General features: G+C 70.4%; 48 protein-coding genes, 5 pseudogenes and 1 riboswitch (1 of these 54 running past the window's edge). Of the genes and pseudogenes, 31 read left to right on the top strand and 22 right to left on the bottom strand.

Annotated elements, in window-relative coordinates:
- The 3 genes from GAK38_RS11735 to GAK38_RS11725 form a co-directional block, all read right to left on the bottom strand.
- Positions 1-539, bottom strand: partial view of an ABC transporter permease gene (locus GAK38_RS11735; RefSeq protein ID WP_443089202.1) — the 5' portion only. It extends 244 nt beyond the left edge of the window; 539 of the gene's 783 nt are visible here — the first part of the coding sequence; the start codon lies at positions 537-539; the stop codon falls past the left edge of the window.
- An 81-nt stretch (positions 540-620) separates the two neighbouring features.
- The gene (locus GAK38_RS11730) at positions 621-1,718 is read right to left on the bottom strand and encodes an ABC transporter substrate-binding protein (RefSeq protein ID WP_325344303.1); all 1,098 of its coding nucleotides are present in this window, start codon (positions 1,716-1,718) and stop codon (positions 621-623) included.
- 45 nt (positions 1,719-1,763) lie between these two features.
- Complete coding sequence (locus GAK38_RS11725) at positions 1,764-3,281, bottom strand: amidohydrolase family protein (protein WP_325344301.1); 1,518 nt, start codon at positions 3,279-3,281, stop codon at positions 1,764-1,766.
- 313 nt (positions 3,282-3,594) lie between these two features.
- On the opposite strand from GAK38_RS11725, the gene GAK38_RS11720 reads away from it, so the two are divergent.
- The 5 genes and pseudogenes from GAK38_RS11720 (at position 3,595) to GAK38_RS11700 (ending at position 10,450) form a co-directional block, all read left to right on the top strand.
- Positions 3,595-4,248 carry a TonB-dependent receptor plug domain-containing protein gene (locus tag GAK38_RS11720; RefSeq protein ID WP_325344299.1) on the top strand — a complete coding sequence of 218 codons (654 nt, stop codon included), beginning with the start codon at positions 3,595-3,597 and terminating at the stop codon, positions 4,246-4,248.
- Between the two features lie 51 nt (positions 4,249-4,299).
- The gene (locus GAK38_RS11715) at positions 4,300-5,799 is read left to right on the top strand and encodes a TonB-dependent receptor (protein WP_325344298.1); all 1,500 of its coding nucleotides are present in this window, start codon (positions 4,300-4,302) and stop codon (positions 5,797-5,799) included.
- A 20-nt stretch (positions 5,800-5,819) separates the two neighbouring features.
- Positions 5,820-7,088 (top strand): oligogalacturonate lyase family protein, encoded by a 1,269-nt coding sequence (locus GAK38_RS11710; RefSeq protein ID WP_325344296.1) that lies wholly within the window; start codon positions 5,820-5,822, stop codon positions 7,086-7,088.
- Positions 7,089-7,091: 3 nt separating this feature from the next.
- Positions 7,092-9,801, top strand: a pseudogene (locus GAK38_RS11705) (exo-rhamnogalacturonan lyase family protein).
- A gap of 25 nt (positions 9,802-9,826) precedes the next feature.
- Positions 9,827-10,450, top strand: a complete 624-nt coding sequence (locus GAK38_RS11700; protein ID WP_325344295.1) for a DUF6250 domain-containing protein — start codon at positions 9,827-9,829, stop codon at positions 10,448-10,450.
- Here the strand turns inward: GAK38_RS11700 and GAK38_RS11695 are convergent.
- The 3 genes from GAK38_RS11695 to GAK38_RS11685 form a co-directional block, all read right to left on the bottom strand.
- On the bottom strand, positions 10,447-11,370 hold the full coding sequence (locus GAK38_RS11695; RefSeq protein ID WP_325344293.1) for a LysR family transcriptional regulator: 924 nt from the start codon (positions 11,368-11,370) through the stop codon (positions 10,447-10,449). The genes GAK38_RS11700 and GAK38_RS11695 overlap by 4 nt on opposite strands.
- A 139-nt stretch (positions 11,371-11,509) precedes the next feature.
- Entirely contained in the window at positions 11,510-11,716 is a 207-nt protein-coding gene (locus tag GAK38_RS11690; protein ID WP_325344290.1) for a dodecin, read from the bottom strand.
- Positions 11,717-11,756: 40 nt separating this feature from the next.
- Positions 11,757-12,014: a hypothetical protein gene (locus tag GAK38_RS11685; RefSeq protein WP_325344288.1), complete on the bottom strand. Its 258-nt coding sequence runs from the start codon at positions 12,012-12,014 to the stop codon at positions 11,757-11,759.
- Positions 12,015-12,338: 324 nt separating this feature from the next.
- On the opposite strand from GAK38_RS11685, the gene GAK38_RS11680 reads away from it, so the two are divergent.
- A complete protein-coding gene (locus GAK38_RS11680; RefSeq protein WP_325344287.1) occupies positions 12,339-13,313 on the top strand; it encodes a LysR family transcriptional regulator in 975 nt (324 codons plus the stop codon).
- Between the two features lie 63 nt (positions 13,314-13,376).
- Here the strand turns inward: GAK38_RS11680 and GAK38_RS11675 are convergent, their stop codons facing one another.
- The 9 genes from GAK38_RS11675 to GAK38_RS11635 form a co-directional block, all read right to left on the bottom strand.
- Positions 13,377-14,318 (bottom strand): glycine betaine ABC transporter substrate-binding protein, encoded by a 942-nt coding sequence (locus tag GAK38_RS11675; protein WP_325344285.1) that lies wholly within the window; start codon positions 14,316-14,318, stop codon positions 13,377-13,379.
- 13 nt (positions 14,319-14,331) lie between these two features.
- The gene (locus tag GAK38_RS11670) at positions 14,332-15,174 is read right to left on the bottom strand and encodes an ABC transporter permease (protein ID WP_325344283.1); all 843 of its coding nucleotides are present in this window, start codon (positions 15,172-15,174) and stop codon (positions 14,332-14,334) included.
- 22 nt (positions 15,175-15,196) lie between these two features.
- Positions 15,197-17,431, bottom strand: a complete 2,235-nt coding sequence (locus GAK38_RS11665) for a TonB-dependent receptor (protein ID WP_325344281.1) — start codon at positions 17,429-17,431, stop codon at positions 15,197-15,199.
- A 38-nt stretch (positions 17,432-17,469) separates the two neighbouring features.
- Positions 17,470-19,011, bottom strand: a complete 1,542-nt coding sequence (gene betC / locus GAK38_RS11660) for a choline-sulfatase (protein WP_325344279.1) — start codon at positions 19,009-19,011, stop codon at positions 17,470-17,472.
- Positions 19,012-19,210: 199 nt separating this feature from the next.
- A complete protein-coding gene (gene tgt, locus GAK38_RS11655) occupies positions 19,211-20,344 on the bottom strand; it encodes a tRNA guanosine(34) transglycosylase Tgt (RefSeq protein ID WP_325344278.1) in 1,134 nt (377 codons plus the stop codon).
- 50 nt (positions 20,345-20,394) lie between these two features.
- Entirely contained in the window at positions 20,395-20,601 is a 207-nt protein-coding gene (locus GAK38_RS11650) for an AbrB/MazE/SpoVT family DNA-binding domain-containing protein (RefSeq protein WP_325344276.1), read from the bottom strand.
- 40 nt (positions 20,602-20,641) lie between these two features.
- Entirely contained in the window at positions 20,642-20,803 is a 162-nt protein-coding gene (locus tag GAK38_RS11645; RefSeq protein ID WP_325344274.1) for an AAA family ATPase, read from the bottom strand.
- 21 nt (positions 20,804-20,824) lie between these two features.
- On the bottom strand, positions 20,825-21,928 hold the full coding sequence (gene queA, locus GAK38_RS11640; protein ID WP_325344271.1) for a tRNA preQ1(34) S-adenosylmethionine ribosyltransferase-isomerase QueA: 1,104 nt from the start codon (positions 21,926-21,928) through the stop codon (positions 20,825-20,827).
- A gap of 52 nt (positions 21,929-21,980) precedes the next feature.
- On the bottom strand, positions 21,981-22,865 hold the full coding sequence (locus GAK38_RS11635) for a LysR substrate-binding domain-containing protein (protein WP_325344269.1): 885 nt from the start codon (positions 22,863-22,865) through the stop codon (positions 21,981-21,983).
- A gap of 122 nt (positions 22,866-22,987) precedes the next feature.
- Here GAK38_RS11635 and GAK38_RS11630 point away from each other — a divergent pair, with 122 nt between their 5' ends.
- The 4 genes from GAK38_RS11630 to recG all read left to right on the top strand — a co-directional run bounded on the left by GAK38_RS11630 (position 22,988) and on the right by recG (position 27,631).
- Entirely contained in the window at positions 22,988-23,956 is a 969-nt protein-coding gene (locus GAK38_RS11630; RefSeq protein WP_325344267.1) for a Bug family tripartite tricarboxylate transporter substrate binding protein, read from the top strand.
- 21 nt (positions 23,957-23,977) lie between these two features.
- Positions 23,978-24,292 (top strand): YciI family protein, encoded by a 315-nt coding sequence (locus GAK38_RS11625; protein WP_325344265.1) that lies wholly within the window; start codon positions 23,978-23,980, stop codon positions 24,290-24,292.
- Positions 24,289-25,401, top strand: a complete 1,113-nt coding sequence (locus GAK38_RS11620; RefSeq protein WP_325344263.1) for a muconate cycloisomerase family protein — start codon at positions 24,289-24,291, stop codon at positions 25,399-25,401. The genes GAK38_RS11625 and GAK38_RS11620 overlap by 4 nt, the downstream gene beginning before the upstream one ends.
- Before the next feature lie 118 nt (positions 25,402-25,519).
- Complete coding sequence (gene recG, locus GAK38_RS11615; RefSeq protein WP_325344261.1) at positions 25,520-27,631, top strand: ATP-dependent DNA helicase RecG; 2,112 nt, start codon at positions 25,520-25,522, stop codon at positions 27,629-27,631.
- Positions 27,632-27,801: 170 nt separating this feature from the next.
- On the opposite strand, the gene GAK38_RS11610 is transcribed toward recG, so the two are convergent.
- The gene (locus tag GAK38_RS11610) at positions 27,802-28,392 is read right to left on the bottom strand and encodes a TetR/AcrR family transcriptional regulator (protein ID WP_325344259.1); all 591 of its coding nucleotides are present in this window, start codon (positions 28,390-28,392) and stop codon (positions 27,802-27,804) included.
- 105 nt (positions 28,393-28,497) lie between these two features.
- On the opposite strand from GAK38_RS11610, the gene GAK38_RS11605 reads away from it, so the two are divergent.
- From GAK38_RS11605 to GAK38_RS11560, 10 genes and pseudogenes are all read left to right on the top strand, one after another.
- A complete protein-coding gene (locus GAK38_RS11605; RefSeq protein ID WP_325344257.1) occupies positions 28,498-28,743 on the top strand; it encodes a hypothetical protein in 246 nt (81 codons plus the stop codon).
- Positions 28,740-29,192 carry a TA system VapC family ribonuclease toxin gene (locus GAK38_RS11600; protein WP_325344255.1) on the top strand — a complete coding sequence of 151 codons (453 nt, stop codon included), beginning with the start codon at positions 28,740-28,742 and terminating at the stop codon, positions 29,190-29,192. The genes GAK38_RS11605 and GAK38_RS11600 overlap by 4 nt, the downstream gene beginning before the upstream one ends.
- The gene (locus GAK38_RS11595) at positions 29,189-30,154 is read left to right on the top strand and encodes a LysR substrate-binding domain-containing protein (protein WP_325344253.1); all 966 of its coding nucleotides are present in this window, start codon (positions 29,189-29,191) and stop codon (positions 30,152-30,154) included. Before GAK38_RS11600 ends, GAK38_RS11595 begins: the two co-directional genes overlap by 4 nt.
- Positions 30,155-30,257: 103 nt before the next feature.
- Complete coding sequence (locus tag GAK38_RS11590; protein ID WP_325344251.1) at positions 30,258-30,782, top strand: Dps family protein; 525 nt, start codon at positions 30,258-30,260, stop codon at positions 30,780-30,782.
- Between the two features lie 97 nt (positions 30,783-30,879).
- Positions 30,880-31,384, top strand: a pseudogene (locus GAK38_RS11585) (outer membrane protein assembly factor BamB family protein); the annotation flags it as partial.
- Between the two features lie 292 nt (positions 31,385-31,676).
- Positions 31,677-32,114 carry a pentapeptide repeat-containing protein gene (locus GAK38_RS11580; protein WP_325344249.1) on the top strand — a complete coding sequence of 146 codons (438 nt, stop codon included), beginning with the start codon at positions 31,677-31,679 and terminating at the stop codon, positions 32,112-32,114.
- A 35-nt stretch (positions 32,115-32,149) separates the two neighbouring features.
- Positions 32,150-32,503, top strand: coding sequence for a c-type cytochrome (locus GAK38_RS11575; protein WP_325344247.1), 354 nt, complete (start codon positions 32,150-32,152; stop codon positions 32,501-32,503).
- A gap of 176 nt (positions 32,504-32,679) precedes the next feature.
- Positions 32,680-34,713 carry a TonB-dependent receptor family protein gene (locus tag GAK38_RS11570; protein ID WP_325344314.1) on the top strand — a complete coding sequence of 678 codons (2,034 nt, stop codon included), beginning with the start codon at positions 32,680-32,682 and terminating at the stop codon, positions 34,711-34,713.
- A gap of 73 nt (positions 34,714-34,786) precedes the next feature.
- Positions 34,787-35,710, top strand: coding sequence for a UDP-3-O-acyl-N-acetylglucosamine deacetylase (gene lpxC, locus GAK38_RS11565; RefSeq protein ID WP_325344245.1), 924 nt, complete (start codon positions 34,787-34,789; stop codon positions 35,708-35,710).
- Between the two features lie 4 nt (positions 35,711-35,714).
- Complete coding sequence (locus GAK38_RS11560) at positions 35,715-35,891, top strand: hypothetical protein (protein WP_325344243.1); 177 nt, start codon at positions 35,715-35,717, stop codon at positions 35,889-35,891.
- Here the strand turns inward: GAK38_RS11560 and GAK38_RS11555 are convergent.
- Positions 35,888-36,517, bottom strand: a complete 630-nt coding sequence (locus GAK38_RS11555; RefSeq protein ID WP_325344242.1) for a hypothetical protein — start codon at positions 36,515-36,517, stop codon at positions 35,888-35,890. The two genes, GAK38_RS11560 and GAK38_RS11555, sit on opposite strands and share 4 nt — an antisense overlap.
- 308 nt (positions 36,518-36,825) lie before the next feature.
- Positions 36,826-36,950: riboswitch (TPP riboswitch) on the top strand.
- Between the two features lie 134 nt (positions 36,951-37,084).
- On the opposite strand from GAK38_RS11555, the gene thiC reads away from it, so the two are divergent.
- On the top strand, positions 37,085-38,974 hold the full coding sequence (gene thiC, locus GAK38_RS11550) for a phosphomethylpyrimidine synthase ThiC (protein WP_325344240.1): 1,890 nt from the start codon (positions 37,085-37,087) through the stop codon (positions 38,972-38,974).
- 65 nt (positions 38,975-39,039) lie between these two features.
- Here thiC and ruvC read toward each other — a convergent pair whose 3' ends face one another.
- The 3 genes and pseudogenes from ruvC to GAK38_RS11535 form a co-directional block, all read right to left on the bottom strand.
- Entirely contained in the window at positions 39,040-39,588 is a 549-nt protein-coding gene (gene ruvC / locus GAK38_RS11545; protein ID WP_325344238.1) for a crossover junction endodeoxyribonuclease RuvC, read from the bottom strand.
- A gap of 8 nt (positions 39,589-39,596) precedes the next feature.
- Positions 39,597-40,223, bottom strand: a complete 627-nt coding sequence (locus tag GAK38_RS11540) for a riboflavin synthase (protein ID WP_325344312.1) — start codon at positions 40,221-40,223, stop codon at positions 39,597-39,599.
- A gap of 183 nt (positions 40,224-40,406) precedes the next feature.
- Positions 40,407-40,964, bottom strand: a pseudogene (locus tag GAK38_RS11535) (RibD family protein); the annotation flags it as partial.
- A 338-nt stretch (positions 40,965-41,302) separates the two neighbouring features.
- Here GAK38_RS11535 and GAK38_RS11530 point away from each other — a divergent pair.
- From GAK38_RS11530 to GAK38_RS11490, 10 genes and pseudogenes are all read left to right on the top strand, one after another.
- Positions 41,303-44,686, top strand: a complete 3,384-nt coding sequence (locus GAK38_RS11530) for a beta strand repeat-containing protein (RefSeq protein WP_325344236.1) — start codon at positions 41,303-41,305, stop codon at positions 44,684-44,686.
- On the top strand, positions 44,683-45,003 hold the full coding sequence (locus GAK38_RS11525) for a hypothetical protein (RefSeq protein WP_325344234.1): 321 nt from the start codon (positions 44,683-44,685) through the stop codon (positions 45,001-45,003). Before GAK38_RS11530 ends, GAK38_RS11525 begins: the two co-directional genes overlap by 4 nt.
- Positions 45,004-45,037: 34 nt before the next feature.
- The gene (pal, locus tag GAK38_RS11520) at positions 45,038-45,556 is read left to right on the top strand and encodes a peptidoglycan-associated lipoprotein Pal (protein ID WP_325344233.1); all 519 of its coding nucleotides are present in this window, start codon (positions 45,038-45,040) and stop codon (positions 45,554-45,556) included.
- 171 nt (positions 45,557-45,727) lie between these two features.
- Positions 45,728-46,879: a hypothetical protein gene (locus GAK38_RS11515; protein WP_325344231.1), complete on the top strand. Its 1,152-nt coding sequence runs from the start codon at positions 45,728-45,730 to the stop codon at positions 46,877-46,879.
- Positions 46,861-48,825, top strand: a complete 1,965-nt coding sequence (locus GAK38_RS11510; protein WP_325344230.1) for a glutamate ligase domain-containing protein — start codon at positions 46,861-46,863, stop codon at positions 48,823-48,825. Before GAK38_RS11515 ends, GAK38_RS11510 begins: the two co-directional genes overlap by 19 nt.
- A gap of 157 nt (positions 48,826-48,982) precedes the next feature.
- A pseudogene (locus tag GAK38_RS11505) lies at positions 48,983-50,476 on the top strand (peptidase domain-containing ABC transporter); the annotation flags it as partial.
- The gene (locus tag GAK38_RS23930; protein ID WP_443089201.1) at positions 50,456-50,782 is read left to right on the top strand and encodes an AAA family ATPase; all 327 of its coding nucleotides are present in this window, start codon (positions 50,456-50,458) and stop codon (positions 50,780-50,782) included. The pseudogene GAK38_RS11505 and the gene GAK38_RS23930, both read left to right, overlap by 21 nt.
- Entirely contained in the window at positions 50,775-52,145 is a 1,371-nt protein-coding gene (locus tag GAK38_RS11500) for an HlyD family type I secretion periplasmic adaptor subunit (RefSeq protein ID WP_325344228.1), read from the top strand. The genes GAK38_RS23930 and GAK38_RS11500 overlap by 8 nt, the downstream gene beginning before the upstream one ends.
- Before the next feature lie 68 nt (positions 52,146-52,213).
- Entirely contained in the window at positions 52,214-53,674 is a 1,461-nt protein-coding gene (locus GAK38_RS11495) for a TolC family protein (RefSeq protein ID WP_325344226.1), read from the top strand.
- 177 nt (positions 53,675-53,851) lie between these two features.
- Positions 53,852-55,021 (top strand): hypothetical protein, encoded by a 1,170-nt coding sequence (locus GAK38_RS11490; RefSeq protein ID WP_325344224.1) that lies wholly within the window; start codon positions 53,852-53,854, stop codon positions 55,019-55,021.
- Between the two features lie 33 nt (positions 55,022-55,054).
- On the opposite strand, the pseudogene GAK38_RS11485 reads toward GAK38_RS11490, so the two are convergent.
- Both GAK38_RS11485 and GAK38_RS11480 read right to left on the bottom strand, forming a co-directional pair.
- Positions 55,055-55,516: pseudogene (locus tag GAK38_RS11485) on the bottom strand (helix-turn-helix domain-containing protein); the annotation flags it as partial.
- Positions 55,517-55,541: 25 nt separating this feature from the next.
- A partial coding sequence (locus GAK38_RS11480) for a DDE-type integrase/transposase/recombinase (protein WP_325344222.1) occupies positions 55,542-55,886 on the bottom strand: 345 nt, incomplete at its 5' end.

The following is a 55,886-nucleotide window of genomic DNA, read 5'->3' as shown; positions in this document are numbered from 1 at the left end:
AGCGTCGGCACGGCCGTGGGCAGCACGATCTCCAGCACCTCCTGGCGGCGCGTGTAGCCATACACGCGGCCGACCTCGCGCAGCGCGGGCGGCGCCTGGCGAAAGCCCTGGAGCGTGTTGAGCGCCACCGGCACCAGCGCGGCCTTGGCGATCAGGATGATCTTCAGCGGCTCGCCGATGCCCACGAGCAGCAGCACGAACGGCAGCCAGCCGAGCACCGGAATCTGCACCAGCGCGTTGAACGTGGGCAGCACGTAGGCTTCCACGTTCCTCGACAGCCCCATCGCCGTGCCCAGCAGCAGGCCCAGCAGCGTGCCGGCCGCGAAGCCGAGCAGCACCCGCTGCAGGCTGGCCTGGGTGTGCAGCCAGAGGTCGCCGCTGGTGGCCAGATCGCGCAGCGTCTCGCCCACGAACTGCGGCGGCGGCAAGACCTGGGACGAGATCCAGCCCTGGCCGGCGCCCAGCCACCACAGGCCGAACAGGATCAACGAAAGGAGTATGGGCTCAAGGCGATTGTAAATCGCGCGCAAGAAGCGGATAGGCCATGGGGTATGCTCTTGCTCCTTCGCCGCGGCGGCGGGCAGCGCCTCGGCCGGCAGCGCGGCGGCGCGCCTCCTGCGTCATCGCGCCGATGCGACCGAAGCCGCCTTCTTCGGCCGGCCCTTGGCGTCATAGGGCGTCCAGCGGTTCTCCAGGCCCTGCTTCTTGAGCGCGGCCTGCAGGTACCGGGTGTCGAACCAGCCGTCGAACGAGATCGGGCGGCGGATCAGCTTGAGCTTGAGCGCATCGTCGGCCACGGCCTTGTAGCGCGCGACGATGAAGTCGTCGACCAGCGGCGAATTGCGTTCGGCCAGCGACTGGCCTTCGAACTCGGCCTTGCACGAGGCCTCGGGCGTGCCGCTCTTCGCCCAGATGCGGAACAGCGCGTCGCGGTTCTTCTCATCGGAGGCCCAGTCGGCCGCCTTGACGAAGACGTCGACCACGCGCTGCACCTCGGCCGGGTGCTCCTTCTCGAAATCCTCGCGCACCAGCAGCGCGGCCTGGCGGGTGAAGGCCGGGTCCTGGCCCTGGGTGCTGTAGACCACCTTGGCCAGGCCCGCGTCGCGCACCTTGAACCATTCGTAGCCGCCGAAGGCCGCGTCCACGCCGTGGGACACCAGCGCCGCCTGGGCGCTGCCGGCGTCGAGGTTGACGGTCTTGAGGTCGCGCTCGGCCAGGCCGTTGGCGGCCAGCACGTTGATCGCGACGAGATGGCCGTTGGTGCCGCGGAAGATCGAGACCTTGCGGTCCTTCAGGTCCTTGATCGACCGGATGTCGGAGTCCTTCGGCGTGACCACGTAGAGGTTGTTGCGCGCGCCGCTGGTCAGCAGCAGCTTGGTCTTCAGGCCGTTGGCGCGGCCCACGACCTGCGGCAGGTCGCCCTGGTAGGCGAAGTCGATCTGCCTGTTCGACAGCGCCTCGTTGACCGCCGGGCCGGCACCCTTGAAGAACAGCCACTCGACCTTGACGTCGGGCGTGCCGGCGAACTCCTTCTCCAGCGTCTGGTTGGCGCGAACCACGCCGCCGGGCGAGCCGCCCCAGGTGACCGGCTCGCCGCCGCCGGCGCTGGCCACGCCGATGCGGATGGTCAGGGGCTCGGCCTGGGCGGCCAGGGCCGCACCGGCGAGGACGAGGGCGCCCAGCAGAGCGCGGCGGGACCGCAGGGAAGGGATGTGCATGGCGGTGTGTGGTGGTCGTTGCGGGCGAGGGGAGGGCCGGCCGCGTCAGGCGCCCGGCGCGCGCACCTTGGCGGCGATGTCGGTGCCGTCGAAGAAGCGCGGGTTGGCCTCGGTGTAGAAGCGGTACGGGTTGCCGAAGGTGAAGGCCTTGAAGTCGGCCGGCGTGAGCACGCCCTGCTCGACCAGGTCCCAGCTCTCGGCCAGCGGCTCGGTCAGGTCGGGCACGTCCCAGTGGCCGATGTCGGACGACCAGATCGCATTGATCTTCACGCCCAGCGGGTTCACCCGGTCGTTGAAGGCGGCGGCCACGGTGCGGTCGTCGGCCTCGGAGCCGAAGTAGAAGCTGCGGACCCAGCGGTCGCGGATGTCTTCCACCTTTTCGATGCCGGCGGCGGCGAAGTCGTCGAGTTCGTCGCCCTCGGGCTCGCGGCTGTGCGGCAGGGCCGAGATGCCGAGCGCGTCGCGCAGCAGCGTCTCGCGGTTGAGCGGCCGGCCCTTCGTCAGATCGGCGCCGTAGCGCTCGAACAGCGAGGCCAGCAGGTCGATGTCCGCGTGGGCCGGGTTGTAGTTCTGCACCGCGTCGCGGTTGCGCTTCTCCCAGCGGTCGACCAGGTGGGTGTAGACATGCGAACCCCAGTCGGCGCCGCCTTCGAGCAGGCCCACGCGCAAGCCCGGGAAGCGCCGCGTCACGCCGCCGAAGAACAGCGCCTTGGCGAACGCCTGCGAGCCGTCGGCGAAGTGGCCGATGTGGTTGAACATGTAGTTGCTGATCGACTGCCGCCCGGTCCAGCCCTGGCTGCCGTAGTGCGTGGTGACTGGCACGCCAAGCTCGACCACCTTGGCCCAGAACGGATCGTAGTCGTAGGGGCTGTCGATGCCGTAGAAGTCGATGTAGCTCGCGTGGCGGGCGACCTCGGGGTGCTCGGCCTTGGGGTACTTCTCGGCCACCGAGGCGATCGGGCGGCGCACGCCGCCGGCGATGTTGATCACCTTCAGGCCCAGCGTCCTGACGGCGAATTCCAGCTCCTCGATGCCTTCCTGCGGCGTGTTGAGCGGAATGCCGGCCACCGGCGTCAGGCGGTGCGCGTGCCTGCGGTACTGGTCGGCGTGGAAATGGTTGATCGCGCGGTGCAGCGGCTGGCGGAACTCGTCGCTGGCCGCGGCGGGCGACAGCACGTCGTTGGGAAACAGCACCGAGTAGTCGGCGCCCTGCTCGGCCAGGCGTTCGGCCAGCAGGTCGGGCAGGGTGTAGGTGGCCAGGTCGAGCGTGTTGCGCGTCACGCGGGCCCACCAGGGCGCGCGCAGCGTGCGGCGGGCCTGGCGCTCGGCAGGGGTCTGCTGGTACCAGTCGCGGCCGGTGCCGTCGCGGGTGTTGGCATGGCGGCCGCCCAGGGCCTTGCGCAGCGCATCGACCAGGACCGGGCCGCCGTACTGGGCGACGTAGTCCTCGATGGCCGGGGCGAAGTCGTTGACGTGGACGTCGGTGTCGATGACGGGATGGTCGAGCCCGGCCTTGACGGCGACGGAGCGGGAGGCGCGGACGGCGTGCAGGCGATCGTTCATGGCGGAAACCTCGGGGTTCGTGGGACCGGCTTGCCGCCGGGCCTACGAGTTTGGATTTCGCCGCCATGCGGCCCAACAAAAAATTCCGCGTATGGAAAGACGGGGAACTTCTGTCGGGCGGCGGGCCGGCGCATCGGAGGGGCTGTATTCAACGCATGGCCGCGCTGCCATGCCAATGCGTTGCGCTCATAGTTTTTTTGCCGCGAACGCATGGCTGCAAGGGATGGAATTTGTCACGTCTTATTTAGGATCGCCATAACAAGTGATCCTTTTAGATCAAAAAGAAATTTCATTGCCTGCACGTCGACGTTCCATGCCATCCCACACCAGAAAAGATTACACGAGGAAGATTCGCCCCGCAACCCCGCTGCTGATCGGCTTGGCCCTGTTGCTGGGCGTTGCGCGGGCCCAGACCGCGACCGATGCCTCCGAACTCCACACCATCAAGGTCGAAGGCCATCGCGCCGCCGATCCCCAGCGGGCGCCGAGCTCGGCCGTCCATGTCGACGGCCAAGAACTGGAGCGCCAGAGCGTGCAGCGGCTGGAGGATCTGCAGCAGCTGACCCCGGACCTGGACGTGGCCGGCAGCAACGAGTTCGAGACCAGTGTCTCGATCCGGGGCGTGGGCGACGGCGGTGGCAACGAGATCAACGTCGGCATGCCCAGCAGCGTGGGGCTGTTCCTCGACGGTGTGTATCTCAGCCGGCCCGGGATGTTGGCCGGCGACCTGCTGGACATCGACGGTGCGACCGTGCTGCCCGGCCCGCAGGGCACGCTGCATGGCTTCAACACCACGGGCGGCGCGGTGGACATCCGCACCCGCGCGCCGAGCTTCCAGCGGGAAGGGTCGATCCGGCAGTCGTTCGGTCAGCGCGGCTATGTGCAGACGCAGGGGACGTGCTCCGGCCCGCTGAGCGAGACGCTGGCTGCGCGCATCAGCTTCTCGCACACGGAGCGCGACGGCTAGATCCGCAATCAGTACACCGGCAACAAGCTCGACGGCGGCCGGCAGGACAGCGTGCGCGCGCAACTGCTCTGGAAGCCGCATGCCGACTTCGACCTGCGCCTGGCAGCCGATTACGGCGACATCCACACCAACCCGGCGTCCGTCCTCCTGCAGGCGGCGGACTCCTACATCACGGCGGCCAACAAGGTCGGGTCGTATCCCCTGGTCGGGGGCGTCAACGTCGACATCGAGAGCTACACCGACCTGAAGCAGGGCGGTGTCTCGGCCACGGCCAACTGGAGGCTGGACGGGGGCTACAACCTGCGCTCCACCACATCGGCGCGCTACTTCGGCTACAAGCCCGTGATCGCCGACAACTACGACGTCGCGCTGTACAGCAACCAGGGCACCAGCTACCGCGACCGCATCTGGCAGCAGGAGATCCGGCTTGACTCGCCGCGCGGCGAGAAGTTCGACTACGCGATCGGGGCCATCTACTGGGGCGAGAACCTCGACACCTATGTGCGCAACGCGTACACGGGCAATTCGCTCAACGGGTCCGGCTACGTCAACCGCGTGGTGGAACGCACGGGCACGCTCGACGACAGGGTGTTCTCGCTGTTCGCCCAGGGCACCTGGCACCTCGGCAGCCGCCTCGAACTCACCGCCGGCCTGCGCCTGAGCCAGGAGCGCAAGGCGGGCTCCTTCGTCCGCGTCGGCCGGGCCGGCTTCAGCTCCGACTTGGTGCAGACACGGGTGCTGCCTGCCGGGTTGGTGAGCCTCAACTACTGGCTGCAGCCCGACGTGCAGGCCTATGCCACGGTCGGCTACGGAGAGAAGTCCGGCGGGCTGAACATCTCCTCGGGCGCGGCCAACGCGGCGGGGCGCGACACGCTGTACGTCGACCCCGAGTCCGCCCGCAGCGCCGAGGTGGGCCTCAAGGGCACCTGGCTGGACCAGCGGCTGACGGCCGGCGTGGCCCTGTTCTGGTCGGAGATCCGCAACTTCCAGGCCAGTGCCTATGACGAGGTGTCCGACTCCAGCTACCTCACCAATGCCGGCACGGTGCGCTCGCGCGGCGTGTCGTCCAACGTGCGCTTCCGCCCGGCCGAGGGCTGGACGCTGGGCCTGGCCAGCACGCTGCTGGACGCCAGCTACCTGAGCTACGAGAACGGATCCTGCCCGCCCGAGAATGGCGCGACCTCTTGCTCGCACACCGGCGAGCGCACGCTGCGCTCGCCCCGGATTGCCTACAACGTGAGCAGCCGCTACGAGTGGAACATCGCATCGGCAGGCGGGCTGGGCGCCTTCGTGCAGGGGCGCTGGAGCTACCGTTCATGGGTCTACAGCACCGTGGACAACTCGAACTACACCCGCATCCCGGGCTACGGCCTGCTCAGCCTATCCACAGGGGTGAATGGCCGCCACGCGGACAACCGCTGGAGCCTGACGCTGTCGCTCAGCAACGCACTCGACAAGCGGTACTACCGCGTGCTGCGCGGCGGGCCGACCGTCTTCGGAACGCTCGGGACGCCGCGCACGCTGAGTGCCAGCTTCCGCTACGACTTCTGATCCGCGAGATGGCGACTCGCATGACGGCGGTAAGCCCGCTGCGCAGGCTGCTTGCGGCCGGTGCATTCCTTCTCGCGCTTCAGGCCGGGGCTGCGCCGCCGCCGGCCTCCTGGGTCGACCCCGACACCGGCCACCGCGTTATCCGGCTCACGGACGAACCCGGCTCGGGCAGCTTCTACTTCAACATCAACGCCTACACGCCCGACGGCACCCAGATGGTCTACGGCACGGCCGGCCGCGGCATCGGGGTGATCGACCTGCGCACCTTCGCCACGCGGCTGCTGGTGGCGGGGCCGGTGGGCGGCGGTCCCGGTGCGGTGGTGGTGGGGCGCAGGACGCCCACCGTCTACTATTTCAAGGGCGTGGCGGGCGATCCCCGGGCCGCCTCGCTCTGGGCGGCCGACATCGCCACGGGCGCGCAGCGCCGGATCGCCGATCTGCCGCCGCGCTCCGGCGTCTTCTCGATCAATGCGGACGAAACGCTGGGCGTGGGAAGCTACATCGTGGGTGATGGCGAGGACTACAACGGCCGCCAGGCCGGCCAGTTGGTCGGGCCGGGCTCGGCCAGGGAGCCGGCCGACAAGAAGACCCGCATGGCCCGGCGCTTTGCCGCGCGGCTGCCGATGGTTGTCTTCACCGTCGACCTGCGCACGGGCGAGACCAAGCCGCTGTTCGCCAGCACGCACTGGATCGACCATCTGCAGTTCTCGCCGACCGACCCCACGCTGCTCATGTATGCCCACCAGGGGGCGTGGCAGCAGGTGGAAAAGCTCTGGACGATCCGCACGGACGGCTCGCAGCAGAAGCACATCAACCCCCGCATCACGCAGATGGAAGGCAGCGGCCACCAATGGTGGGACGCCAGCGGCAAGCGGATCTGGTACGACCTGCACATGTCCTTCGGCCTGGTGTCCTACCTCGCCGGCATCGACGTGGAGAGCGGCGCGCGCACTTGGTACCACTACCAGCCGCACGAGGCGTCCATCCACTTCAACCGGTCGGCCGACGGCACGCTGTTCGCGGGCGACGGCAGTGCCGCGCCGGGCGCGCAGTGGATCTACCTGTTCCGCCCCGAGTTGCTGAAGGACGACCACAGCCTGGGCGACAACCTCGTCCGCCCGGGCCGCCTGCACGCCGAGCGGCTGGTGAACATGGCCCGGCACAACTACCGGCTGGAGCCGAACGTGCAGTTCACGCCGGACGGCAGGTATGTGCTCTTCCGTTCCAACATGCAGGGTCCGAGCTACCTGTTCGCGGTGGAAGTGGCCCGGACTGACGTGGAGCGTTGAGCCATGGCCAAACTGCATCTCACCCGCCGCCGCTTCGCGCTTCTTGCCGGGCTGCCGCTGGCGGCACCGTTCGCCGCGGTCAGGGCATCCACCGATGAGAGCGAGTCGGATGGCGGCACGCCGCTGCACTGGATCGACGGGCAAGTGCCCGAAGCCTTCGTCGGCACGACCTGGGGCACGCCCTGGCCGCGCGGAGCGGTCGCGGCGGGCAGTGGCTTCGCGCTGCACGATGCCGCGGGCCGGGCGCTGCCGCTGCAAAGCTGGCCGCTGGCCTTCTGGCCCGACGGCTCGCTCAAGTGGACGGCCCACGCGCTACCGCCGCACGCGGCGGCCAGCGCGGGCTACCGCCTGCGCCCCACGGTCGCTGCGCCGGCGGAGCCGCAGCCCTTGTTGGTTTCGCAGGCGGGCGATGCACTGCAGGTGGATACGGGCGCCCTGCGCTGCACCCTGCCGCGCAGTGGGCCGCTGGTGATCGCGCGCCTGGAGCGCAAGGGGGCTCAAGGCTTCACGGCGGCCCTGGAGAACGCCGAGCTGACCCTGCTGGTCCAGGGCGACCCCGATGCCCCGGAGGGGGTGACGCAGCATTACCGCAGCGCCGTGCAGAGCGCCGAGATCGAGCGCAACGGTGCGCAGCGTGCGCTCGTCATGCTGCGCGGAACGCATCGGTTCCAGAAAGGGGCGGAAAGCGGTGCGCAGCATGGCGAAACCCTGCTGCCCTTCATCCTGCGCCTGTACTTCTATGCAGGCTCGGCCGCGCTGCGCATCGTCCACACCATTGTCTACGACGGCGACGCATCGCGCGACTTCACCCGGGGCCTGGGCGTCACATTCCAGGTGCCGCTGGCCGGGCCGCTGCACGACCGGCATGTGCGCTTCGTCGGCGAGGGCGAGGGCCTCTTTGCCGAGGCCGTGCGTGGCCTCTCGGGGCTGCGCCGGGAACCGGGGGCCGGCGTCGTCGCGGCGCAGGTCGCGGGGCGTGCCGTGCCGCCCCTGGCCGAGCCCGTCGCATCCGGGCTGGAGTACATCCCCGCCTTCGGCAGCTACCGGCTGCTCCAGGCGCATTCCGACGCCTTCACCATCGCCAAGCGCACCACCGCGGGCCAGGGCTGGCTGCATGCCGCCAGCGGCGGCCGCTCGGCTGGCACCGGCTGGCTGGGCACGCCAGCCGGCGGCGTGGCCTTCGGTATCCGCAATTTCTGGCAGAGCCACCCGGCGCAGATCGACATCGATGCCGCCCACACCGATGCTGCCCGCGTCACCCTGTGGCTCTGGGCGCCGCAGGCCGAGCCGATGGACCTGCGCCCCATCCATGATGGGCTGGGCCAGGACTCTCATGAGAAGCAGCGCGCCGCGCTGGACATCACCTACGAGGACTACGAGCCCGGCTTCGACACCCCGCTGGGGGTGGCGCGCACGAGCGAGCTGCAGATCGAGGCGCTCGGTGCCACGCCCGACGCTGCCGCGCTGCTGGCCATCGCCCGCCGCATCCAGGTGCCCCCGCAGCTCATCGCATCGCCCGCGCGCCTGCACGCCGCCGGCGTCTTCGGCCCGGCCTGGTCGCCCGTGCGCACCGGAGAGGAGGCGCTGGAAGGCCAGCTTGCCTGGTACTTCGACTTCTACCGGCGCGAGGTCGAGCAGCGCCGCTGGTACGGCTTCTGGGATTACGGCGACGTCATGCACACCTACGACGGCGACCGCCACGTCTGGCGCTACGACGTCGGCGGCTATGCCTGGGACAACTCCGAGCTCAGCACCGACCTCTGGCTCTGGCACTACTTCCTGCGCACCGGCCGCGCCGACGTGTTCCGTGGCCGAGGCCATGGCCCGCCACACCGGCGAGGTGGACGTGCACCACCTCGGGCCGTTCGCGCCGCTGGGCTCGCGCCACAACGTCCGCCACTGGGGCGACAGCGCCAAGCAGCTGCGCGTGTCCACAGCCGCCAACCGGCGGCACTTCTACTACCTCACGGCCGACGAGCGTACCGGCGAGCTGCTGCGCGAGCAGGTCGAGGCCCTGCGCACGCTCCAGCGCGTGGTGCCCGCGCGCAAGCTCGGCCAGCAGGCTGCGCGAGCGCCGGGCGCCGCCAGCGTGGCCTTCGGTACCGACTGGGGCGCGGTGGCCGCTGCCTGGCTCACCGAATGGGAGCGCACGGGCGATGCGGCCATCCGCCAGCGGCTGGTCCACAGCATGGAAAGCATCGCGGCCCAGCCGCACGGCTTCTTCACCGGCGTGGCCGACATGGACATCGCCAGCGGTGTCTATGCGCGCGATACCGGCGGGCAACTGGCGGTATCGCACCTCAGCGCCGTCTTCGGCTTGGCCGAGATCGCGGGCGAACTGGTCGACCTGCTGCCCTCGCAGTCGTTCGAGCGGGCCTGGCTGGATTACTGCCGCCTCTACAACGCCAGCCGCGATGCGCAACGTGCGGCCCTCGGCCAGCCCTTGCGCACGGGCAACCTGGCCCAGGGCCATGCACGGCTCACGGCCTTCGCCGCCCATCGGCTGCACGACGAGGCCCTGCGGCAGCGCGCCTGGGCCGAGTTCCGGGCCGGCCGCGGCGGCATAGCTGCGCCGGGCCGGCGCACGCACACCGTGCTGCCGCCCCATGTGCTGGCGCCCGTGGAGGAGGCCGATGGCCTCTCCACCAACGCCGTGGCGCAGTGGGGTCTGGCCGCCATCGCCCTGCTGGCGCTGGCCGGCCCGCATCCCTGAAGCAACAAAGAAACCAACAAATCGCATGCCACCAAGCCTCACCGCCACCCTGATCGAAGACCGCTTCCAGACCCTCGACGCCGTGCGCTGGAAGACCGAGGCGCAGCATCCCGCCACCCAGGTGTATGCCGAGAACGGCGAACTGATCATCGACGCGCCGGCCGGCGTCACCGTCTGGCTCGTCGATCCGCTGGACGGGGACTACCGCATCGAGTTCCGCCGCCGCGTGCTGCTGGGCGGCGGCCGCAACGACCGCCTCTCCGACCTCAACCAGTTCTGGGCCGCGCGCGACCCGCACAACCCCGACCTCTTCACCCGCAGCGGTGCGCTGGAGGAGTACGCCGCGCTCGATCTGTACTACGTCGGCCTGGGGGGCAACGGCAACACCACCACGCGCTTTCGCCGCTACGACGGCCAGGGCGCGCGCCACCTATTCGGCGAGTACCTGGATGCTGCCCACCTGCTGCGCGCCAACCACTCCTACGTCATCCGCATCGACGTGACCCAGGAGGAAACCGCCTTCTGGGTAGACGACGAACGGCTGTTCCATGCGGCGCGCCACGGCGCCCCGTCGGGGCCGGGCCACTTCGGTTTCCGCTCGGTGCTGTCGCGGCAGGCGGTCTCGGCGTTCCGCGTGACGCGGCTCTAGCCTTCCTGTACCTGCAGCTCCCGGTCCGCTTCCAGAAAGCATTCGATCAGCGCCTGGGCCGGGTAGGACAGCCGGTGCTCGGCGCGGCTCACGATGCCGTAGTGGGTGAAGAACTCCTCCGCATGCACGTCCAGCCCCGCGATGTGGAGCAGCTTCAGGCCACCGCCCTGCAGATGCGGATTTCTGCGGCTCACGTTGGTCGTGCCGATGGCGTCCGTGTGCTGGAGCACGACCACGAGGCTGTAGCCGTTCTCGCACTCGATGCTGGTCTGGAAGTCGGGCCGTCCGCTCAGCTCGACCAGCGCCTTGCGCAGGTTGGGCGGGCGCAGGGTGCCGGCGATCGGATAGCCCAGGAGTTCTTCCACAGTCACCACATCGCGTGCGGCCAGCGGATGGCCCACGCGGCAGCAGAAGCCCCAGCGGTGCGGCGTGAGCAACTGCACGCGGTAGTCGGGGTTGGCCTCGAAGTGGCGCGTGTCGGCCACGATGAACTCGAACTCCTCGGCCAGCAGCCGCTGGCCCAGCACCTGCCAGTTGTCCACCTGGAAGCGCAGCCGCACCTTGGGTAGCCGGCGGTTCAGCAGGCCGATGGCCTGGGGCATCAGCCAGGCGGCTGGAGCCGGGCCGCAGGCGAAGCGCAGCTCGCCGGCCTCCCGTTCGTTGAAATGCTGGACGTCGTTTACCAGATCCTGCGCGCTGCCCATGAGCCGCCGCGCATGCTCCAGCACCACGAGCCCTTTGCGGGTGGGCTCCAGGTTGCGGTTGCGGTCCACCAGCCGCGCGCCCACGCCCTGCTCCAGGGCCTGGATGCTGCGGCTGAAGGCGGGTTGCGAGAGATTGACGGCCTGCGCCGCCAGGGTGAAGTTGCGGTACTCGACCAGTGCGATGAAGTGGCGGAGTTGGCGGAGGTCGACGTGCATGGGCGCGGCGCGCGGCGGTGGGTGGACCGCCACTGTGCCCGTACCTGCGGGATGGGGAAACGAAGCAAAAGGCAGGAGCACATGCAGTGCCTGCCATGCAGGCTGCGCCGCTGCGCGGCCCGCGTGGGAGAAGGCCGGCCTATTCGAGCGTGAAGCCGGCCTTGACCGTGACCTGCCAGTGCGCGACCTTGCCGTTCTCGACGTGGCCGCGGGTTTCGGTCACCTCGAACCACTGGATGTTGCGCACCGTCTCACCCGCCTTGGCGATGGCGTTCTTCACGGCGTCGTCGGTGCCGGCGGTCGAGGAACCGGTGAGTTCGAGGATCTTGTAGACGTGGCTGCTCATGCGGATGCTCCTGCGTGTGGAGGGATGGAAGAGGCCGCCATCATGAGCCGCGCCGCCGGCCCCGGTGCAACGAAGCGCTTCGCATGCGCTGCTGACCGGAACGCATAACGGCCCGGGCGGCGGTCACGGCGCGCCGGCGGACGACGCCGTGGCATCGGCCGCCTTCGGACGCGACGCCTTCGAGGAAGGTGGCGGCGGTGGCACGAAGAACAGCGAGCCGGCCACCGACGTAGCTGCCGCCGGCGAAGGCCGGGTCTTCCGCGCCCACCACGGCGGCAACGCCGCCGATGCGCTCCATGGCCTGGGGCGGCCAGTTCGGAGCACAGGTCCATGTCAGTGGCTCGATGTGAGCCACCAGGTCGCCCGGCGTGGAGATCGCGTGGTGCACGCTGCGGATCGCGAAACGGGTGCAGGTGGGCCGGCCGCAGCAGCGAGAACAGGTCGCCGCACAGGGCGCGCCCAGCCCGGCGGCCCTGCGGTGATGGAGTTGGAGGGGGTATATGTATACAGCGGCGGTGGAAAGCGGAGCAGAGGACAGACGGTATGGGGGTATGGGTTGCATAACGGTATCGGCATTCCTTCCTTCCCCTGCGGCGGCGCGGCTGCTATGTTGCGGCCCGCCATGTCCACGCTGCGCCGCCAACTCCCGCAACTCCAGTCGCTGGTCTACTTCGAGTCGGCCGCGCGACACCTGAACTTCACCGCCGCGGCCGAGGAGCTCGGCACCACCCAGCCGGCCGTGAGCCACCGGGTCAAGCGCATGGAGGAGGACCTCGGCGTGCCGCTGTTCCGGCGCCAGCACCGCGGCGTGGCGCTGACCGACGAGGGCCAGCGCCTCTACCGCACGGTGCGCGAGAGCCTGGAGGCGCTGCGGCTGACCACGGCCGAGGTGCGGGTGCGCGAGGAGCGGCCCAGCCTGGTGCTGGCGACCGACTTCGGCTGCGCCAAGTTCTGGCTGCTGCCGCGCATTCCGGCGCTGCGCGCGGCCATCCCGGGGTTGCAGCTGCGCGTGATCACCTCGCAGGAGGAGGTGGACCCGCGCCAGGTGGCGGTGGACTTCTCGATCCACTTCGGCGGGCCCGGCGGCGATGCCGAGCGGCTGTTCGCCGAGACCGTGGTGCCGGTGTGCAGCCCCGCGCTGCTGCGCCGCCACGGCCCGGTGCGCGGCGCGGCCGACCTCGCCCGGCTGCCGCTGCTGCACCTCCAGCAGGTCGAGCCGATCCGCTGGATGGACTGGAGCGAATGGTTCGCCGCCGAGGCCGCGGGCCGGCCGACGGAGGCCGCGCGGCAGGCGCCGCATCTGCTGTTCAACGACTACTCGATGGTGGTCCAGGCGGCGGTCGGCGGCGACGGCGTGGCCCTGGGCTGGTCGCCGCTGGTGGACGAACTGCTGGACCGCGGCGAGCTGGCCGTGGCCTGGGGCCGGCCGCGGCGCACCGCGCGCGGCTACTTCCTGCGCAGCCCGCGCGGCGCAGCCGCGGCCGGCGGCATCCGCGCGCGGTTCCGCGACTGGCTGCTGGCCGAATGCACGGCGGGGGTGAAGGCCGACGCCGCACGGCCCGCGGCACGGGCGGTGCAGCAGGCGCTGTGCGCGTGAGCACCCGCGGTTCGCCATGCCCTGAAACTCCCTCTCCCGCGTGCGGGGAGAGGGAGCAAGCCGCTACCGCAGCGCCTGCCGCGCCGCCGCGAGTGCATCGCCCGCGCCGTCGGCCGTCTTCACGCCCGCGAGCCACGTGCCGAGCCACTGCGGCTGGCCGCGCAGTATCTGCTGCGCCGCGAGTTCGGGCGGCAGCCGGCGGTCGAGGATCAGCCGCAGCATCTCGTTTTCGAGCGCGACGGAGAACTTCAGCTGCGCCAGCAGCCGCGCCACGTTGCCGCACTGCGCCGCATAGCCGGGCCAGCTCACCGTGCTGACGGTGGCGGTGCCGCCGCCGGGGCCGAAGTAGGTATCGCCGCCGCGCAGGTACACGATGTCGAAGCGCGTGTTGACCACGTGCGGCTCCCAGGCCAGGAAGACGACCATGCGCTGCTTCGGCAGGTCGCGCCCGAGCTGGGCGAGCAGTGCCGTGTCGCTCGACTCCACCAGCTGCCAGCCCGCGAGGCCTGCGGCCGGGTCGGCGATCAGGCGCCGGATGCTCTCGTTGGCCGGGGCGCCGGCCTCGATGCCGTAGATCCTGCGGCCGAAGGCGTCGGCATGGGCGCCCAGGTCGGCGAAGCTGCGCACGCCGGCTTGCGCCGCGTAGCGCGGCACGGCCAGCGTGAAGCGCGCGCCTTCGAGGTTGGTGGCGATGCGCTCCACCTGCCCGCTGGCCAGCAGCGGCCCGGCGAGCTGTCGCTGCGCCGGCATCCAGTTGCCGAGGAAGGCGTCCACTTTGCCGCTGCGCAGCCCCTGGAACACCAGCGGCACCGACAGCATGCTCACCCGCGGCCGGTAGCCGATCGCCTTGAGCGTGACGCCGAGCAGCGCGTTGGTCGCGTCGATGTCGGCCCAGCCCGGCGTCGCCAGGCGCACGTTGCGGCAGGCATCGGGTTCGGCCGCGGCGGCCAGGCCGCACAAACCGATCAGCAGCGGGGCCAGCAGGCGGTGAACAAGGAATGGCATGGATGCAGGGCGCTCAGTGCGGAGGAGTGGATTCGGGCGGGGCGAAGCTCTCCGCGAGCCGGTCCACCACCATCGCCAGCAGCACCACGCTCAGGCCGCTGGCCGCGCCCTGGCCGATGTCCAGCCGCTGGATCGACGCGAGCACCTCGCTGCCCAGGCCGCCTGCGCCGACCATCGAGGCGATGATGGTCATCGACAGCGCCATCATGATGCCCTGGCTCACGCCGGCCATGATGCCCGGCAGCGCGTAGGGCAGGCGTACCAGCCGCAGCACCTGCCCGTCGCGCGCGCCGAGGCTGGCGGCGGCTTCGGTCACGTCGCGGCCGACCTGCCGGATGCCCAGCGCCGTGAGCCGCACCACCGGCGGCAGCGCGAACACCACGGTGGCCAGCAGCGCGGGCGCCAGGCCCAGGCCGAACAGCGCGACCGCCGGGATCAGGTAGACGAAGGCTGGCATGGTCTGCATCAGGTCCAGCAGCGGCCGCGCGAGCCACTGCGCGCGCGGGCTGCCGCCGAGCCAGATGCCCAGCGGAACGCCGAGCGCGATGCTGACCAGCGTGGCCACGAGCATCTGCGCCAGCGTGGCCGCCAGCGGCTCGCCGAAGCCCATCGCATGGATGGCCGCCAGCGCCGCGCCGGCCAAGAGGCTCAGCCGCCAGCCGCGTCGCCACCAGCCGAGCGCGGCCAGCAGCACGACCTGCGCGGCCGGGTGCAGCCACAGCAGGCCGGCCTGCAGGCCCTCCACCAGCGCGCCGGCCGCGTCGCCGAACGCCTCGAACGCGGGCGCGGCATGGGCCAGCGCCGGCTCGGCGGCGGTGTTGATCCAGGAGGCGATCGGCAGCAGCGGCTCGGGCATGGTGGCGGTGGCAGAGGGTCGGTCAGAAGCGGGCGCCGAAGGTCACGTAGGCGGTGCGCGGCGCGCCGACCTGCAAGGTCTGCGCGGTGCCGCCCGGGTCGCTGGTGACGAAGCCGTTGGTGCCGAGCGAGGCGACGTACTTCCTGTCGAACAGGTTGCTCACGCTGAGCTTGACGTGGTATTCGCTGGCCCAGCCGAGCGCCTTGCTGCGCCAGCCCAGGCTGGCGTCCCAGAGGGTCTGGGCGCCCACGCCATTGTCGTTGAGGTAGGTGTAGTAGCGCTTGCCGAGGTGGTTGACGCCGACGTGGCCGAACAGGCTGCCATTGTCGTAGCTCAGCCGCGAGGCCGCGATAAGCCGGGGCGTGTCCACCACCTGCTTGCCGCGCACCGCGACCCGCACGCCGTTGTCGGTGAAGTCGTCGCGGTACTCCGACTGGTTGTAGCTCAGCGAGCTGAACCAGTTGACGTCGCGCGCCGGCTGCAGCGTCAGCGCGCCTTCGACGCCCTGCGAGCGCACGCGGCCGACGTTGGCCAGCACCGAGGGGTTGCCTTCGATGGCCGAACCCTGCTGGATGGCGAGGAGGCGGTTCTTGAAGTCCACGTGGTAGACGGTGGCCGAGGCGGCCAGGCCCGGCTGGTGATAGCGCCAGCCGGCCTCGACGGTGACCGAGGTCTCGGGCTTCAGGTTGCCGCGGACGGCGTCGAAGCCGGCCTGCGTGCTGGCGAAGGGCGAGTCCTCCATCGCCGCGGCCTTGTAGGCGCGCATGTTCTGCGCAGCGGCGGCGAACAGCTCGTTGCGCGCATCGAGCTTGAAGTTGGCGCCGAGCTGCGGCAGGAAGCCCTTTTCGGCCTTGATGCTGCCGGTCTTGGCGTCGCCCGCGCGGGTGGTGACCGAACTGTCGCTGGAGAGCGATTTGAAGCCGGCATTGACCGCCAGCCGGTCGGAGACCTGGAAGTCGTCCTGCAGGTGGAACTGCAGCGTCTTCGTGGTGAAGCGGTAGTCCCAGCGGGTCTGCAGCGGGTTGGCCGGCGTGTCGTAGGGCGAGGAGGGGTTGTCGCCCTGGGCATAGAAGCGCATGGCCTGGTCGAAGGCGTTGTGCTCGTACCAGATGCCGGTGCGCACCGTGTGGGCGCCGGCGCGCACGCTGAGCGAGGACAGCAGGCCGCTGCGGTTGATGCCGTATTCGACGGTGCGCAGCGTGACCGGGACGGCGGCCGACGACGCGAGGTAGGGCGACCACCACAGGCTCGGGCCCTTGTCGCGGTGGTGGTAGACGGTGTTCTTCCACTGCACGGTGTCGCTCAGCGCCGAGTCGAGCGTGATGCCGCCGAGCCAATCCTTGCGGATGCCGGAGCCGGCGTAGTAGGCGTCGTCGATGCTGGTCTCGCCCTGGCGCCAGACGCCGCGGGCCGACTGCAGCGCGGCGCTCCAGTCGGGGTAGTAGTTGTCGAAGCTCCAGCCCAGGCGGCCGATCATCTCCTTGGAGAGGTCCTGGTAGTCCACCTCCTTGCGCTCCGAATAGTTGATGAAGGCCGAGAGCCTGTGTGCGCCGAAGTCGCCGACGGCCTTGGCGTTGAACTGCTGCTGCTTCTGCTCGCCGCCGCCCTTCCACTTGTCCGAGCCCTGGTCGGCCACGCTGAGCGCGAGGCGCCAGGGGCCGAGCTGGCCCGAGTCGATGCGCGCGAAGCTGCGGCGCGCCGCATGCTGGCCCAGGCTCTGCTCCACCGTCACGCGGCGCTCCTGTGCCGGGTCGAGCGAGTAGAACTGCACCGTGCCGCCGAGGTTGCTGCTCGACGCGGTCTCCAGCGCGCCGGTGCCCTGCGACAGCACGATGCGGTCGATGTTCTCGCCGATGATCGCGCGGCTGATGCCCAGGCCGTTGTGGTTGCGGTAGCTCATGTCGCCCAGCGGCACGTCGTCGAGCGTGAAGCCGAGCTGGTTCTGCGCGAAGCCGCGGATGTTGAGCTTGGTCGTCCATTCGGAGGCGCCGAAGGCGTCGGCCGAACGGAAGTTGACGCCGGGCAGCAGTTCCAGTGCCTTGAGCGGGCTGCTGCCGGGCGCGAGCACGGCCAGGTCCTCGCCGCCGAGTTCCTGCACCTGGCGGCTCTGGCCGGCGCCGAGGATGGTGATGGTGTCGAGCGCGGTGGCGGCGGCCGTGGGGGCGGATTCGTCGGCCGCGAGGGCGCCGGTGCCGTGCAGCAGCGGCAGCAGCGCCAGGTACAGCGGCAGCCGGCGGAAGGGGAGCGTGTGAGTCATGGTCGGTCGTGGAAAAAGAGGGGGGTTCTGCTGGGGGTTCAGGCGGCCGGCACGGCGGGTGGCACGGCGGGATAGCGGGCCTGCGCCTCGATCGTGTCGAGGTCGAGGTGGCGGCGCACGTACTGGCGGCTCGCGTCCTCGACCGGCTGGTAGTCCCAGCTGGCGACGCGGCCCCGGGCCTCGGCCTGGAAGACGAGGCGGCGCTGCCGCTGGCTCTCCAGCACGCGGCGGTGCAGCGCGGGCAGGTCCCAGTGCGCGGCGGCCTCGGCGCGGAAGGCGGCGACGCGGGCGGCCTGGGCCGGATCGGCGGCGAGGTTGTACAGTTCGTCGGGGTCGGCCGCGAGGTCGAGCAGCAGGTCGGGGTCGGCCGGCGAGTGGATGTACTTGAAGCGGCCGCGGCGGATCATCACCAGCGGCGCGATCGCGCCCTCGCCGAGGTATTCGGCGAAGGCTTCGTCGTGGCCGCCAGCCTCGCCGCGCAGGTGCGGCAGCAGGCTGCGGCCCTCGACGTCGGCCGCGGCCGGGCCGGGCGCGCCGCCGCCGGCGGCGAGCGCGTCGAGCGTGGGCAGCAGGTCGATGGTCGAGACCGCAGACGCCACCCGCTGCGGCGCGAAGCGCGCGGGCGCATGCACGATCAGCGGCACGCGCGCGGCGCCCTCGAAGAAGCTCATCTTGTACCAAAGGCCCCGCTCGCCGAGCATGTCGCCGTGGTCGCTGGCCAGCACGACGATGGTGTCTGCGGCCTGGCCGGTCTGCTCCAGCGTGTGCAGCAGCGTGCCGATTTGGTCGTCCACATAGGAGATGGCGCCGTAGTAGGCGCGGCGCGCGTTCCTGACCTGCTGCGCGGTGGGCGGGCGGCGGTCGAGCAGGCAGGCGGCGCGGATGCGGCGCGAATGCGGGTCGTCGGCGACGGCGGACTGCGGCACGCGCGGCAGGTCGATGTCCTCGTCGCGGTAGAGGTTCCAGTAGGGCTCGGTGATCGCGTAGGGGTCGTGCGGATGTGTCAGCGAGACCGTGAGGAAGAACGGCTGCTGCGTGCCGGAGCGGGCGATCTCGAACAGCTTGCGGCGCGCGCGGAAGACCACCTCGTCGTCGAAGTCGAGCTGGTTGCTGCGGATGCAGGTGCCGGCCTGCTCGATCGAGGCGGGGTTGTGGTACCAGGGCTCGCGCACGCCGGGCTGCGACCAGTCGGGCGTCCAGCCGAAGTCGGCGGGGTAGATGTCGGTGGTGAGCCGCTCCTCGAAGCCGTGGAGCTGGTTGGGGCCGCCGAAGTGCATCTTGCCCGACAGGATGGTCCGCCAGCCGCGCGCGCGCAGGTGGTGGGCGATGGTCGGCACCTCCGACGGCATCTCGGAGGCGTTGTCGAAGCCGCCGAAGCGCGAGGGCAGCCGGCCCGCGAGCAGGCCGTAGCGCGAGGGCGCGCACAGCGGGCTGGGGCAATAGGCCGCATCGAACACCACGCCGCCGGCGGCCAGGCGGTCGATGTGGGGCGTGCGCGTCACGCGGTTGCCGTAGGCGGAGAGCGCGCGGGGCGTGAGCTGGTCGGCCAGCAGCAGGATGTGGGGCGCCGGGGCGGGCATGGAATCGGTGCGGGGCTCGTCGGGAAGGAGCCCGCATTGTTCGGAAGCCCGCCGGGGCTGTGAAGACGGCGATTCGTTATCGTGCCATCACGCCCGTTCATGGCAAGCCATCGGCGCCGATGGCAGGGTGCCGTGGTATATGCTCACAGCGCCCGCGATCCGGGCGATGTAGGATGGTAGGCCAGGGAGTATGTGAGGTTCAGACGCCGCGCGCCCGGTCCGCCTTGAACTGCGCGCGGAATGCGGCGAAGCGGCCCGCGTCGAGCGCCGCGCGGATCTCGCGCATGAGGTTCAGGTAGTAGGCCAGGTTGTGCACGCTCGCGAGCATCGGGCCCAGCATCTCGCCGCAGCGGTCGAGGTGGTGCAGGTAGGCGCGGCTGAAGTGGCGCGAGGCGTAGCAGTCGAGCGTCTCGTCGATCGGCCGCTCGTCGGTCTTGAAGCGCGCGTTGCGGATCTTCAGGTCGCCGTAGCGCGTGAACAGGTGGCCGTTCCTCGCGTTGCGGGTGGGCATCACGCAGTCGAACATGTCCACGCCCTGGGCCACGCCTTCGACCAGGTCCTCGGGCGTGCCCACGCCCATGAGGTAGCGCGGCTTCTCGCGCGGCAGGCGGTGCGGCGTGTGGGCCATGATGCGCAGCATCTCGTCCTTGGGCTCGCCCACGCTGACGCCGCCGACGGCGTAGCCGGGGAAGTCCATCTCGACCAGCCGTTCGAGCGATTCCTGCCGCAGGTGCTCGAACATGCCGCCCTGCACGATGCCGAAGAGGGCGTTGGGGTTGCCGAGCCGGTGGAACTCGTCGAAGCTGCGCCCGGCCCAGCGCAGGCTCCTCTCCATGCTCCTGCGGGCCTCGTCCTCGGTCGTGACGTGGCCCTGGGTCTCGTAGGGCGTGCATTCGTCGAGCTGCATGACGATGTCGGAATTGAGCACCGTCTGGATCTGCATGCTGACCTCGGGCGACATGAAGAGCCTGTCGCCGTTGACCGGCGAGGCGAAGGTCACGCCCTCCTCGGTGATCTTGCGCATCTCGCCGAGCGACCAGACCTGGAAGCCGCCGGAGTCGGTGAGGATGGGCCGGCTCCAGTGCTCGAAGCGGTGCAGCCCGCCGAACTGGGCCATCACGTCGAGCCCCGGGCGCATCCAGAGGTGGAAGGTGTTGCCCAGGATGATCTGCGCGCCGATCTCTTCCAGGTCGCGCGGCATCACGCCCTTGACCGTGCCGTAGGTGCCCACGGGCATGAAGATCGGCGTCTGCACCGTGCCGTGGTTGAGCGTGAGCGTGCCGCGGCGGGCGTGGCTCGTAGGGTCGGTGGCGAGGAGGTCGAAGCGGAGCATGAAGGCGAGAGTCGGGTCTGGAGTGCCGGCAGAGTGATGCACGGACGCGGTCAAGCGCGGCCGGGTTCGTCCGGCAGCGCGGTGTTCTCGCCCGTCGGCTTCTCTTGGACGGCGAGAGTGGCCGGGAGCGGCGTGAGTTCGATGCGTCCATTGACGGCACGGATGGTCAGCGTGTCGCCGGGCTTGATGCCCAGGCGCTGCACCACATCCTGCGGAAGGTCGAGATGGAAGTCTGGAGAGAGGGTGGCGGTGGTCATGCGGTCGCCTTCGAAGATTGGTACTGCGGGGGCAAAAATTTCACGCAATAGGCATGGACGCCCAGTCGCTGAGCAGCGTGATGGCATCGAAAAGGTTGGATTTGCCAACGCCGTTCGTGCCTGCGATGCAGGTGAATAAGCCGAACTGGAGATCGACTTCTCGCAGGTTCTTGAAGCCCATAACTTTCAAGCGTGTCAGCATGTTGATCCTTCGGCCGTTTTGCTATTGCCGGCGCGAAGCCATTGTGCACTCAGAAGGTGGTGACGAGCGTTCCAGCAGCATCGCATCCCCATAGCTGAAGAAGCGATACCGCTCGCGGATCGCATGCGCATAGAGCGCCATCACCCGCGCATGGCCGGCGAAGGCGCTGACCAGCATCATCAGCGTGCTTCTGGGCAGGTGGAAGTTGGTCACGAGCAGGTCCACCACCTTCCAGTCGAAGCCGGGCGTGATGAAGATGTTGGTGTCGCCCTCGGCCAGGCCGCTCCTGGCCCAGGATTCGAGCGTGCGCACGCTGGTCGTGCCGACGGCGACGATGCGGCCGCCGCGCGCGCGGGTTTCCGCAATCGCGGCCTGGGTGGCGGCGGGCACCTGGTAGCGTTCGTGGTGCATGCGGTGGTCGGCGATGTTGTCGACCTTGACCGGCTGGAAGGTGCCGGCGCCCACGTGCAGCGTGACGGCGGCGCGCCGCACACCCTGCGCGTCGAGCGCGGCCAGCACGCCCTCGTCGAAGTGCAACGCGGCCGTGGGCGCGGCCACGGCGCCGGGCACGCGGGCGAAGACGGTCTGGTAGCGCTCGGCGTCCTCGGCACCGTCGGCATGCGTGATGTACGGCGGCAGCGGCACATGGCCGTGGCGCTCCATGAGGTCGTAGGGCGTCTCGCCCGGCGCGCCATCGAAGCGCAGGCGAAACAGCGGGCCCTCGGCATCGGGCCAGCGGCCCAGCAGCGTCGCCATGAACCCTCCGTCCATGCGCAGCACGGTGCCGGGCCGCGGCTTCTTGCTGACCTTCATGTGCGCGGCCACCTCGTTGCCGAGCAGCACGCGCTCCACGAGCAGCTCCAGCCTGCCCCCGGTGGGCTTATCGCCGAACAGGCGCGCATGCACGACCTTGGTGTCGTTGAAGACCAGCAGGTCGCCGGCGCGCAGCAGGCCCGGGAGGTCGCGGAAGAAGCGGTCCGCCGGCGCATCGCCGCGGCCGTCGAGCAGGCGCGAGGCGCTGCGCTCGGCGGCGGGGTGCTGGGCGATCAGTTCGGGGGGGAGGTCGAAGTCGAAGTCGCCGACAGTGAAGGCGCGGGCGGCGTCGCAGGAGTGCGGTGCGGTCATGGACTTGAGGACGGGACGCGTCCGTGCCAAGAGGCGGATGGGGGAAAACCCACTATTGTCCCACGGCCGCTGCGGCCCGGATTTCGCCGGCCAGCCGCTTGGCCGCCGCGCTGCGGGTGCGCCCGGCGTGCCAGAGCAGGGCCGCCGTGCGCCGCACGGTGGGCTGGCGGATGGGAAGGCGCAGCAGCTCGGCGCTGGAAGGCACGGCCCGCTCGAACAGCACAGCCGCCAGGTTGCCCAGCCGCACGGTGCGCAGCATGGCTTCGATGGAGCTCATCTCCAGATGGATCGCACCGGCAATCCAGCGGCCGAGCGCCTGGTCGATCAACCGACGCGATGAGAACCGGCCGGTCTGCGCCGCCAGCCGCAGGCCGGCCAGCTGCGCGGCCGCGATCTCGCGCTGCCCGGCGCACGGATGGCCGGTGGGCACGGCCAGCACCAGTTCTTCGGAAAACAGCGGTTCGGACACCACGTCGTCGCGGACTGGACCGGCGAAGGCGATGCCCAGGTCGAGCTCGCCGTTGGCGACGCCGTTCTCGATCGTCAGGCCCGGCAGGTCTTCGATTGCCAGGTGGACGCCGGGAAAGGCTGCGGCGAACCGGGCCACCACCGGCGGCAGCAGCGTGGCGTTGTAGGTGTGGATCACGCCCAGGCGCAGCCGTCCGCGGGCCAGGCTGCCCAGTTCCTGCAGCGCGGTGGCGCCGCCTTCCACTTCGAGCAGCGCCCGCGTGGCAAAGCTCAGAAAAGTTTCGCCGGCCTCGGTCAGCTGCACGCCGCGGCCCACGCGGTCGAACAGCGCGGTGCCGAGCAGGTCCTCGAGCTGGCGGAGCTGGTGCGACAGCGTGGATTGGGTGACGTGCAGCGCCTCGGCCGCACGGGTCACGTGCTGCTGCCGGGCGACCTCGACGAAATAGCGCAGGTGGCGGAGTTCGACCATGGGCGAAGCAGGTGAGGTATCGACATCATCGATGAATTGCAGCCAAATTTACCATTGGACCGATGGCGTACCGGCCCGAACAATCCGTCCATTCCTTTTTCTTCTGCTTCGAAGGACCACGAATGAGACAACGCCGCCATATCCTGATCGCGCTTGCCTGCGCCCTGGCCGCCGCCGGTGGTACCACGGCCGCTGCCGGCTATCCCGCCAAGCCGGTCCGGCTGCTGGTGCACTTTCCGGCCGGCTCGTCGACCGACGTGATCGCTCGCGTGCTGGCCGACAAGGTGTCGGCCAAGCTGGGCCAGCCGATCGTGGTGGACAACAAACCCGGGGCCGACGGCGCGATCGCCGCGACCGAGCTCAAGCGCTCCGCGCCCGACGGCTACACGCTGCTGCTGGCCACCAACAGCCCGATGTCCGGCGTGCCGGCGATGAAGAAGGCGCCGCCTTTCGACCCGGTGAAGGATTTCACGCCGATCACCGACGTGGGCCGCTACACCTTCCTGGTCTACGTGAACGCGGCGGTGCCGGCGAAGACGCTGCCCGAGTTCGTGGCCTATGCGCGCTCGAAGCCGGGCCAGCTCAGCTACGCGGCCGGCAATGTGACCGGGCTGCTGTCGTTCGCCGCGATCGCGCAGCAGAGCAGGCTCGACATGACGCAGGTGCCCTACCGCGGCGAGCCGCCGGCGATCACCGATCTGGTCGGAGGCCGCATCGACGCCATGGTGGCCACGGCCGGCACCGGCCTGCCGCATGTGCAGTCGGGCCGGCTGCGCGCGCTGGCCACCATCCTGCCCAAGCGCGGGGCCACGCTACCCGACGTGCCCACGGTGCAGGAGTCGGGCTTTCCCGATTTCTCGATCGCGCCCTGGGCCGGACTGTTCGGGCCGGCCGGCATGCCGCGCGACGTGGTCGCCGTGCTCAACCGGGAGTTCGGCGCGGCGATGAAGCAGCCGGATGTGATCAGGAAGCTCGCCGAACAGGAGTTCGCCCTGTCGCCCTCCACGCCCGAGGCGCTGGGCGCGCTGGTCAGGCGCCAGCTCGACGTCCACCGTGACATCCTGCGCAGCGCCGGCATCGAACCCGAATAACCCCATCTTCCGCCACGCCCGATGCCTTTCCATATCGAAACCTGGGACAAGCCTGGCCACCAGGCCGCGCGCCAGCAGCTGCGCCCGGCGCACCTCGACTTCCTGGCCGCCCATGCGCACCTGCTGTTGGCCTGCGACGCCAAGCTCGACGACGACGGCGCCGATGCCGGCGGCGGCATCTACATCGTCGATCTGGACGACCGTGCGGCGGCCGAGCGCTTCATCGCGGCGGACCCGTTCCATGCCGGCGGGCTGTTCCGCGAGGTGCGGCTCACGCGCTGGCGCAAGGCCTACGTGGCCGGCGTCTGCCGCCTGTCCGGAGCCGCGGCGCGATGAGCACGATCGCCTCCATCGAGACCGCCATCGTCGACCTGCCGGTCGCACGGCCGCACAAGCTGGCCATGGCGACCATCCACGCGCATTCGCTCGTCATCGTGCGGCTGCGCACCGGCGAGGGCGTGCAGGGCACGGGCGAGGTCGCGGTCATTCCGCACTACGGCAGCGAATCGCCCGAAGCAGTCAAGTCGGTGATCGACACCTGCCTCGCGCCGCACCTGATCGGCTGCGACGTGCGCCGCACCGGCGAGCTGCTGATCTGCATGGATCGGCTCATCAAGGGCAACGGCTATGCCAAGGCCGGCGTCGAGATGGCCGCGCTCGACGCCAAGGCGCGTGCGCTCGGCGTGCCGGTGTCCGAGCTGTTCGGCGGCACGGTGCTGTCGCGACTGCCGGTGCTCTGGGTGCTGGGCAACGGCGATGTGGAGCGCGATATCGCCGAGGCGGAGACCCGGCTGGAGGCGCGCACGCACCGCCTCTTTCTCGTGAAGATCGGCCAGGGCGACCCGGCCGAGAATGTGGCCCGGGCGCTGGCCGTCAAGCGTGCGCTGGGCGACCGCGCCAGCGTGCGCGTGGACGTCAATCAGGGCTGGGACGAGGCCACCGCGAGCTGGGGCATCGCGCGGCTGGAAGCCGGCGGCATCGACGCGGTGGAACAGCCGGTGCCGGCCTGGAACCTGCCCGCGATGCGGCGGCTGGCCGAGCGCTTTACCGTGCCGGTCATGGCCGACGAGGCCGTGACGACGGTGGAGGACGCGCTCGCCTTCGCCCGCGAAGCCGCAGCCGATGCGTTCTCTATCAAGCTCGTCAAGCACGGCGGGCTCACGCGCATCAGGCAGGTTGCCGGCATCGCCGAGGCGGCTGGCATCTCGCTGTTCGGCGGCACGATGATCGAAGGCGCCATCGGTACCTCGGCCTATGCGCAGCTGCTGTCCACGCTGCCGCGGCTGGCCTGGGGTTGCCAGCTTTTCGGGCCGCAGCTGCTGACCGACGACATCGCCGTCGGCAGCGTGCGCTACGAGGAATTCGAACTGGTCGTGCCGGCCGGACCGGGCTTCGGTTTCGACATCGACGAAGACAAGCTTGCGCACTATCGCCGGACAAGTTGATATACCCCCTGGTATAGAGCCTTACAGCGGATGAAAATCATGCGCTGCAAGCCTATACACCGGAAGAGACCTGCTTTCGCCTGCGGCGGCACCGGGCGCGGGCAGAATCGGCCCACCGATGCCTGCTGCCGCGCCCGCCCCCCCGCCGTCCCCTTCTGGTGCCAGGCCGCTGTCGCCCGCCCGCAAGGCGCTGATCAAGCTCGGCCTGGTGCGCGACATCGACCTCGCGCTGCACCTGCCGCTGCGCTACGAGGACGAGACGCGCATCCGCCCGATCGCCGGGCTGCGTGACGGCGAGACCGCCCAGGTCGAGGGCACGGTGGTGCACAGCGGTGTGCAGCAGGGCGCGCGCCGGCAGTTGAAGGTGCTGCTCGACGACGGCAGCGACACGCTGGAGCTGCGCTTCTTCACCTTCTTCCCGTCGCACCTGAAGACGCTGGCCGAGGGTGCGCAGATCCGCGCGCGCGGCGAGGTGCGCGGCGGCTTTGTCGGCCGGCAGATGCTGCACCCGGCGTTCCAGCCCGCGGGCGGGCCGCTGCCCGAGGCGCTGACGCCCGTCTACCCGACGGTCGCGCAGCTGCCGCAGGCCTATCTGCGCCGCGCGGTCGACAGCGGCCTCGCGCGTGCCGACCTGTCGGAGACGCTGCCGCCCGACGCGCCGCCGGCGCCCGGCGCCCGGCCGCTGTGGCCGCTGCGAGATGCGCTGCACTTCCTGCACCATCCTCGGCCCGACGTGGCGCTCGCCACGCTGGAGGACAAATCGCACCCGGCTTGGCAGCGGCTCAAGGCCGAGGAACTGCTCGCGCAGCAGATCTCGCAGCTCGAGTCCAAGCGCGAGCGCGACCGGCTGCGCGCGCCGACGCTGGCGGCGGCCCGGCCGGCCGGCGGCGGCCTCTCGCTGCACGAGCAGCTGCTCGCCGCGCTGCCGTTTCAGCTGACCGCCGCGCAGCGCCGCGTCGGCGCCGAGATCGCGCAGGACCTCGCGCGCAGCGTGCCGATGCACCGGCTGCTGCAGGGCGACGTCGGCTCGGGCAAGACCGTGGTCGCCGCGCTGGCCGCGGCCATCTGCATCGACGCGGGCTGGCAGTGCGCGCTGATGGCGCCGACGGAGATCCTGGCCGAGCAGCACTTCGGCAAGCTCGTGGGCTGGCTGGAGCCGCTGCTCGCGCCGCGCGGCCAGCGCGTGGCCTGGCTCGTCGGCGGCCAGAAGAAGAAGGAGCGCGCCGCCATGCTCGCGCTGGTCGAGAGCGGCAAGGCCGCGCTCGTCGTCGGTACCCACGCGGTGATCCAGGAACAGGTGAAGTTCCAGCGCCTCGCGCTCGCGCTGATCGACGAGCAGCACCGCTTCGGCGTCGCGCAGCGCCTGGCCCTGCGGGGCAAGGGCCCGGGCGGGCTGGAACCGCACCTGCTGATGATGACCGCCACGCCGATCCCGCGCACGCTGGCGATGAGCTACTACGCCGACCTCGACGTCTCCACGATCGACGAGCTGCCGCCGGGCCGCACGCCGATCGTCACCAAGACCGTGGTCGACAGCCGGCGTGACGAGGTCGTCGCGCGCATCGCGGCGCAGGTGGCGCAGGGCCGGCAGGTCTACTGGGTCTGCCCGCTGATCGAGGAGAGCGAAGCACTCGACCTCAGCAACGCCACTGCGACCCATGCGGCGCTGTCCGAGGCGCTGCCGGGCGTGCTGGTCGGCCTGCTGCATTCGCGCATGCCGGCAGCCGAGAAGAAGGCGGTGATGGCCCTCTTCAGCGAAGGCGTCATGGGCGTGCTGGTCAGCACCACGGTGATCGAGGTCGGCGTGGACGTGCCCAACGCATCGCTGATGGTCATCGAGCATGCCGAGCGGTTCGGCCTGTCGCAGCTGCACCAGCTGCGCGGCCGGGTGGGGCGCGGCGCGGCGGCCTCGGCCTGCGTGCTGCTCTATTCGACCGGCGACAGCGGCCGGCTCGGCGAGACCGCGCGCGACCGGCTGCGCGCCATGGCCGAGACCACCGACGGCTTCGAGATCGCGCGGCGCGACCTGGAGATCCGCGGGCCCGGCGAATTCCTCGGCGCGCGCCAGTCGGGCGCGCCGCTGCTGCGCTTCGCCGACCTGGAGACCGACGCCGCGCTGCTCGCCTGGGCGCGCGAACTGGCACCCGCGATGCTCGACCGCCATCCGGCGCTCGCGCGCCGGCACGTGGAGCGCTGGCTGGGCAGCAAGTCCGAGTACCTGAAAGCCTGACCGCTGGTCAGCGGGCCGGTGCGATGGGGACCAGGCTGAGGAAGGGGTGGGCTGCGCCCAGCAGGGAGATGGGGTGGGACATGGAATCCTTGGCGTGGGTTGTCAACCTGCTGATTGGTAGGCAAAGGGATAAATGAAGCGTGCGGTTCAGCCTGCGGGGGGCAGGCTGGTCACCGCGGCGGCGCCAGCAGGGCCTGTATCGCCGACTGCACGGTGGATTGGAAGACCGCCGGATCGCCCAGCGCGCGGGCCAGCAGCATCGCGCCGTACACCACGGACACGAACGACTGCGCCGCGCTTTTCGGAGTGCCGGAAAAATGGAATTGCCCGCGTGCCGCCCCCCTGGTGAGCACGGAGCCAACCCAGTCGGTCAGGTCCCGGAAATGGCCCCGCACTTCGACTGCGACCTCGTCGGGAAGGGTCGGCAGCTCCGTAGCCAGCATGCCGCAGATGCAGAAGGGTGTGTCTCCAGTGCGGATGCATTCCACCCAGTGGTCCGCATAGGCCTGGAGTTCGGCCGCGGGATCGCCCAGGTGGCCTGACAACTGCGCCAGCGCGGCTGTCGCCTGCTGGCGGTACTGCGCGACCACGACGCGGACCAGCGTGGCCTTGCTGGCAAAGTGGTGGTGGATGCTGGCCTTGCGGATGCCCACCCGCTCGGCCAGATCCGCATAGCTGAAGCTGTTGTAGCCACCGGAGGCCAGCAGCGCCGTGGTGTGTCTGGCGATCTCTTCAGCTTTGGGGGACAGGTCGGCGGTCATAGATGGTAAATCTACTAATAGGTAGGTGGATGGTCGCGCTGCCTCTTGCGTGAACTTGGCGACCATTGGCTTGACCGGTTGATGTGGTGATGTGATGATGCGCCGATGCGAACCACCCTCGATCTCGATCCCGTCGTGCTCAATGCTGCGCGCCAGTTTGCGGCCCATCGTGCAGTCAGCCTGGGACGGGCCGTGTCGGAACTGGTGCTACGGGGCCTGAACCAGCCGGACGGTCCTGGCAAGGACGCGGCAGGCGACGGCGATGACGCGCTGCCCACCTTCTACAGCAGCCCGGGTTCGCCGGTGATCACGCTCGAGGACGTGAAGCGTCTGCTGGACGACGAGGCATGACCGCCACCACGACACGGTGGCTGCTCGATGTGAACGTGCTGCTGGCGGTGACCTGGCCGAAGCACATGCACCACGCGTTGGCGCGGCAGTGGTTTCGCGCGGTGCCGCGGCGCGCCTGGGCGAGCTGCTGCGTCACCCAGCTCGGTTTCGTGCGGCTGTCATCGAGCGTGCAGTTCACCGCCGACGCCGTGACCCCGCCGCAGGCAGCCAACTTGCTGCAACGCTGGTGCCAGCGCACCGACCATGTATGGGTGCCGGATCTGCCGCTGGAAGAGGTGCCGGTCTTCGCTTCGCCGGTCCTCATAGGCCACCGGCAGGTGACCGATGCCTATTTGCTCGGGCTTGCCGAGCATCATGGATTGAAGCTCGCGACATTGGACCGCGGTTTGCGGCAACTCGGCCTGGATACCGCTCCTGGCACCGTCGAATGGATCGGAGCCGCCGCATGACTCTCACCGAACTCAAGTACATCGTCGCCGTCGCCCGCGAGAAGCACTTCGGCCACGCGGCCGAGGCCTGCTTCGTCTCGCAGCCCACGCTCTCGGTGGCGATCAAGAAGCTCGAGGACGAGCTGGAGGTCAAGCTGTTCGAGCGCAGCGCCGGCGAAGTCGCGGTCACCCCGCTCGGCGAAGAGATCGTGCGGCAGGCCCAGACGGTGCTGGAACAGGCCGCCGAGATCCGTGAGATCGCCAAGCGCGGCAAGGATCCGCTGGCCGGCCCGCTCACGCTCGGCGTGATCTACACCATCGGCCCCTACCTGCTGCCCGACCTCGTGCGCCAGGCCATCGCCCGCACGCCGCAGATGCCGCTGATGCTGCAGGAGAACTTCACCGTCAAGCTGCTGGAGATGCTGCGCACCGGCGAGATCGACTGCGCCGTGATGGCCGAGCCCTTCCCCGACACCGGCCTGGCGCTGGCGCCGCTCTACGACGAGCCGTTCTACGTCGCCGTGCCCAGCACCCATGCGCTGGCCGAGCGCGCGTCGATCACGGCCGAGGAACTCAAGAGCGAGACCATGCTGCTGCTGGGCACCGGCCACTGCTTCCGCGACCACGTGCTGGAGGTGTGTCCGGAGTTCGCGCGCTTCTCCAGCAACGCCGAGGGCATCCGCAAGAGCTTCGAGGGCTCGTCGCTGGAAACCATCAAGCACATGGTGGCCGCCGGCATGGGCATCACGCTGGTGCCGCGCCTGTCGGTGCCGCGCGACGCGCTGCAGCCGACGGCCCGCCGCAGGCCGTCGCGCCACGACGACGCGGATTTCGTGCGCTACATCCCCTTCGCCGGCGAGCCGCCGGTGCGCCGTGTGGTGCTGGCCTGGCGCCGCAGCTTCACGCGCTACGAGGCCATCGCCGCGCTGCGCAACGCGGTCTATGCCTGCGAGTTGCCGGGGGTCAAGCGGCTGTCCGAATGATCGCCGGCTATGGCGGCGATAGCGGCGTGAAGCCGCCGGCTGCCTTGCGGACGCATTACAGTTCCCAAGTCCGCATGTTTTCCACCTCAGGAGAAGAACCGCCATGGCCAAGACCTCTGCCAAGAAGACCATCGATACCGGCCGCACCGGTCCGCTGCCGATCAACATCGGCATCGGCGAGAAGGACCGCGCCGCCGTCGCCCAGGGCCTGTCGCGCCTGCTGGCCGACACCTACACGCTCTACCTCACGACCCACAACTTCCACTGGAACGTGACCGGGCCGCTGTTCAACACACTGCACACCAGCTTCCAGGCGCAGTACACCGAGCTGTGGAACGCGGTCGATCCGATCGCCGAGCGCATCCGCTCGCTGGGCCATTACGCGCCGGGCTCGTACGCCCAGTTCGGCCAGCTGGCCTCGGTGCCCGACGCGCCGGCCGAGCCGCCGAAGGCACTGGAGATGGTGCGCATCCTGGTCAAGGGCCACGAGGCCGTGGCCCGCACCGCGCGCGAGTTGTTCCCGGCTGCCGAGAAGGCCGGCGACGAGCCGACGGCCGACCTGCTGACCCAGCGTCTGGCGGTGCACGAGCAGACGGCCTGGATGCTGCGCTCGCTGCTCGAGGAGTGACCGGCCGGCGCTTCGTCGCCTGACCGCCGCCCCGCCGATCGGTGGGGCTTTTTTTTGCCCGCCGGTCGCCACGGCACTGCCGATTGCTCCGTAAAGGAACCCGATGAGCTACAGCCCGAAGACCGGCCTGTTCTACATCGCGGCCAACCACTGGGCGATGGACTACTGGGGCCGAGAACATTACCTACACGCCGGGCTCGGCCTACCTGGGCATGGGGTTTCGCATCAAGCGCACGCACGAGGACCACGTCGGCACGCTGCGCGCGCTCGATCCGCAGACCGGCAGGATCGTCTGGGAGAACAAGGAGGTCTATCCGCTGTGGGCCGGCACGCTGGCCACGGCCGGCGACCTGGTGGTCACCGGTACTTCCGACGGCTTCGTGAAGATCTTCCATGCCAAGACGGGCAGGGAACTGTGGAAGTTCCAGACCGGCTCGGGCGTGGTCTCCATCCCCGTGACCTGGGAGCAGGACGGTGAGCAGTACATCGGCATCGCCTCGGGCTATGGCGGCGCAGTGCCGCTGTGGGGCGGCGACATGGCTGCGCTGACCAGGACGGTGACGCAGGGCGGCTCGTTCTGGGTCTTCAAACTGCCCCGGTAGAAGCGCAGCGCCCCAGTCCGCTTCGCGGCTCCTCCTTCTCGCTTCGCGCGTCGCGCTGCGGGGAAGGGGACGACGCCGGTGCTGCAGGGGCGGCCCTGGCGCGGCGTCTGCCGGTCTGGGCCGCTGTGGCTTTGATGGCTTGAACGATGGAGACATTCCATGCTTACTAAGAAACTTCTTCCTGTCGTGCTTGCGCTGGTGGCCTTCGGTGCCGCTGCGCAGACGGCCCTGAAGCCCGCGTCGAACTGCGAGCCGGGGCCGCAGGCCGATTGCTCGCACACCGATCTGCGCCATGTGGACTGGCGCGGCAAGGACCTGGCGGGAATCGATCTGCGGGGCTTCATTCAATGTGTCGCGCGGAGACTTCCGCGGCGCCAATCTCGTGGGTGCCAATTTCTCGGGGGCGGCCGGGGTGGCTGCCAATTTCTCGCGCAGCTATCTGGCGCGGGCGGACTTCAGCCGGGCGCGGCTCATCGGCGCCAATTTCGAATTCGCGCGCATAAGCGGCGCGGACTTCAGCCATGCGGACCTGGAGGCGGCCAACCTCGAAGCGGCGGGCGCAGCCAAGGCGCAGTTCGTCGGCGCCAACCTCGACGGTGCCAACGCGCAGGAAACCAAGTTCAACACCGCCAACCTGCAGGACGCGACTATGCGCGGGACCGTCGTGCGCTTCGCGCTGTTCCCGGGCGTCAATTTCACGGGCTGCGTGTCCTGTCCGTCGAACTGGTAGGGCTGTGCTCCTTCTCCCTTTTCCTTCCCTCTTCCATGACCGCGATGAAACATTCCACCGCCTTCGTTTTCTCCCTGGTTCTCACCGCCGCGGCGCTGGCCTGGGCCTGCGCGCTGCCGGCGACCGCCCAGACCGCCGGCGCCGACTTGGCCAAGGCCAACGGCTGCATGACCTGCCACGACATCGCCAAGAAGCTGGTCGGCCCCGGCTTCGCCCAGGTTGCCGCCAAATACAAAGCCGACGCTGCAGCGCCCGCGCAGCTGGTCTCCAGGATCCGCGGAGGCAGCAGCGGCACCTGGGGCCGCATTTCGATGCCGCCCAACACCCAGGTGAGCGAGAGGGACGCGCAAGCCCTCGTGCAGTGGATCCTGTCCCTGCCGGCGTCCTGAGAGCGTCCCCGCGCTCCATCTGCAACGCCTGGCAACGCGCGTTGCGGGGCGCGTAGCTACAGTCTCGAAGTACCTATGCATTGGGCGGCTCATCCGCCTTGGGAGGGGTCCGCGCCATGGAACACCGATTTCGACTTCTTTTGTATGCTTTCCTGCCCGGCACGCTGGCGCTCGCCATGGGAAAGGCCGTGGCTCAGGAAGCCGCCGCCACGCTGGCACCCGTCGAGGTCAACGCCAGCACCGCGGCCCAGCGCCGCTTCGATGCGGCCGCCAGCTACGACATCCTGCAACTCGACCCGTTTCGCGCCGCCACGCCCCTGGTCAACCTCTCCGAACTGGTAGCCGGCCAGCCCGGCGTGGCCGTGATCGACCGCGGCAATTACGCGCAGGACCTGCAGATCGCCGTGCGTGGCTTCGGCTCGCGCTCCACGTTCGGTGTGCGCGGCGTGCGCATCCTGGTCGACGGCATCCCCGCCACCATGCCTGACGGCCAGGGACAGGCCGCCACGGCGCAGCTGCCATCGGCCAGCCAGGTCGAGCTGCTGCGCGGCCCGCTCGCCCAGCAGTACGGCAATGCCGCCGGCGGCGTCCTGCAAGTCACTACGCGCGACCCCCGGCCCGGGGGCGGCGCCAGCGCATCCGCAGCTGCGGGATCATCGGGCCTGCGCGTGCTCGGCGCCTCGTTCGACTTCGGCGACCGCACCCTGGGCGGCCTGCTCGACGTCTCGCACATGGAGACCGACGGCTGGCGCGCCCACAGCGCGGCCGAGCGCACCCACTTGAACGGCAAACTCGTCGCCCGCCCCGACGGCGACACCACCATCACCGCCCTGGTCAATCTGTTCGACCAGCCGAATGCGCAGGACCCGCTGGGCCTGACCCGCGCCCAGTTCGACGCCGATCCGCGCCAGACGCCGTCGGTCGCCGACCAGTTCAACACCCGCAAGTCCATCTCGCAGAACCAGCTTGGCCTCGTCCTCGACCGCCGCCTTGGCGACCAGGACAGCCTGCGCGCCCGCGTCTACGGCGGCAAGCGCGCACTGCGGCAGTACCTCTCCATGAGCGGCGATGCCCTCACCAGCGCCGGCGGTGTGGTGGACCTGGACCGCGACTACTACGGCGCGGGCGTCGCCTGGACCCACGCGCTGCGCCTGCTCTCGGGCCTGCCCGCATCCTGGACCGTCGGCCTCGACGCCGACCGCCTGGCCGAGAACCGCCGGGGCTTCGTCAACAATGGCGGCACCGCCGGCGCACTGCGCCGCGACGAGCGCGACCGCGCCGGCAACACCGACCTCCATGCCCAGGTCGATGCCTGGGTGGCACCGACCTGGCGCGTCATCGCCGGACTGCGATCCACCCAGGTCAGGGTCTCGGTCGACGACCACTACATCACCGCCGCCAACCCCGACGACAGCGGCAGCCGCACCTACCGCCAGACCAGCCCGGCCCTCGGCCTGGTCTGGAGCGCGAGCGACAGCGTCAACCTCTATGCCAACGTCGGCCGCGGCTTCGAGACGCCCACGCTCGCCGAGATGGCCTACAGCCAGACCAACACCGGCCCCAACTACGGCCTGGCCGCCTCGCGCAGCCGGCAGGCCGAGCTGGGCGTGAAGTGGCAGGGCGGGGCCTGGGGCGCACAACAGCGATTGCAGGCCGCCGTGTTCGACGCCCGCAGCCGCGACGAGATCGTGCCCGCGGCCACTGTCAACGGCCGCACCGTCTACCAGAACGCCGATCGCGTGCGCCGCCGCGGCGCCGAGCTGGCCTGGAGCGCCACCGCCGGCGCCTGGACGCCACGCTTGGCCTTCACCTGGCTCGACGCAGCCTTCGACAGCGACTACCAGGTGGCCGGCGGCGCCCGCGTGCCGTCCGGCAACCGCCTGCCGGGCACGGCACGGCAGACCGCGCTGGTCGGCGTCGACTACGCCGCGCCCGCCGGCTGGACGGCCGGGGCCGAAGTGCTGGCAGCCAGCCGTACCTTCGCCAACGACGTGAACACCGCCTGGGCGCCGGGCTATGCCGTGGCTGCGCTCAAGGCCGGCTATGCCTTCACCGCCGGCGGCGTGCGCTGGTATGCCTGGGGCCGCATCGACAACCTGTTCGACCGCCGCTATGCCGGATCGCTCATCGTCAACGACGGCAACAGCCGCTTCTACGAGGCCGCGGCCGGCCGCAGAGCGGTGGTGGGCTTGCGGGCGCAGTTCCTGTAAGCCCATCGTACCGATAGCCACAAGCCATGAACAGGCAGGAGGCGATATGGGAGCCGCGCCGTAAAATCCGACGATGCTCCAGCAACGCACGATCAAGACCCTGACCCGCGCCGTCGGCGTGGGGCTGCACAGCGGCCAGCGGGTCGAACTGACGTTGCGGCCGGCCCAGCCGGACACCGGCATCGTGTTCCGCCGGGTCGACCTGCCGGAGCCGGTGGACATCCCGGTCGCCGCCGACGCGATCACCGACACGCGCATGGCCTCCACCATCGGCCGCAACGGCGCGAAGGTGCACACCATCGAGCACCTGATGTCGGCCTGCGCGGGGCTCGGCATCGACAACCTCTACATCGACATCACCGCCGAAGAGGTGCCGATTCTCGACGGCTCCTCCGCCTCGTTCGTGTTCCTGCTGCAAAGCGCCGGCATCGAGCTGCAGAACGCGCCCAAGCGCTTCATCGAGGTGGTGCGCCCGGTGGAGGTGCGCGAAGGCGAGGGCACCCACGCCAAGTGGGCGCGGCTGGATCCGTACCACGGCTACAAGCTGCGCTTCGAGATCGACTTCGCCCATCCGGCAGTGGACTTGACCGGCCAGAGCTTCGAATTCGACTTCGGCGCCGGCAACTACACGCGCGACATCGCCCGCGCCCGCACCTTCGGCTTCACGCGCGACGTCGAGGCCCTGCGCTCGAACGGCCTGGCGCTCGGCGGCGGGCTCGACAACGCCATCGTCATGGACGACTACAAGGTGCTCAACAGCGACGGGCTGCGCTACGACGACGAGTTCGTCAAGCACAAGATCCTCGACGCCATTGGCGACCTCTACGTCATCGGCAAGCCGCTGCTCGCGGCCTACAGCGCCTACCGCTCGGGCCACGACATGAACAACCGTCTGCTGCGCGCGCTGCTGGCCCAGCCGGACGCCTGGCGCATTGCCATCTTCGACGACGAGCGCCGGGCGCCCGCCGGCTTCGCGCGGCTCGCGCGGGCCTGGTAGCCCAATGCTGCTGTTCCGCGCGCTCGTCTTCTTCCTGCTGTTTTTCTCGGCCGTGTGCTTCGCGTTCTACGCGGCCACCGGGCGGCCGCGCTACAGGCGCTGGGGCCTGGTCGTGCTCAAGTGGACGGTGATTGCGGCGCTCGTTTTCTTCGGCGTGCTCATCCTGGAGCGCGTCGCCTAGCCTGCATCGTCGACGCCGAGGAGCACGTCCGCGACCTCGTCCGCGAACCGGTAGCGCGCTGCGCCGATCCGCACGATGTCCGTGCCGCCGGGATCGCGGCGCGCCGCGGGCATGCCGTGGTCGCGCAGGGCGCGGGCGCAGCCGGCCCAGTCGCCGCCCTCCACCAGCACGTTGAGCGACGCCCACGACAGGCTGCCGCAGGCGTTGTCGCCGAAACCGTGCAGCGTGCGCCAGTCCGCGCCGCGCTCCAGCAGGAAGCGGGCGAGTGCGGCGTCGCGGGCCTTGCCGGCGGCGCCGTACAGCGCCGAGAGCCGCTCGGTGAACGACGGCGCTTCCAGCGAGGCCGGCGGCCAGCGGCTGCCGATCGACTGGTCGGGCGACGCGCCCGCGCCCAGCAGGAAGCGGGCGCAGTCGCGCAGGCGTTCGCGAAAGCCCGGCAGCGTGAGCAGCCCCGAATGGGTCACCGCCTCCAGCGGCGGCAGATGCAGCGGCCCGCCTGCGCGGTGCACCCAGCCCGGGTCGCGCGCGGTGGCCTGGCGAAGGGCTGTTTCGTCGCCCACGGCGCAGGCCAGGTAGGCGTCGCCCTCGGCAAGCGCAGGGTTCTCGGCCAGCATCCGGGCAGCCACGGCGGGCCGGTGGGCGTCGTTGCCACCAGCGTCTGCACCGCGGCAGGTTCGCCGCGGCGGTAGTCGACCAGGAGTGCCTTGGCCAGCTTCTTCGGGTGGCCGATGTCGGGCCGAGGGGGAATGCGCTTCATGAAAACCTCCGTGCATGAGAGGCCGATGACCCGCAACGTCGGCAGCACAAAGGCGTGAATCGATCGGTGATGAAGGCAAGTGGGTTCGACCCTTCCCGCGGGCCCGGGGGCGTCTTGCACGCCAGCGCGATCATAAGCGCCGCAAGGGCCGGGGCGCGCAGGGGGATGGATATACTGGCCGCTGCTCCGGGGTGCCTTTGCGCTGAGATGCGGACGGCCTGAAATCCTTCTTTCAGGCCGCCTGCGGACCCGACGAACTTGATCCGGTTAATACCGGCGGAAGAAGAGCCGAACCTGTTTCCCGCTTGCGCGGGCGCCGCGCGCGCCTGCGATGGGCGGGAGTCCGTCCACACCAGTGCGTGGGCGGCGCGGGGCCATCCGGAGCAAACACACCTGCTTGTCGTTTGCGACATCCACCGGAAGGAGATACCCTCTCATGAACGCCCCCGACACCCCCGCGGCCCAGGCCGCGAAGTTCGCCGAACTGCTGGCCCAGGCGCGCCAGCCGTTCCCCGCCTCGCGCAAGGTCTACGACCACGGCACGCTGCACGCCGGCCTGCGCGTGCCGCTGCGCGAGATCGCGCTGACCAATGGCGAGACCGTCAGCGTCTACGACACCTCCGGCCCGTATACCGACCCGGCCGCGCGGATCGACGTGCGCCGCGGGCTGGCGCCCGTGCGCGACGGCTGGGTTGCCGCGCGCGGCGACACCGAGACTTATGAAGGCCGTCCGCCGGTCGCGCTCGACGACGGCGGCCACAACGATGGAAGCAGCCAGCGCCTGGCCCAGCTGCGCGCCGACGCCGCCGGCCTCCAGCGCACGCCGCGCCGCGCCAAGTCCGGCGCCAACGTCACCCAGATGCACTACGCGCGCCGCGGCATCGTCACGCCCGAGATGGAATACGTCGCCATCCGCGAGAACGGACGCCGCGCATGGGCCCGGGAGTACCTGTCCAATGCGGGCCGGGAAAGCCGGCTGGCGGGCCATACCCTTGGGGCCATCATGCCGCAGATCATCATGCCCGAGTTCGTGCGCGACGAGGTCGCGCGCGGCCGGGCGATCATCCCGGCCAACATCAACCACCCCGAAGTCGAGCCGATGGCCATCGGGCGCAACTTCAAGGTCAAGATCAATGCCAACATCGGCAACTCGGCCGTCACCTCGGGCATCGACGAGGAGGTCGAGAAGCTCGTCTGGGCGATCCGCTGGGGCGCCGACAACGTGATGGACCTCTCCACCGGCCGCCACATCCACACCACGCGCGACTGGATCGTGCGCAACAGCCCGGTGCCGATCGGCACCGTGCCGATCTACCAAGCGCTGGAGAAGGTCGGCGGCGTGGCCGAGGACCTGACCTGGGATATCTTCCGCGACACCCTCATCGAGCAGGCCGAGCAGGGCGTGGACTACTTCACCATCCATGCCGGCGTGCGGCTCGCGTTCATCCAGCTCACGGCCAACCGCCGCACCGGCATCGTCTCGCGCGGCGGCTCGATCATGGCCAAGTGGTGCATGGCGCACCACCGCGAGAGCTTCCTTTACGAGCACTTCGAGGACATCTGCGACATCATGAAGCAGTACGACGTGTCGTTCAGCCTCGGCGACGGCCTGCGCCCCGGCGCCGGCGCCGACGCCAATGACGAGGCCCAGTTCGCCGAACTGCGCACGCTCGGGGAATTGACCCAGGTCGCCTGGAAGCACGACGTGCAGACCATGATCGAAGGCCCGGGCCATGTGCCGATGCACCTGATCCAGGCCAACATGGCCGAGCAGATCAAGCACTGCCACGAGGCGCCGTTCTACACGCTCGGGCCGCTCACGATCGACATCGCACCGGGCTACGACCACATCGCGAGCGCGATCGGCGCCGCGATGATCGGCTGGTTCGGCACCGCGATGCTCTGCTACGTCACGCCCAAGGAGCACCTGGGGCTGCCGGACCGCGACGACGTCAAGCAGGGAATCATCGCGTACAGGATCGCGGCCCACGCCGCCGACGTGGCCAAGGGCCATGCGGGCGCCCGCGCGCGCGACGACGCGATCAGCCAGGCGCGCTTCGACTTCCGCTGGGAGGACCAGTTCAACCTGGGCCTCGACCCCGACACGGCGCGCGCATACCACGACGAGACGCTGCCCAAGGAGGCGGCCAAGGTGGCGCACTTCTGCTCGATGTGCGGGCCGAAGTTCTGTTCGATGAAGATCACGCAGGAGGTGCGCGCCTTTGCCGCGGAATCGGCCGCGCGCGAGCAGGGCATGCAGGAGAAGGCGCTGGAGTTCCGGCGCGGCGGCGGCGAGTTCTACGTGCCGGTGCCGACGTCGCCGTGATGGTGGGGGTATAGGCCGGTAGCGCTCTCTGGAAAAGCGTTGTGGTGGTATACCCCCCCATCGGCCTAAAGTGCCCGGCCGCCGCGCAGCATCGCATGCTGGCGCCGCGCCAGCGGCGTGGCCTGCGCGATCTGCGCGAGCGTGTGGCCCGCGTGCGCATGGGTGATGGCGATGCCCAGCGCATCGGCGGCGTCGGGTCCGGGCGTGCCGGGCAGCTGCAGCAGCCGCTGGACCATCTCCTGCACCTGGGGCTTGGCCGCGCGGCCGTGGCCGGCCACGGCGCGCTTCATCTGCACGGCGGTGTATTCGGCCACCGGCAGCTCGGCCGACACCAGCGCGGTGATGCAGGCGCCGCGCGCCTGCCCCAGCAGCAGCGTGGACTGCGGGTTCACGTTGACGAAGATGATCTCGACCGCGCTGCTGTCGGGCTGGTAGCGCCCGGCCACCTCGCGCACGCCGTCGTAGAGGATCTTGATGCGACCGGGCAGGTCGCCGAGCGCGAGCCGGGTCGTGCGGATCGTGCCGCTGGCTACGTAGCGCAGGTGCGGCCCGTCGCAGTCCACCACGCCGAAGCCGGTGGTCTGCAGGCCGGGGTCGATGCCGAGGATGCGCACCCGCTGCCTCAGGCTGCGGGTCGGTAATTCAGGATGCGCTCGCAGTAGCGGGCGATCACGTCGATCTCCAGATTGACCTTGGAGCCGACCTTCAGGGTGCCCAGCGCGGTGTTCTGCACCGTGTGCGGAATCAGGTTGATGCTGGCCTCGCTGCCCGCGGCGCCGTCGGCCACGGCGTTGACCGTGAGGCTCACGCCGTTGACGGTGATCGAGCCCTTGTAGACCAGGTAGCGGCCGATGGCCGGCGGCGCCAGCACGCGCAGTTCCCAACTCTCGCCCACCTGCGCGAAGTGCGTGACGGTGCCGATGCCGTCCACGTGGCCCGAGACGATGTGGCCGCCCAGGCGGTCGGCCGCGCGCAGCGCCTTCTCCAGGTTGACCGGGCCGGGCTCGGCCAGGCCGGCGGTCTTGTCGAGCGACTCGGCGGAGATGTCCAGGTGGAAGCGGCGCGCCGCCGCGTCGAAGGTGGTGACCGTCATGCAGGCGCCGTTGAGCGCGATGCTGTCGCCCTGGCCCACGTCGTCGAGGTAGCCCGCGGGCGCCTCCACGGTGAGCCGCTTGCCGTGCTGTGCGGTGGCGCCGAGATCGTCGATGGCGACGATGCGGCCCACGCCGGTGATGATGCCTGTGAACATCGGCGGATTATCGCCAGCAGCCGGCCGTGCCGCCGGCCCGTCGGACGAATGCCCGTGCACCGGCAGCACCCGCGCGCGGATGCGCAGGTCGGCCCCGACCGAATCGATGGCGATGTACTCCAGGGGTATGGCCTGGTCCAGCGCGGATAGCGCCGGCAGCAGGCCCATACCCCTGCCAGGACCGACCAGCTTGGGCGCCATGTAGAGGAGCAGTTCGTCGACCAGCCCGGCTTGCAGCAGCGCGCCGTTGAGCCGCTCGCCGGCTTCCACGTGCAGCGTGCGCACGCCCCGCGCGGCCAGGTCGCCCAGCACGGCGGGAAGGTCCACGCCGCCGTCCGGCGCGGGCAGGCGCGCGATGTGTGCGCCACGCCCGTTCAGCGCCGCCGCCGCGGATCCGGACGGCGCCGCCGCATAGAAGCGCACGGCGCGGCCGGCCACCGAGAACAGCCGGGCATCTGGCGGCGTGCGCAGCCGGCTGTCCACCACGGCCAGGTCCGGCAGCCGGGCGCCGGCCGGCGCCAGCCGCACGTCGAGCAGCGGATCGTCCTGCAGCACCGTGCCCACGCCCGTCAGCACCGCATCGGCCTGCGCCCGCCAGGCGTGGCCGTCGGCCCGCGCGGCCGCGCCCGTGATCCATTGGCTGCGCCCGTCCTCCAGCGCCGTGCGGCCGTCGGCCGAAGCGGCCACCTTCAGGCGGACCCAGGGGCGGCGGGGCCGGGCGGAGAGAGAAGCAGGCGTCATTGCAAAGAACCACGGAGGGCGGGAGCGAAGCGGTCGCGGCCGATTATCGGGCGGCAAAACCAAGGGTTAACCCTGTTCTTGTTTCCGGCCATGTTCCCCGTGCGGTCCCCGGCGTTACGTAACGGACATTGTTCCCGGAACGTCCCGAGAGCGCCGGCGTCCGCTTCCGAAAACGAATAAACCCTTGTGGATCAACGGCTTGGCTGGGCTGTGCGGACGGGCTGCGACCGGTTGCGGCCGCTGGCACGTTCGTTGCCCCCTGGAAGTCGCCAACGCGCACGCGCCCCGTCCGGGCAGGGCGCAGCCACCCCAGATTTTCTACTTTCCAAGAGGCCGCCATGACGACGATCCAGCCTTCTGCTTCTTCCAGCGCCGCAGCCGACAGCGGTTCCGTGACACCGGTGGTGCTGGCCCAGGCCAGCCCCGCGGTCCCCATTTCGCCCGTGACACCGGCCGCACCGCTGGGCACGCTGTCCAACGCCACGGCCGGCGTGCAGATCATTCACGACGGCGTGGCGCTGCCGGTGCAGGGGCCGCAGGCATTGCAGATCGGCGACCGGGTGATCGTGCCCGAAGGCGGCAGCGCGGCAGTCGTCTTTCCGGGCTCGTCGGCCAATCAGGCGCCGCTGGCCGGCACCTTCTCGGGCGGCACCGACGCGACCATCGGCGCGACCCACCTGCCGGGGGGCCTGCAGCAGGTCACCGTCGACGTGGCCGCGGGCGACCTGACCGTCACGGCGAACGACGACGCGGCCGAGGCCGCGGCGCTGCTGGTGAAGAAGAAGGTTCCGGCTGCCGGCGGCGGTTTCGGCCTGGGCGAATTCGCCCTGGTCGGCCTGGGCGGGCTGGCGCTCGGCGCGGCCCTCAAGGACGACCACGACCATAACGACGACAACAACAATGGCAGCGGCCAGAACCCTCCCGGCGGCGGTAATGATCAGAACCCGCCCGATGACGGCGACGCCGATGCCGACGCCGATGCGGATGCGGATGCGGATGCGGATGCCGATGCCGATGCCGATGCCGATGCCGATGCCGATGCCGATGCCGACGGCGTCGGCCTGGTCGACGTCGTCCAGGATGTCCTCGGCAACCTGAGCAACCAAACGGCCGTCGCGCCGCTGACCGACCTCATCAACAACCTGGTCGATCCGCAGGGCGGCACGCTGGCGGGCGTCACCTCGGCCCTGAACGACCTGACCAACACCGAAGGCGGCGCCCTCGGCCCGCTGACCGAACTGGTCAACGGCCTGGTCAACACGCACAACGAGAACCTCGAACCGCTGATCACCGCACTCAACGGCATCCTGCAGGGGGTCAACTCCGATGGCAGCCTGGCCAGCGACCTGCTGGGCAGTGGCGGCATCGTCGATGACCTGCTGGGCTCAGCCGGCCTGGGCGGCCTGCTCGGTGGTCTGCTGGGAGACGGCAGCGATGGCGGCTCGGGCACCGGCTTGGTCACCACGGTGCAGGATGCCCTGGCCGGCGTGACCGACCACACTGCCGTGGCGCCGCTGACCGACCTGATCAACAGCCTGGTGGACCCGAACACCGGCACGGCCGCCGGCATCACCGATGCGCTGGAGCGGCTGACTGCCAGCGGCGGCGGCCTCGAAGCCCTCAACCAGCTGGGCGAAGGGCTGACCACAGCCGACAACGCGGCCCTGGCGCCGCTGACCGATGCGCTCAACGACATCCTGCAGGGCGTCTCGGGCAACCAGGGCACGCCGCTGGGCGACGTGGTCTCCGGCCTCGTGGGCGGCGACGGTGCGCTGGCCGACCTGCTCGGCGAAGGCGGCGTGGCTGGCCTGCTGGGCGGTCTGCTGCACGAGCCGGGCACGCACGCCGATACCGACACCGGCCTGATCACCACGGTGCAGGACGCCCTGGCCGCCGTCACCGACGACACCGCGCTGGCGCCGCTCACCGACCTGGTCGACACTCTGCTCGACCCGACCGACGGCACGCTGTTTACCCTCACCGGCGTCCTGGAAAACCTGACCTCCACCGACGGCGGCCTGTCGGCCCTCAACGACCTGGTGTCCAGCCTGGTGGGCTCCGACGATGCCGCCCTTGCTCCCGTGACCGGTGCCCTCAACGACCTGCTGACCGGCCTGACCGGCAGCCCTGCCAGCCCGGTCGGGACTGTGGTCGACAACCTGCTGGGCAGCGGCGGCGCGCTGTCCGACCTGCTGGCCGGCCTGAGCGGCGACGGCTCCAGCACGCCGGCTTCCGGTACCGATTCGCTGCTGTCGCCGGCCGATGGCCTGGTCGACCATGTGGCCGTTGCCGCCAGCGGCGTGCCGGTGGTGGACGACGTCGCCGGCAGCGTGCTGGATCCGGTGGCCGGGCTGGTCGACGGCGTGACCGGCACAGCCGACAGCCTGCTGAGCCCGCTGCTCGGCAGCAGCTTCACCGCCGACAGCCCGAACCAGCTCGACCCGGTGGACAACCTGGTCAGCGGCGTCACCGACACGGCCGGCAGCGTGCTGGCCCCGGTGGTGGACGGCCTGCTGGGCAGCGGCGCCACGGCCAGTCTGCTCGACCCGGTCGCCACCCAGGTGGACTACCTGACCGATGGTGTGTCCCACCTCGCCGGCAGCCTGCTGGACGGCCTGCAGCCCGGAGCCGATCCTGGGACCAGCGGCGCCGCACTGCTCGATCCGACCGCGGACGCTGTCGGCCAGCTCGCCTCGGACCTCGACAGCGGCGTGCTCGGCGGCCTGGGCCTGGGCGACGCGCTGGAGTCGGTCGCCGACCTGAGCAGCGACCTGACCGATACCGTCAGCGGTCTGGTGAGCCCGCTGGTCGGCAGCGACTTCGCGGCCGACAGCCCGAACCCGCTCGATCCGGTGGACGATCTGGTCTCCGACGTGACCAGCACCATCGGCGATGCATTGGCCCCGGTCGCCGACGGCCTGCTGGGCACCGGCGGCACGGCGGCCCTGGTGGACACGGTGAACACGCAGGTCGACTACGCCACCGATGCGGTCAACCATCTGCTCGGCGGCGTGGCCGGCACCGACGGCGCGAGCGATCTGCTCAGCGGCCTGTTGGATGGTGTGGCCGGAGATAGCGGTTCCGGAGACCTGGTCAGCACGGTCACCGGCGACAGCAGCACCGGCGCCGGCGATGCGCTGAGCACACTGCTGGGCGACGACAGCCTGGTCGGCAGCGTACTGGACACGGTGACCGGTGGCACCGCGACGGGTTCGGACGATCTGCTGGGCAGTGTGCTCGGCGACGGCGGCGCCGTTAGCGACCTCGTCAGCACGGTCACCGGCGACAGCAGCACCGGCTCCGGCGATGCACTGAGCACACTGCTGGGCGACGACAGCCTGGTCGACAGCGTGGTGAGTACGGTGACCAGCGCCACCGCGACGGGGTCGGGCGACCTGCTGGGCAGCGTGCTCGGCGACGGCGGCGCCGTTGGCGACCTCGTCAGCACGGTCACCGGCGACAGCGGCACCGGCTCCGGCGATGCGCTGAGCACACTGCTGGGCGACGACAGCCTGGTCGGCAGCGTGGTGAGTACGTACGGTGACCAGCGCCACCGCGACGGGGTCGGGCGACCTGCTGGGCAGCGTGCTCGGCGACGGCGGCGCCGTTGGCGACCTCGTCAGCACGGTCACCGGCGACAGCGGCACCGGCTCCGGCGATGCGCTGAGCACACTGCTGGGCGACGACAGCCTGGTCGGCAGCGTGGTGAGTACGTACGGTGACCAGCGCCACCGCGACGGGGTCGGGCGACCTGCTGGGCAGCGTGCTCGGCGACGGCGGCGCCGTTGGCGACCTCGTCAGCACGGTCACCGGCGACAGCGGCACCGGCTCCGGCGATGCGCTGAGCACACTGCTGGGCGACGACAGCCTGGTCGGCAGCGTGGTGAGTACGGTGACCGACGCCACCTCGGGCACCGGTGTCTTGGGGAGCCTGGCCGACACCATCGACAGCGTCGTGTCCCCGGTGACCAGCCAGCCGAGCGGCAGCGCACTGGCATCCGTCGGCAACCTGCTCAGCGGCCTGCTGCACCACGGCTGATCGCTTGGCAACCATGGCACAGGAGGAACACACCATGCAACGCCCCCCATGCACGACGATGGCCCTGGCGCTCGCCGCGGCCTTGCTGGCCGCAGGCTGCAGCACGCAGCAACCGCGCGCCGGCGTGGACGAGAAGGCCTATTACTACTCCAGCCGCACGACCGCTCCGGCCCCGGCCGTGGTGCGGCGGGGGGAGCCCCCGCCCGTGGCTGCCGTGCCTGCACCCACGCAGCGCGTCGTGTACTTCGACTATGACCGCTACGACGTCAAGCCCGAGTACCGCGGCGTGGTCCAGGCCCATGCCGACTACCTGCGCGGCGACCCCCGCCGCAGCGTGGTGCTGCAGGGCCACACTGACGAGCGCGGCGGCACCGAATACAACCTCGCGCTCGGCCAGCGCCGCGCCGAGGCGGTGCGGCGCTCGCTGCTGCTGCTCGGCGTGTCCGACGCGCAGGTCGAGGCGATCAGCTACGGCAAAGAAAAACCGGCGTCGACCGAGCACTCGGAAAGAGGCTGGCAGCGCAACCGGCGCGTCGAATTCGATTACCGATAGAGACCAACCCTCCCCCCAGCGGCTGCGCCGCTGCCCCTTCTCTCGCTTTGCGGGAAGGGGGCGACGGCAGCGCGGCGGGGCGGCCCCTTGCGCGGCGTCCGCTGGCCTGGGCCGTTGATGAAACGAAGGACCATGCGCATCCCGACCGCTGACGAACTACAGAGAGACACCGTGTACACGTTCGCCGACCAGCTCGAAGCCTGCCTGGACCGCGTGCTCACGCATTGCACGGGACTGCCGGCCCCGCATCCGGCTTTCGTGCTGTTCTTCTCCGTGAGCGACGGCCGCCGCCGCGCCCATGTGCTGCATGCGCGCGCGGCCACGCTGGAGGATGCCTGGCGCGACGGCGCCGCGCGCGCGGCCGCCTGGGCCGCGCAGAACGCGCCGGGCCGGGCCTGGCTGCGGGTGGACTGGGTCGACGCGGTCGATACCGTCGGCTGGAAGGCCTTCAACGACGGGCTGGCCCAGGTCAAGCGCAACTACTTCCGCGGCGGCATCGCGCTGGACGATGCCTTCGACGTTGCCTTCCTCGAACAGGAGATCAACGCCAACGCCATGCTCTATGGCGGCGCCCAGGTGTCGCATGCCGTGGTCAACGCGCACAACTTCGCGGTCTACAGCCAGGCGCGCTTCGGCACGGCGCTGCGGCCGGACCTCGCGCCCGACCGTCGGGTGCACCTGTTCACCACCGGCGCGGTGTTCTGCGGCGAGGACGGCGTGGTGCACGACATCGCCGGCCGCGGCTTCGACGCCGGCCGCCGCGTGGTCGAGCGGCTCGACCAGCATGCGGTCCATGCGCTGGTGGACAGCGGCGCGCGTTTCCTCGCGCGGCAGGTGCAGCCGGGCGGACGCTTCGTCTACGGCTACTTCCCGTGCTTCGACCGGCCGATCCCCACCTACAACACGCTGCGCCACGCCAGTTCGACCTATGCCCTGGTCGAGGCCTGGGAGCTGACCGGCGGCGACGCCCTGCGCCAGGCGATCGAGACCTCGCTGGCCTACCTGGCCGGCTCGCTGATCCGCCACTACACGCTGCCCGACGGCCGCCGCGCCGCCTTCCTGGTCGACACGGGCGAGGAGATCAAGCTGGGCGGCAACGCCGTCTGCCTGCTGGCCTTCGTGAAGTACAGCGAGGTCACCGGCAGCCGCGACTGGCTGCCGCTGCTGGAGGAACTGGCCACCGGCATCGCCTGGCTCCAGGATCCGGCCACCGGCCGCCTGACCCACGTGCTCAACGCCGGCGACCTGTCGGTGAAGGAGCCCTTTCGCATCATCTACTACGACGGCGAGGCGGCCTTCGGCTCATGCGCCTCTACGGCCTGACCCGGGACGGGCGCTGGCTGGCGGTGGTGGAGAAGGCGTTCGACCACTTCATCGCGCAGGAGCACTGGCAGGCGCACGACCACTGGATGGGCTACTGCGTGGACGAACTCACGCGCTGGCGGCCGCTGGAGAAGTATTTTCGCTTCGGCATCCGCAACGTCGCCGGCCACCTGGACTTCGTACTCGGCCGCAAGACCACCTTCCCCACGCTGCTGGAGCTGATGCTCGCCGCGCAGCAGATGGTGGAGCGGCTGCAGGGCATGGACGAACTGCGCCACCTGCTGGACGAACTGGACCTGGAGAAGTTCCACCGCGCGCTGCACGCGCGGGCGCACTACCTGCTCAACGGCTACTTCTGGCCCGAGATGGCGATGTACTTCCGCTCGCCGGCGGCCATCGTGGGCTCGTTCTTCATCCGCCATCATTCCTTCCGCGTGCGCATCGACGACGTGGAGCACTACCTCTCGGGCTTCGTGGCCTACCACCGGCTGCTGGCCGCGGCGGCCGGCGGGCAGCCGGGGGCGCGGGGCGCACGCTCGTCGGTGGGCGGTCCGCCGCCGGTCCATTTCTGGACGGCCGAGCGGGTGGCGCTGGCCACCGGAGGCGAATGGGTCGTGCCGCCGCCCGCGGGCTGGCGCGCCGCCGGCATCGCGCCGTCGGCCAACCACTTCCGCCGTGGCCGCATGCTGCTCGCGCGGCGCGGCGCCACGCCCGGCGCGGCGCCTGGCGGCCTGTCGCCGCTGGCGCTGCGCGGCAACCTGCAGCAGGCTGCGGCCGTGGTCTGCACCGAGCCGCTGCCGCATTTGGAGCGCGGCGGCCCGGTGCTGCGGGTGGCCGACGCGGCCCAGGCCGTGATGCAGCTCGGCCGCCATGCGCGATCCGCATACCGGGGGGAGGTCCTCGCCGTGGCGGGCCCTGCGGGCCGGACCTGCGTGGCTGGCATGCTGGTCGATGCCCTGAGCGCCTGGGGACCGGTCGGCTTGCCGGAATCCGCCGCCGGCCGGCCGCAGGGCCTGGCCTGGAACATGACCTGCATGCCGCAGTCCGCGCCCTGGTGGGTGATCGAGGTGCCGATGTCGCGGCCGGCGGCCCAGGCGCGTCTGGCGCGGCCCACCGTCACGCTCGTGGCCTGCAGCGCGGCGCAGGAGGGCGAGGACGTCGGCGCGCTGATCGAGCGGCAGATGGCGGTCTTCGGCAGCATGGCGCCCGGCGGGCATGTGCTCCTGCCGCGCGACCTGCCGGCTTTCGAGGGCTTGGCCGCCCTGGCGCGCGACGACGGCCAGCGGGTGCTGAGCTTCGGCATCCAACCCGACGCCGACCTGCGGCTGCTGGATTTTCGGCACGGCGACCTGCGCGCCGAGGTGCTGGGCGTGGAACTGCGCTTCCATGTCGATGCGCCGGGCACCCATGCGGCGCTGGACGCCCTGGCCGCGCTGGCCGCCGTCTCGGCGCTGCGCCTGCCGCTGCTGCCGGCGGTGGAGCGCATCGCCCGCCACGCGCCGGCCGCCGGCCGCGGCCTGGCCCACATCGTCCCGCTGGGCGCGGGCGGCGGCACGCTGCGGCTGATCGACGAGTCCACCAGCGCCAGCCCGGCGTCGGTCAAGGCGGCCCTGGAGATGCTGGGCCGGCTGCCGTGCCGCCCCGAGCAGCGCGTGGCCATCCTCGGCGACATGCAGCGCCCGGGCGCGGTCGCCCAGCAGGCCCACCTGGCGCTGGAGGCCGACCTGCTGGCCTCGCGGCCCGACCGGGTGCTGCTCTGCGGCCCGCTGATGCGCGCGCTGCACCGGCGCATCGACGGCCGGGTGCAGTCGTGGTGGTTCCCGGAGGTGCAGGGCCTGTTCGATGCGCTCGGCAGCGCGTTGCGGGCCAACGACTGGGTGCTGCTCAAGAGCTCCGCCGCCACCGGGCTCGGCCGCGTGGCCAAGGTGCTGAAAGGGCTGGCATGACGGGGCGCGGCGGCCATGGACAAATCCTTCTTGCCGCTCTGCCATGGTCTGGACACAATGGTTTACATAGTTCGCCGCCGTTCCTGAGGATATCTTCCATGCCCTGCTGCCTGCCGCACGTTGGAGCCCCTGCGCCCGTCCTCCGGGGGCCGGCCGCATGATCCGCTTTTTGCTGCCGCGCCAGCTCGTCGCGCAGGCCGCGCCCGATCCGGCCTGCGGCGCCTTCGGCCATGCGCTCGGCGATGCCTTCCGCGACGCCTGGCCCGCGCTGGTGCGCGCGGCCTGGTGGTCGGTGCCGATCAGCTTCTGCGGCCTGCTGCCCTCGATCTTCGTCCACCAGGTCTACGACCGGGTGATCGCGCGCGGCGGGCTGTCCACCCTGGCCGCGCTGGTGGCCGGCGTGTTCGGCTTCCTGGTGCTGGAGTTCTGGCTGCGCAAGAAGCGCGCGCGCTCGCTGCGAGACGCCGGCGCCACCATCGACCACGGCGTCTCGCGCGCGCTGCTCGGCTCCATGCTGCGCCGGCCGCTGCGCGCGCTGGAGGCGCGGCCGGCGTCGGTCTGGTTCCTTCTGTTCCGCGACGTGGGCTCGGTGCGCGGCACCATCAGCGGCGGGCTGCTGGGCTCGGTGTTCGACCTGCCGATGACGCTGTTCGCGCTGACCATCATCGGCATCCTCGCGCTGCCGGTGCTGCCGGTGGTGATCGTCTTCCTCTGCGTGCTGGCGGTGCTGGCCTGGTGGGGGGCCGACGAGGTGCGCGCCGGCAAGGTCGAGGCAACGGCCCGCGCGCGCGACGTGGACCGGCTCACCTCCGAGATCTGCCGCGCCCGCGAGACGCTGCGCACCCTGGGCCACGACGCGCCGGTGGTGCGGATGTGGCAGCGCACTTACGACCACTGGCTGGCCGAGAGCTTCCGCAAGAACGGCGAGATCGAGACGGCCAAGGAAGGCACGACGGTGCTGCTGACCGTGTTCTCGGTCATCACCGTCACCGTGGGCGCGATCGTCGTGACCCGGCAGTGGATGAGCATCGGCAGCCTGATCGCAGTCAACATGCTGTCGTTCAAGGTGCTGTCGCCGGTGGCCGGGCTCGCGTCCAACTGGCGCTCGCTGGCCCGCGCATCCGAGGCGGCCGAGCGGCTGGAGAAAGTGCTCGGCGAGCCGGTGGACAAGCCGCCCACCGGCGTGGAGCTGCCGCGCCCGCGCGGCCAGCTGCGCCTGCACGACGTGAGCTTTCGCTTCACGCCCGACGGCCCGCCGGTGCTCGACCACGTCGATCTGGAGATCGGCCCGGCCGGCCTGCATGCCATCGTCGGCCGCAACGGTGCCGGCAAGTCCACGCTGGCCCGGCTGGTCGCCGGTCTCTATCCGCCGGACAGCGGCCGCGTGAGCCTGGACGAATACGACATCGCTCAGTTCGCGCACGAGGAGCGGGTGCAGTAAATCAGCAGCCTGTCGCAGGAGGTCTACTGGTTCAGCGGCCCGCTGATCGAGTCGCTGCGCCGCGCCGCGCCCGGCCAGGGCGACGCGCAGATCGTCGCGGCCTGCCGCCTGTCGGGCGCGCACGAATTCATCTCGCGCCTGCCGCGCGGCTACCAGACCGAGGTGGGCGAGGGCGGCACGGGCCTGTCGGTGGGCGAGCGGCGCAAGCTCGCGCTGGCCCAGCTGTTCCTGCGCAAGCCGGCGGTGCTGATTCTCGACGAACCGAGCAACGACCTCGACTTCCAGAGCGAGACTGCGCTGATCGCAGCGCTCTCGGCCGTGGCGCGCACCCGCACCGTCATCGTCGTCACCCATTCGCTGCGGCTGGTGTCGGTGGCCGCGCAGATCTACCACGTGACCGGCACCGGCGCGGTGGAGCAGGAGCCGCCCGCGACGATGGTGCCGCGCCTCTTCGGCGTGAAGCCCGCCGTGCCCGCCGCGGCCAGCCCGCAGGAGGAGGAGCCCCAGCATGCGTGACGACGCGCGCCGCCACGCGACCTCGGCCGACCGGGCGGACCTGCCCGAGGTGCTGCGCCGCCAGGCCGAGGGCGACGATGGCGATGGCCCGCCGCCGCAGGCAGCGCGGCGGCGCCGCCTGCACTGGCAGTGGCTGGTCTGGGGCGCGCTCGGCGTGCTGGCGCTGATCGGCCTGGGCTATCCGGTCGAGACCGTGGTCGTCTCGCCGGGCAAGGTCATCCCGTCCGACCGGGTCAAGCCGGTGCAGCACCTGGAAGGCGGCATCGTGCGGGCCGTGCGGGTCCGGGAAGGCCAGAAGGTGCATGCCGGCCAGCCGCTGGTCGAGATCGACCTGGGCGGCATGGGCCTGAACCTGGAGGAGGTCAGCGCCCGCTTCGCCGCGATCAGCGCCACGCGCGTGCGGCTGCTGGCCGAAAGCCAGGGCAGGCCGCTGTCCCGCGCCGCCTTCGCCAGGGATATCGACCCGGCCGTCTACGAGGCCGAGACCGGTGCCTTCGCCGCCCGCACGCTGGAGCAGCGCGGCGTGATCGCCGGCGCAGCCTCGCAGCTGGAGCAGGCGCGCAGCAGGCTGCTGGCGCAGCAGGCGCGCATCGCCGGTTTGCAGGAGCGGCTGGCGCTGTACGAGCGCGACCTGCAGATCTCCGACCAGCTGCTGCGCGAGAAGCTCATCGGCCAGCTGGAAGTGCTGGACAAGCGCCGCCAGCTCGAAGCCACGCGCAGCGACCTGGCCGTCGCCCGGCAGGGCGTGGTCTCGGCCCAGGGCGCCATCGTCGAGGCCCAGGCCCGGCTGGCCGAGGCCGAGGGCCGCTTCCGCCGCCGCGCGTCGGACGAACTGGCCAGCGTGGAGCGCGAACTCGCCAGCGTCGGCGAGGACCTGGGCCGCGCCAGGAGCCAGCGCTCGCGCACCGTGGTCCAGGCCACGTCCGACGGCATCGTCAAGGGCCTGCGCAACCCGAGCCCGGGCTGGGTGGTCAAGCCCGGCGAATCGATCATGGAGATCGTGCCGGACGAGGACCGCATCATGGTCGAGGCCCGCCTGAGCCCGAACGACCGCGGCTTCGTCGCCGTCGGCCAGAAGGCGCGCGTGAAGATCACCGCCTACGACCCGATGCGCTACGGCGCGGTCGACGGCGAAGTGCGGCTGGTCGCCGCCGATGCCGACTACGACAGCACCGTGCCGGGCGCGCCGCCGTACTTCCGCCTGCTGGTCAGCACCACCCAGGGCCACGTGGGGCCCGAGGCCAACCGCATCACCGCCGGCATGGAGGCCGAGATCGACCTCATCGTCGGCCGCGACCCGTTCATCTGGTACCTGCTGCGGCCGGTCATCAAGACGCAGAAAGAGGCGTTCCGCGAACCATGAAAAGGGAAAGGGGGTATATGTTCGGAGCGGGCGGTTTGCAGGCGATGGGGGCAATTGCATGGGGGAGTATGTGTGCTTCGATGGCGCTGGCTGCGCTGCTGCCGCCGCCGGCGGCCGCCGCTGAAGACGACGACGTGCCGGCGCCCGCGCTGCATGCGGCCGGGCAGATCGAGCTGCGCTCCATCGGCCGCGTGCGCGCGTCCGAGCGCATCAAGCTCGCGCTGCTGGCGCTCGCCCAGGACCATCCCGACGTGCAGGCAGCCCGCGCGGCGGCCGAGAGCAGCGGCTTCGATCTGGAGGCCGCGCAGCGGGCCCGCTATCCGCGCTTCAAGGTCGGCACCTCTGCCGGCAGCTCCAGCGGGGCCGGCAGCGGCGCCGCCGGCTACACGGCCTTGACCGCCGAGGCGCGCATGAGCGTGATCGACGGCGGCTTCATGGGCGCGCGCATCGCCGCCGCCGAGCAGCAGAGCGCGGCCCAGGGCGAGGCGCTGAAGACCGCGTCGCAGCAGGCGGTGCTCGACGCGCTGACGGCCTACCTGCAGGTGCAGCGCTTCGCGCTCAAGGCCGAGATCTCGCAGCGCTCCGGCGCGGTGCTCGACGAACTGGCGCGCGTGGAGCAGCGCCGCGTCGACCTTGGGGCCACCGGCCAGAGCGACCTGCGCATGGCGGCCTCGCGCCGCGCCAGCGCCCAGGCGCGGCAGCAGGAATTCGCCTCGCAGCAGGCCGACGCACTGGCGAAGTTCGAAAGCTACTTTCGCTTCGCGCCCGAGCCGCAGAGCCTGCCGGCGCTGGTGTTGCCGCCGTATTGGGACATCCCTTCGCAGGCCGAGGCCCTGCGCACCGCCGAGGCCGCCAGCACCGAACTGCAGGAGGCCGACCGCCAGATCGCCCGCGCCCAGGCCGTCGTGCGCCAGCAGGAGGCCGCGCGCTGGCCCACCGTGGACGCGGTGCTGTCCAAGACGCGCGACCCGCAGGGCATCCTCTACCGCGAGGCGACGCGCGCCGGCGTGGAGCTGAACTGGAACTTCGGCAACGGCTTCGACCTGCAGACCCGCATCCAGCAGGCCCTGGCCGACGTGGCCAGCTTCGAGGCCAAGCGCGAGACGGTGCGCCGCAGCCTGATCGAGACAACCAGCGCCACCTGGGGCCGCAGCCAGGCCGGCCGCGAACGCGAGCGCGCGCTGCGCGAGGCCGTGGGCGAGGCGGCCGCCGCGTTCCAGGGCCGCCGGCGCCTGCTCGACTTCGGCCGCGAGACGCTGCTCAACGTGCTCGACGCCCAGGTCGAATACTTCACGCTGCTGCTGGACTATGTGGACGCGCTGTTCGACCAGCGCACCAACGAGTTCCGGCTGGCGCGCACCGCCGGGCGGCTGTGGGTGGACCCGCAGGCCGACCTTGGCTGGGTCGATGCGCTCTTCGGCGGCCCCGGCGAGGTGCTGCCGGGCGAGGCGCTGGGCATCGGCGGCGAAGCGTCGCAGGCCGAGCAGCCGCTGGTGCTGCGGCCAGCACTTTTGCTGCACGCCATCTGAGGGTTGGATGGCCTCTGCGATGCCGCGTGAGGCTGCGGGAATGCAGTGGAGGCCCCCTTCCGCGCAGGCTCGCAGCGATACTTCATATGCGGTACAAAGGTTTACAGGTGTATCGCCGGTCGTCTGCCTTTCCTAGAATGCGCTCCGACTCTCCCAATCCTGCGAAAGGGTGGCGGCATGTACACGATCAATGGCAGTCCCGTGACGTTCAACATCACTGCTTTCGAGGCGCTGTGCCAGGAGGAAAACATCACTTGGTGGCGCAGCAGTCTCAACTCCCTGCGCAAGCTGCTGCAGCGCAAGGTCCCTGCGACCAGTGCCGAGATCGAGGTCGAGATCGGTAAGATTCCGGTGGACAAGCGCAAGAAGTACAAGGACGCCCTGCGCTACGTGACATTCTGCTGGCCCAACATGATCGATGCCGCGTCGCTCAACGTGGTTGCCGACGGCAAGCTGTCCGACCGCATGACGTTCAAGGAGTACTACGGCACGATGGATCCGGCGACGGACTTCGTGGACCTGCAGTACGGCATCAGCGACGCGCGAAAGCTGCCGCCGTACATGCTCGATGCCGGCCGTGTGCGCTTCGCCGACGACTTCAACAATTCATCCCACCTCGGCACCGGCTTGGCCTTCGGCCGGCAGTGGAACGGCACTGGCGTGCTGGGCGCGACGCGTTCGGACGTGCGCTCGATGTTCCGCAAGGGCAATACCGGCGAGCGCCAGAATCTGGGCATCGGTGCCGACACGCGACAGATCTACGCCAACTCGATGCTCGGTTCACGCTACAGCCCCGAACTCAGCCTGGCCGCGAGTTCCAAGACCGTGCGTCTCGATGCGCACAAGTCACTTGCCCAGATGCGCAAGCAGCATGCCAAGGATGCCGACAAGCACCACTTACTGCATGCCCAGTTCGTGAAGTCGGTCCGCCGGGCCTGCAAGGGCGGCATCGCGATGGTGGCGTCGCATCCGGCCTACGTGACGGTGGAAGCTAAGGTCCATTTTGTTCTCGACGGGCTGGGCGATCTGGGCGCCATGGCGCGCAAGGACACGCTCGATAACGAGCGCACCTACGTGGCGATCACCTCGTCCGAGCTCGCTTTCTGCTGCCGGTACTGGGACGATCCGGAGTTCCCGCTGAGCGATGTCGTCAAGTTCTACGTCAACGGCAACCGCGTCCAGCCCCCTTGGGAGGCGGACTACACCCTGGCCGATGCGAGCGGCAAGGACGTCTATTCGAACCAGGAGGCTTGGCTGCGCTACCGGCTGTTCCGCAAGCATCTGTCATCGCACAAGCCATTCCCCAAGATGACCGGCAGCACGGATCTGGACGAATTCACCGACTAGCAGCGCAGGCGCCGGCCAAGCGCCGTGCTGCAGCTAGGTTTGTGGCACGCGCGGCTCGCCCTCGCTGATCTGGTACTTGCGCATCTTCTCCCACAGCACCTTGCGGCTGATGCCCAGCTGCTGGGCCGTGTCCTGGCGGCGCCAGTCGTTGGCCTCCAGCGCATGGATGATGCGGTTGCGCTCCTCGCCGTCCCAGCGGCGGCGGTCGGGGGCCGCCCCATCGCCGCCCCGGTCCACGTCGGCGGGTGTGAGCGCGCCGGCCACCGCGCCGCCGCGCATCGCGGCCAGCGCGCGCTGGATCAGCGGCGGATCCCAGCGGCCGGTCTGCTGCACTACCACGCCCACGCGCTCGGCCAGGTTGCGCAGCTGGCGCACGTTGCCGGGGAAGTACATCTCCGACACCGCGTGCGTGAGCCAGTACGGCAGCGGATCGAGCGCCGCCATGCGCTCGCCGAGGATGCCTGCCAGCACCGACTTGAAGATGGCGATCTGATCTTGCCCCTGATTTACGGACACCTATCTAAGCGACATTGGCCAGCTCGTACTGCTCTGGGCTGAGGTAGCCCAGGGTCGAGTGCAGCCGGATCCGATTGTAGTCAAACACATGAGCCTTGGCCTGCTCCCGTGTGGCGAGGTGTTCACCATGGATGGCCTCGACCTTCAGACTGTGGTTCCAACTCTCCATTGCTGCGTTGTCGTAGCAGTTGCCTCTGGCACTCATGCTGGCGATCAAAGCGTATTGCTCCAACAGGGCGCGGTGCTCGCGCGAGCAGTATTGGCTACCACGGTCAGTATGCACGATCACTCCCCGAGGCCGATTGCGAGCAAACAGCGCCATGCGCAGCGCGTCGCAAACCAGCGTAGC

Origin of the sequence: Xylophilus sp. (genome assembly GCA_009914555.1) — a bacterium.
Lineage (GTDB): Bacteria > Pseudomonadota > Gammaproteobacteria > Burkholderiales > Burkholderiaceae_C > WNDY01.
This window is presented reverse-complemented; position numbering and strand designations above follow the sequence as displayed.

What these genes read in the sequence shown, in the direction of transcription:
- GAK38_RS11570 (WP_325344314.1), top strand. Translation starts at nt 32,680, where the DNA reads ATGGGAAAGGCCGTGGCTCAGGAAGCCGCCGCCACGCTGGCACCCGTC.
- GAK38_RS11650 (WP_325344276.1), bottom strand. Translation starts at nt 20,601, where the DNA reads ATGACCACCGCCACCCTCTCTCCAGACTTCCATCTCGACCTTCCGCAG.
- GAK38_RS11560 (WP_325344243.1), top strand. Translation starts at nt 35,715, where the DNA reads ATGCTGCTGTTCCGCGCGCTCGTCTTCTTCCTGCTGTTTTTCTCGGCC.
- GAK38_RS11580 (WP_325344249.1), top strand. Translation starts at nt 31,677, where the DNA reads ATGTGGACTGGCGCGGCAAGGACCTGGCGGGAATCGATCTGCGGGGCT.
- pal (WP_325344233.1), top strand. Translation starts at nt 45,038, where the DNA reads ATGCAACGCCCCCCATGCACGACGATGGCCCTGGCGCTCGCCGCGGCC.
- GAK38_RS11720 (WP_325344299.1), top strand. Translation starts at nt 3,595, where the DNA reads ATGCCATCCCACACCAGAAAAGATTACACGAGGAAGATTCGCCCCGCA.
- GAK38_RS11635 (WP_325344269.1), bottom strand. Translation starts at nt 22,865, where the DNA reads ATGGTCGAACTCCGCCACCTGCGCTATTTCGTCGAGGTCGCCCGGCAG.
- GAK38_RS11495 (WP_325344226.1), top strand. Translation starts at nt 52,214, where the DNA reads ATGTGTGCTTCGATGGCGCTGGCTGCGCTGCTGCCGCCGCCGGCGGCC.
- GAK38_RS11500 (WP_325344228.1), top strand. Translation starts at nt 50,775, where the DNA reads ATGCGTGACGACGCGCGCCGCCACGCGACCTCGGCCGACCGGGCGGAC.
- GAK38_RS11710 (WP_325344296.1), top strand. Translation starts at nt 5,820, where the DNA reads ATGACGGCGGTAAGCCCGCTGCGCAGGCTGCTTGCGGCCGGTGCATTC.
- GAK38_RS11665 (WP_325344281.1), bottom strand. Translation starts at nt 17,431, where the DNA reads ATGACTCACACGCTCCCCTTCCGCCGGCTGCCGCTGTACCTGGCGCTG.
- GAK38_RS11730 (WP_325344303.1), bottom strand. Translation starts at nt 1,718, where the DNA reads ATGCACATCCCTTCCCTGCGGTCCCGCCGCGCTCTGCTGGGCGCCCTC.
- GAK38_RS11725 (WP_325344301.1), bottom strand. Translation starts at nt 3,281, where the DNA reads ATGAACGATCGCCTGCACGCCGTCCGCGCCTCCCGCTCCGTCGCCGTC.
- GAK38_RS11675 (WP_325344285.1), bottom strand. Translation starts at nt 14,318, where the DNA reads ATGCCATTCCTTGTTCACCGCCTGCTGGCCCCGCTGCTGATCGGTTTG.
- tgt (WP_325344278.1), bottom strand. Translation starts at nt 20,344, where the DNA reads ATGCTCCGCTTCGACCTCCTCGCCACCGACCCTACGAGCCACGCCCGC.
- GAK38_RS11670 (WP_325344283.1), bottom strand. Translation starts at nt 15,174, where the DNA reads ATGCCCGAGCCGCTGCTGCCGATCGCCTCCTGGATCAACACCGCCGCC.
- GAK38_RS11575 (WP_325344247.1), top strand. Translation starts at nt 32,150, where the DNA reads ATGACCGCGATGAAACATTCCACCGCCTTCGTTTTCTCCCTGGTTCTC.
- GAK38_RS11590 (WP_325344251.1), top strand. Translation starts at nt 30,258, where the DNA reads ATGGCCAAGACCTCTGCCAAGAAGACCATCGATACCGGCCGCACCGGT.
- GAK38_RS11510 (WP_325344230.1), top strand. Translation starts at nt 46,861, where the DNA reads ATGCGCCTCTACGGCCTGACCCGGGACGGGCGCTGGCTGGCGGTGGTG.
- GAK38_RS11630 (WP_325344267.1), top strand. Translation starts at nt 22,988, where the DNA reads ATGAGACAACGCCGCCATATCCTGATCGCGCTTGCCTGCGCCCTGGCC.
- GAK38_RS11595 (WP_325344253.1), top strand. Translation starts at nt 29,189, where the DNA reads ATGACTCTCACCGAACTCAAGTACATCGTCGCCGTCGCCCGCGAGAAG.
- GAK38_RS11540 (WP_325344312.1), bottom strand. Translation starts at nt 40,223, where the DNA reads ATGTTCACAGGCATCATCACCGGCGTGGGCCGCATCGTCGCCATCGAC.
- queA (WP_325344271.1), bottom strand. Translation starts at nt 21,928, where the DNA reads ATGACCGCACCGCACTCCTGCGACGCCGCCCGCGCCTTCACTGTCGGC.
- GAK38_RS11530 (WP_325344236.1), top strand. Translation starts at nt 41,303, where the DNA reads ATGACGACGATCCAGCCTTCTGCTTCTTCCAGCGCCGCAGCCGACAGC.
- GAK38_RS11625 (WP_325344265.1), top strand. Translation starts at nt 23,978, where the DNA reads ATGCCTTTCCATATCGAAACCTGGGACAAGCCTGGCCACCAGGCCGCG.
- betC (WP_325344279.1), bottom strand. Translation starts at nt 19,011, where the DNA reads ATGCCCGCCCCGGCGCCCCACATCCTGCTGCTGGCCGACCAGCTCACG.
- GAK38_RS11685 (WP_325344288.1), bottom strand. Translation starts at nt 12,014, where the DNA reads ATGGAGCGCATCGGCGGCGTTGCCGCCGTGGTGGGCGCGGAAGACCCG.
- thiC (WP_325344240.1), top strand. Translation starts at nt 37,085, where the DNA reads ATGAACGCCCCCGACACCCCCGCGGCCCAGGCCGCGAAGTTCGCCGAA.
- GAK38_RS11620 (WP_325344263.1), top strand. Translation starts at nt 24,289, where the DNA reads ATGAGCACGATCGCCTCCATCGAGACCGCCATCGTCGACCTGCCGGTC.
- recG (WP_325344261.1), top strand. Translation starts at nt 25,520, where the DNA reads ATGCCTGCTGCCGCGCCCGCCCCCCCGCCGTCCCCTTCTGGTGCCAGG.
- GAK38_RS11490 (WP_325344224.1), top strand. Translation starts at nt 53,852, where the DNA reads ATGTACACGATCAATGGCAGTCCCGTGACGTTCAACATCACTGCTTTC.
- GAK38_RS11695 (WP_325344293.1), bottom strand. Translation starts at nt 11,370, where the DNA reads ATGCACGTCGACCTCCGCCAACTCCGCCACTTCATCGCACTGGTCGAG.
- GAK38_RS11605 (WP_325344257.1), top strand. Translation starts at nt 28,498, where the DNA reads ATGCGAACCACCCTCGATCTCGATCCCGTCGTGCTCAATGCTGCGCGC.
- GAK38_RS11645 (WP_325344274.1), bottom strand. Translation starts at nt 20,803, where the DNA reads ATGCTGACACGCTTGAAAGTTATGGGCTTCAAGAACCTGCGAGAAGTC.
- GAK38_RS11600 (WP_325344255.1), top strand. Translation starts at nt 28,740, where the DNA reads ATGACCGCCACCACGACACGGTGGCTGCTCGATGTGAACGTGCTGCTG.
- GAK38_RS11610 (WP_325344259.1), bottom strand. Translation starts at nt 28,392, where the DNA reads ATGACCGCCGACCTGTCCCCCAAAGCTGAAGAGATCGCCAGACACACC.
- GAK38_RS11700 (WP_325344295.1), top strand. Translation starts at nt 9,827, where the DNA reads ATGCCACCAAGCCTCACCGCCACCCTGATCGAAGACCGCTTCCAGACC.
- GAK38_RS11690 (WP_325344290.1), bottom strand. Translation starts at nt 11,716, where the DNA reads ATGAGCAGCCACGTCTACAAGATCCTCGAACTCACCGGTTCCTCGACC.
- lpxC (WP_325344245.1), top strand. Translation starts at nt 34,787, where the DNA reads ATGCTCCAGCAACGCACGATCAAGACCCTGACCCGCGCCGTCGGCGTG.
- GAK38_RS11680 (WP_325344287.1), top strand. Translation starts at nt 12,339, where the DNA reads ATGTCCACGCTGCGCCGCCAACTCCCGCAACTCCAGTCGCTGGTCTAC.